Below are 57,671 nucleotides of genomic sequence, written 5' to 3' on the forward strand. Positions count from 1 at the left end.
CTGCATAGTAACAGCTCCTTTTGCTATGTAGCTCTGAAAATGGTTGTGTTCTTACTTCCCATTTTTAACCTACGACGTGAAGCACATACGGGGCTGTTTTTACGTTCATCATAGCTAGACCGGCACGATCAGCGGGGACCTGTTGACGAATGTGATAAGGCATGGCACCGCCATCCTTGGGGAAGATCGCGACGGCATCGAGCTAGGCTCGAGCGGCGGGATCGTCTCCAGAATGGATATCTGGAAGATGAAGGCGGCGGACATTCGTGCCGAGGATTGATTCTAGAGCAGATATTTCCAAATCAACCAGCAGATAAGAGCGGACGCCCAAGAAACGAAACCAAATACCATCACTATTTTATTCTCGCTCCAGCCATACTTCAAGCTGAAATGATAATGAATCGGAGCCATTTTGAATAGGCGTAATTTTGTGCGTTTGTAATACCAGACTTGCAGGATGACCGATAATTGTTCAGCCAGATAAACGGAAAACAGGATGGGAATCAATAGTTCTACCTTTTCAATAACCGCTAAGATGGAGAGCGAACCTCCGATTGCGAGCGATCCGGTGTCCCCCATAAATGCTTTAGCGGGATAGATATTGTAGAGAAATAATCCGAGCAGACAGCCGATCATGACCAGCGAAAAGGTTTGAACTTCCTGCTTGTCCGAGATTAGAAAAAAGAAAAAGTAAGTCGGGATTGCAACATTGATTAATAGCCCGTCCAGACCATCCGTAAAATTGATCGCATTGGCTGATCCAACCACAAATAGCATCATGATCGCTATGTACACATAAATGGGCAAGTGGAGCCGATAACCATTTAACAACGAGACATCGCTTGTCTGTGTAAACGAATGGAACAAAGCAATAAGCAGAATACCGGTAAATGCGAACTGAAACATAAGCTTCGCCCGCCCGGAGATGCCTGATGGATCTTGCGACACAGCCTTCTTTAGATCATCCATCAAACCAACAGAACTAAATAAGAGAAACGTAACGCATAAGAAGATCATCAATGGCGAGGGCTGGAATTGCAGCGAAGCTACCACACCGATAAGCAAAATGAGGCCGGCCATCAGCGGCGTCCCCCGCTTGGCTTGATGGTCAGGGGGCAACTCGGACCGAATAGGCTGCGTTAGCTTCAAGGTACGCAGACCCCAAATGAGAAGCGGAGTAAAAACTGCCACAAGCAAAAACGACAGACCGGAAATGCCCAACATCCCGAACATCCTGAAAGCCCCTCCCTTGTCACAACTTGAATGTCCTGTACGACTTAGCGATATCGCTAAATTCACTATACATAAGGTTGTATATTCATTAAAGTGAAGGTTTGTTTGGCTTTTTTTCATCATTTATGAGCAACGTCGAGCAAGGAATGATAGGGCTTATTGGATTAGTCATTGATTAGAGCCGAAAGAAAGAGAAGACGGGGGCTAGGGGCCTCCGTCTTCTCGATCGGGTTGGAGCAGTATGTGCCGTCCCCTATACTTCCGCTCTGGCCTGCGCGGAAAAGCTTACGCTTTTTGAATTTTGGAGGGGTTATTGATCTTATACGGGACGGGGTGTTTAGTTAGCTTTTTGGCTGCGAGCTTGGCCTCGAACAGGATCGTGTCTCCAATGGCAAGCTCCAACTTCTTGAGCGTCGCGCTATGGCTGGACCAGGCGACGCCGAGCTCCATTGCAGGGTCCAAGATCGATACCGCCTCGTAGATGACGACTTCGTCATCGGTGTCCGAGAAATTGTTCGGCACGGTCGTGAACTCCTGGACAGTGGCGGTCATGCTCACCTTGCCTTCCGGCAGCTCTAGCTTTTCTTTCTTGCCTTTGCTTTTCTTAGGCGGCGCCTCGACTGAAGGAGCGGCGAGCGCGACGTCAGGGGAAGCGACCTCATCGGCTGCGGGGACCGTGTCCGCCGCGGCGGCTTCAACAGCAGGTTCCTCAACTGCATCCGCGGCGGCATCTGCGCCGGCCTCTTCCGCTGTATCCGCTGCGGAGGCTTTGGCCCCGTAATTGGATGCCTGCATTTCTTTCAGGTAGGACGGATGAATGCAGTGGAGCTGATCGTTGTCGAATCGAATGACCGCGGTAGCTTTGTCCGCGAATCCGACGACGCTGCAGGACAAGCTCATTCCGTTTCTTTTGTAGAAGAGGGCTTTCATTTTGACCGCTTTGTCGGATAGCAGCCCCCATTCCTTGCACTTGTCGAGCTGCTCGGTTTCGTTATCGAAAGCCGTGTAGGCTCGAGGTTGAATCGTAAACGCATGTTCCATGGCTAGTCCGCCTTTCTGACCGATATGCGATTATTTTACCACATAAGCATGCATAAGTTTCCATCTCTTAAAATGCGTAATGGACACACCGAAAAAACGCCGGTAAAATCCCCTTCGATAGGGATCTCACCGGCGTTATTGATTTGGCGGTCAGCAACCGCGGCCAATGTATTATTGGTTAGCGACGCGAACTTGCGGAAGCGCTGCGGCCTCTTCACTCGCCTTCAGCTCGGCGATCAGCTTATCGCCTTCAACGTCCAGATTCGGCAGCATGCGATCCAGCCATCGCGGCAGCGACCACGCTTTGTCGCCGAAGAGGGCCATCACGGCCGGAACGAGCGCCATGCGGATGACGAAAGCGTCGATCAGGATGCCAAGTGCCAGCGCGAAGCCGATCTGCTTGATCATGATGTCATGCGTGAAGATGAAGCCCGCGAATACCGCGACCATAATGATGGCGGCGGCCACGACGACGCGGCTTGCTTGGCTATACCCATGGATGACGCTTTGGCTGCCTTGATGTCCATGGACGTATGACTCGCGCATGGAAGAAACCAGGAAGACTTGGTAGTCCATCGCGAGTCCGTATAGAATCCCCGTGACCATGATGGGCATGAAACTCATGATCGGACCGCCGGTGTCGAAGCCGAACAACTCATTGAACCAGCCCCACTGGAACACCGCCGTCGACATTCCGAACGTCGCGAGCACGCTGAGCAGGAAACCGACCGTTGCTTTGATCGGAACCAGAATCGAACGGAAGACGAGCAGCAGTATGATCAACGAGAGGATCACGATGATGCCGATGTAGATCGGGAACACTTCCGCCAGCTTGACGGACATATCGATGTTGATCGCGGTGAAGCCCGTCACTCCGAGCGTAACGCCATGCGTTTCCGCGATCGTCGAATCGGCAGCCCGCAAATCCTTGACCAGGTTTTTGGTCTCCGAATCGGTGGGACCGGTCTTCGGAACGACGCTCAAAATTGCGATGTTTCCTTCTTTGTTCATGCCTAGTGGCGAAACCACCGACACGTTCTCGACCTTCTGAATGTCCTGCACGAGAGCCATGAGCGACTGAGGCGCAATGGTCCCGGAAGCGTCTTTCGGCTCCGCGACGATCAGGAGCGGACCGTTGAAGCCTTCCCCGAAACCTTCGGAGATCGCGTTGTAGCTTTGCCGCTGGGACGTATCCAAGTTCGCGGTGGCGCCCGAAGGCATGCCCATCTCCATCTCGGCGGCCGGAATCGCAGCCGCGCCGAGGACCAGAACGATGGCGATAATGGCAGGCCAACGGAATTTGACGATGCCCTTCACCCAGCCGTCCGCGATGCCATGCTGCTTGCCGGACGACTTGGAACGGCTCTTCTCGCGCGCTTTGACGGAGCAGATGCGTTCGCCGAGCAGGCCGAGCAGTGCTGGCAGAAGCGTGAGGGCGAGGAGCACGTTAAGGAATACGGTTACCGAGGCGACGAGCGCCATCATGCTCAGGAACGAAATGCCGATCACGAGCAGTCCGCATAACGCGATGATAACCGTCAATCCGGCGAAGAATACCGCGCTACCTGCCGTGCCTACCGCTCTGCTGGCCGCTTCCCGCGCCGATAGGCCTTGATCGAATATGAGGCGGCGCTGGCGGTTCACGATAAAGAGCGCATAGTCGATGCCCACGGCCAAGCCGACCATGAGGGCCAGAACCGGAGTGACGGAGCTCATGGTAACGAAGCTGGAAATCGCGAAGGCTCCGCCGACGCCGATTCCGACGCCGAAGAGGGCGATGACGATCGGCAAGCCGGCCGCGACGATGGAGCCGAGCGTGACGATCAGGACGATAACGGCTACGACCAAGCCGTAAATCTCATTGGTTCCGATCGGGATATCCGGCGTCTTAAGGGAGTCGCTCGGCAGCGCCGTAATGCCGGTGCCGCTCGCCGCTTCCTCGACCGCTTCGACAACAGAATCCGCGACGCCGGCGGGAAGCGAGGTTTGCTGGACGGTGAACTGGAATTGGAACAAGCCCACGCTGCCGTCGGTCGCGATCAACATCCCGGGCACGGGCATGCCGTCCACGATAAGCGGGCCGTACGGCGGCATCTCCGCCGGGGCGGCGCCTGCCGTGCCGGCTGCATCCCCGCCTTGGGCGCTTCCCGCCTGCGACGGATCGCCTTGCGCCGCGGCGTTGCCAGCAGCTGCCGCCAATTCAGCGGGGTTGATGACATAATCAAGGCCGTACACCTTGTTAATCGCCTCGGTGATTGCCGTCAAACGTTCCGGCGTATCGAGCCGCTCGCCTTCCGGCGCCGTAAATACGACGCTCGCTTGACCGCCCGATGCTTCAGGCAACGCTTGCTCCAGCTTATCCAATACCTTCTGAGAAGGCGTGCCTTCAAGCTTCATCTCGGAGCTCACGTTCATTCCGTTGATTCCCAGCATCGCGATGACGATTCCGAGTATGACGATCCAGCCGGCAATGAAATACCAGGACTTATCGTAAGCTTGTTTCCCTAATTTGTACAAAAATGTAGACATGCGGTGATGGCTCTCCTTTATTTAACGCTAATTTTTTTTGGTACCTAGAAGCCCTTTCGCAAGTAACCGAACGTCGTTTCCAAATACTGATCGAATGTCATTTCCCCGTCATCCCGTTCGTCTCCCGAATCGCCCGGCAGCCGCACATGGAGACTTCCGTTTACGATGGGCTGTACGGCTCCGATCACCGCGCCGACAAGAAGATGAGTGTACCCTTCCGGATATCGGCTTTGGAAGAAATAGTCAAGCGTCTCCTGAGCTGCATTCTGCAGCCGTTTGTAGACGCTGAGGATATACGGCTCCAACGTCGGATGTTTCTTGGAGATCGACATGAGCTCGCGCATTTTCCATAACAGCTCGGCCGTTAGCTGCATCTTCATCCATTGCCGAAGCGCATCCAGCGGTGTAAAGCCGTCGGGCAATTGCATATGCTCTGCTGCTTCATCCATATCGATGGATGGCAATGCCGCCATCGCCACGGCTTCCTCTTTGCAAGAGAAATGATTCGCGAACGTTCTGCGGGAATAATTCGCGCGCTGTACGACATCCTCGATGACGAATCCGTCGAGCCCCCGTTCAAGCGCAAGCTCGAACGCGGCTTGCGCCAAGGCATGCGCCGTCGCTTCCCGTTTGAGATCGCGCAAGCTTGGTTTGTTCAACAATGTTCCTTCACCTCGTTTCTTCACGATGCTTTTTTCTGCATGGCTATACGTTATCATTTTGTTGCCCAATGGGCAACGATACTCTTTAGGAAAAATTGCATATCACGCAACTTTTGAATAATGTGTGACAAGAATTGACACTTGTGTGAAGGAAGCGCAGCGTCTCCTGCTGTAGACGACAAGGCGATCGAAGCGATATTTTCCGAAGTAGGGTTCAATTCGAAAAAAAAGCCTTGCTTCGGGATCAGTGATCCTTTAGCAAGGCCGGGAGGATAAAGGCATTCGCCGTTTCGTACAGCTCTTCGAGAGACCAATTGCCTTCCTTTCCTACGTATTGGACGCATAAGCTGTCGAGCATGCCCAGCATGCCGGATGCGGCCAGCTCGCTGTTCACCGGCTTGAGCGCGCCTTCCTTAATGCCTTCTTCCAGTACGCCGGATAGAAACGCGATATAGCCTTGCTTCAGATCGCGTATGCGCTGCAAAATATCGGGTTCGATCCCGTTCGTCGTTTCGTTGGATATGATATGGACGAGCTCGCTGAACTGCAGGAACAGCTCCAGATGTTTATGGACAATCGCCCGGATTTGGAGATCGGTGGGCTGATCTTCTTGAAGAATGACTTTAATCCGATCCATCAGCATGGTGTAGCCGTACGTGACGATCGTTTCGAACAGCTCTCCTTTGCCGGAGAAGTGATAATACAGAGTGCCTTTGGCGACCCCGGCTTCTCTGGATATATCGTCCATGCTCGTCCGGTGATAACCAAGCTCGGAGAATAGTTTAACCGCTGCGTCGATAATTTTGTTTTTGCTCACCTGCTACCGTTCCTCTCTGTGATCCTAATATGGCTAATAGTATATCATAAAAGCGTCTAACGCTTAATGGATACAAGCCGAAGAGGCCCAGCCGATATGGCCGAGCCTCTTCGCTTGCCCATCTATAAAATCACTTTCCCGGATGCTCCGCCACAATCGTACCGTCTGGCGCAACAATCCGGTATTCGTCCGTATTGAAGTCTACCTCAACCGTCGTGCCGTCCGAATATTCGGTGCGCTGGCGCCGATGGCCGCTGCCGATGAACATATGGCCCGTCATCTCAAAGAAGCCTACCCGCCCATGAAGCTCGGCCAAAGCCCGTACAATGCCGATTTCCACGTCGTTCGGCTGGATCGATAGATAAGGAATGCCCGCATTCAACAGCCCGTACAGATAACCAAGATCACTTTCGGGGATGCCCCAAGCCCCTCTCTCCAGCGACCAAGGGACAACAACCGCGTCATGGTACACGAGCGAGAACAGAGGGATTGGCACGCCGATGGCCGGCCCGCTGCCTGGACCCGGGATGAGCGCATGAGGCGCATGATGAACGAGATCGAGATACGGAACCGCCCAATCGGCTGGTTCTTCGGAGCTGACGATCATGCCTCTGCTTCTTATCTCTTCGAAGCATGCCGCGCGATAGGCGAGCGACTCCGAACGGGTCATGCGATGGAGAGGGTCGTAACATTCGTCTCCCGGGACAACGGCGAAGACATCGAGGTATGCGCCGTCCGGTACTGCGCCATGCAGCATTAACGTATCGTAATTCCGCTCGACATACCCTTTCGAGAAGCAAGTGCATAACCAGCCGTGAGGCCCGCCAGCCCAAATATCGCAATATTCCGGATTTCCTTCCTCGTCCTTCATCGCTAGACTTTCGCTATAGGAAGCGGCGTCGTGGTAATAATCGCGTTAATTGTCGTGAAGGGCAAGCAGAATCCGGTTATCCGCGCACGCTTGCTTGAGCTTCGCCAGTCCTTCCCATCCGCCACCCTTAGGGCTTGGGGGCAGGATATCGGGATGCATATTGTCGTAACCGCTGAGACCCCATCCATCCACATGCACATAGAGATTGCCTTCGTACCGGATCCGAAGCTGGATGAGCTGGCTTGCCCTCTCTTCGAAAGAAACGGCGAAGTCGTTAAGCTCCGGATGCTCCTTATCGTAATAGTCGGAGACGGGCGCTATATGGGTATGAACGCAGGTATGAACCACCGCCGCGCCTAACAACCCCGATAGTTTCGGGTTTTGGAACCGCTTCTGCTCCAAGGTGCGCAGCTTGCCGAGACGTTCTGTGTATTGCCGGTACGATTTGGCCATTCCGACATAGTCCAAACCTTTCCGGAACCGGAATTTTAATCGCCGCGCATACCGGAGCTCCTTATGGGAATGAAGCCATACCGCCGCGGCATGGGTTTGCATACGGGGGAGATGCTCCACGGTGACTCGGGCATCGTCGGGCGTTTCGATGATAGCCAGATAGCCATTGCCGCCCTTCGTTTGGCCCCACCACGGCATATAAGCGTCCCGCCCAAACATCATGCCCTTATGATATCGAAGAATTGGACGGTCCCACGAAGCGGGGATCAAATAACCTTGCATGGCCGGGATCGCCGTATAATCGGAATCGGCGTCGCTTGAGAACTCGAAAGCGCCGGGCCAAGCGATCTCGCGCAAGCAATCGGAGCAGCCGGAGACATCGGTTGTCTCGAATGAGACGTCCCCGCTCGTCGTATCGAGGAACAGGCGAAGAGTCACTTGAAGATCGATCGCGGCTCCATTGGCCGAGAAACCTCCCAAATGAATGTATAACCCTTCGAAGTATCCGGACACGGCAGGAATGAATTTTTTATCCGAAGCCTGGCCGAGCTGCAAGTTTGTTAGGCCGGTTGATTCATGTCCAATAGCCATGTATGCTGCGCCGGCTCCGGTTTCCCATACGGCGGTTCCCGTATCTACTCTGACCGCGAGGCTCATTTTATCGAGTGTAAGCGACATGCTGCCATGCTCTACGATGATAGACGTTTCGTTTTCGTGCCATCCCATCTTTGTCGTCCCCCTTATGGATTTGCTCGTTGATCAGAGCTACTCTACCTCGGACCGCTGACTTTGACCATAACGGATTGTCCTTATGTTTGCTATTTTTCTGGAAATCTCAATAATCGCCTATTAGATGAATTTATGCTTATTGTCCGGGCGAGGAAACTCTCATACGATAATCGCGTGGAACGTTAGAACAGTATGAAAACGGGAGGGGAAGTCATGAGCTCGGCGGAAGTTAAAGCGCCCCCGATTGCGCAAGCGGCGCATAGATGGGACGCAGCCAGCCATACGCTTAGTTACGAATATGGATGGTCGACATTGTTGTCTCTGTTTATTCCCGAAGATGTGAAAGCGTTTTACCGGGAATATTCGAACGGCAACATTCAGAGCAGCCCTTTCGTTCAGCAGCTTTATTTGGCGCTGGACCAGCCGGCAAAGGTGAAGGTGCGGTTTCACTTAAGCGAGGATGCGCTCAATATGCGTCCGCATCGCGCGAACAAAGGGCAGGCGATTCTAGGCCAGGTTGGGAAGCCGCTTCTGCGTGGAGTGGGTGGGCTGTACGACGTCCTTCGCGATTTGCTCATCGATTGGCACGGTCCCGATTGGACATGGACGAAACCAAGCATGGAGCTGACCGGCGACGGAACTTGGCAGGCGGAAGCGGAATTGGAAGCGGGACTGCAGCCATGGATCATCAATCTGCGGATGCAGTATTACAGAACGCATCTCCATTATGAGCATCACAAGCCTTGGGAATGGCGGCCGAATCTGAAGCCGATTACCGGCTGGAGCTCTTGGGAGGCGTTCGGACAAGGAGTGACGGCGGACGATATCGATCGAACGGCCGCTTTCCTAGAGAAACATTTTAAGGATTACGGCCTTCGCTATATGCAGATCGACGACGGCTATCAGACGGAACACATCCCGCCAACCTCGGATGGAGCCGTGCCGGACGCGTGGCTGCAAACGAACGAGCGTTTTCCCGGCCAGCATGAGGAGCTGGTTGCGAGCATTCGAAATCGCGGCTTTCAAGCGGGAATATGGACAAGCGCGATGGTAACGAACGTTGATTTTGCCGAAGCGAACCGCGATCTCTTCGAGCTGGACGAGAAGGGAGAGCCGCTGTACGGACCTTGGATTTATTATGTGCTTAAGGGAGCGGCGGACGTTCTTGCGGAGCAGGCGGCTCCGCATTACGAAGGATTAAAAGAGAAGGGCTACGATTATTTCAAGACGGATCAAATTCGGCATTATCTGTTCGACGGTCTGCATAAAGCTGTTAACGAAGGGCTGCTTACGAGCGAGGAAGCGGCGGATCGCCTTCGCCAATATCTCTTGTGTGCGAGGGAACATATTGGAGATGACGCCTACTTTCTCGCATGCTGGGGCGTGCTTACGGAAGCGGTCGGAATCGTTGATGCTTGCAGAATCGCGGGGGATTCCAATCCGAGCTGGTCGGCCGTGTGCAAGCAGATGGTCGAGTCGGCCCGGTGGTTCCACACGCAGCGCATCTTGTATTTGAACGATCCCGATTACGTATGCGTCCGCACGGAAGAAGCGTGGGGCAAGTCGCTTTTGTCGCTTGTTACGCTGACGGGAGGACTGCTGATGATCAGCGACAATCCCGATTTGTATGACAAAGAGCGGATTCATTCCATTCAGCGATGTATGCCTGCGCTCCCTACCGCAGCGGGAGAGACCGGCCATCTGGACATGACGTATCCATTAGACTTAACGCTGCCGCAGGCACATGGCGACTCCGCTATAGAGCAGGCGCTGCCGTACGCGATGCTGGGATTAACCGCCGATTCGCAGGAGCCGTATCCGCCGTCCTCCTTATGGGCGATCCACTTCGACCAGACCTTCCGGAGGTGGTGCGTAACCGGACGATTCGCCGTCATTCCGCTTGCGTCCACCGTGCTGAAGCTGGAAGCATTGGCGCTTGATCCGGATGAAACTTATCATGCGTTCGATTTTTGGAAGCAGCGTTATATGGGGACGGTCGCACGTTCGATGGAGATGGAAGCGCTCGAGCTGGGGCATTGCCAAATCATCGCTTTGATCAAAGCGGAGAAGCATCCGCAGTTAATCGCTTCCTCTCGGCATGTGAGCATGGACGCGGTCAGCGTGCTCGGCGAGGCATGGAACGGGGGAACGCTGCGGCTTGATCTGAGCGGCGTCATAGAAACAACGGAATCCTATTGGATTGCGGTTCCAGAGGGTTACAGGTACGCTGGCCATGCGGGGAACGGCCTGTCTGTAGAGGCGGCATCGGAGGAAGGGCTGCTCAGGCTGGAAATCCAGTTTGAAGAGCCTCAGAGTTACGTGGAAGCGCGCTTTGAATGTTAAGAGAAGAGGGGATTTAAGCCGATGAGCGATAAACTTGAACTTCACGATATAGAGATTGCGAGCGAGGTCATCGCTCACCTTACGCATACCGTAGAAAAAGTTAGAAAGGCACAGGGGGAAGAAATCGTCCAGTTTCTATTTCTGACGGATCCTCATCACCGCACGGCAGGCAATCAGCTTCGGACCGCAGCTTTGGTGAACCGGCTCATCCGCGATTGTGCGCTGGATTGCATCGTGTGCGGAGGGGATATAAGCGAGAACGGGGATAAGGCTTACGTCCTGCAGGCGCAGAAGGAAATGATGGACGCGCTTCGCGCACCGGAATATCCCTTGCTGCCGGTCAAAGGCAATCATGACGACAACTCCATCTACGATTACACGAACAAAACGGGCGGTACTGGCCACGTCATCTTCCCGGAGGAGATGTACCGGACGTTGTTCCGGCAGCTGGAAGGGACGGCTGTATTCGACACGGGCAATGAAAGCGGGTTGTATTACTATTACGATATTCCGGGCAAACGAACCCGAATGATTATATTGAACTGCATCGATATCCCGTATGCGGTCACGGAGCAAGGAGGACTTGCGCAAAACGGCCAATGGGAATACGCGTTTTCTAATCGGCAGCTTCACTGGATGGAGCGCGAAGCGCTCAATTTCAGCACCCACACGGATGGAGACGGGTGGAAAGCCGTCGTGTTCTCCCACGTCTCTATCCTTCAGGATGGCGTATACGGCGCCGATCACGAAGTGGCGGGCGGAGAAGCGATGTGGAGCATCATCCGCGCGAACCGGAGCCGGGTAGCAGCTTGCTTCTTCGGCCACGTTCATTATGACCAGGTCATCGTAAGAGACGGCATTCCGACTATATCGTCGCTTAACGCGGTTACGTATCAGGACTTCGAGAGCGCACCTGCGAGAGCCCTGCACACCATTACAGAAACGGCCTTCGACATTGTCAGCATTGATTATTCGAAAGGCAAGCTCCAAGCTATCCGTTTCGGAGCGGGAGAAGACAGAACGATTATGCTGGGAGGCGCACGGGGATGAAGGAGAAGCTGAAGATCGGCCTGGTCGGACTAGGCGGCCGTGGCCTCGGGCTGCTGGAAATCGTCATTTTGAAAATGAAAGATATCGAAGTTGTCGCGGTGTGCGACTTGTACGAGGACCGATGCGAACGAGCGGCGGAAGCGATCGAGAAGTCGGGTGGCAGACGCCCGATGGTTACGCGGGATTACAAGGAGCTCCTGCATGCCGACGAGGTAGAAGCCATAGTCATCTGCACATCTTGGTCGGACCACATCGATCTGGCGATCGCGGCCATGGAGAATGGAAAATATGTAGCCTGCGAAGTCGGCGGCGCCTTCTCCATGCGGGAATGCTGGAAGCTGGTAGAGGCGTACGAGCGAACGGGCATCCCTTGCATGATGCTGGAAAATTGCTGCTACGGCCGGGATGAGCTCATGCTGCTGAATATGGTGAAGATGGGGTATTTGGGCGAAATCGTACATTGCTCCGGCGGATACCAGCATGACTTGCGTTACGAAATTGCTTACGGCGAGGAGAACCGTCATTACCGGCTGAACCAATACAAACATCGGAACTGCGACAATTATCCGACGCATCAGCTTGGGCCGATTGCGAGAATTCTCGATATTAACCGGGGCAACCGGATGGTGTCGCTTGTATCCGTCGCCTCCAAGTCGGCAGGTCTGCAAGATTACATCCGCAATGAGAAAAAGGACGACAAGTTAGCCGATTTCAAATTTATGCAAGGCGACATCGTGACGACGATTATTAAATGTGCGCGCGGTGAGACGATTACGCTCACTTTGGATACGACGCTCCCCCGGTATTATTCGAGAGGGTTCGTCGTAAGGGGCACCAAAGGGATGTTTATGGAAGATAACCAATCTCTTTTCATCGACGACCTTCACCGGCCGTATGAGACCAAGTGGGAGAAGCAATGGGGAAATAAGGAGAGTTTTACGGAAAAGTTTGATCATCCGATATGGAAGTCCTATCTGGCGGAAGGCGTCAAGGAGGGGCATAGCGGCATGGATTGGCTTGTGCTCAAGGACTTTTTCGACAGCGCGCGGAAAAGGACGCAGACGCCAATAGACGTATACGACATGGCCGCATGGATGAGCATTACGACGTTGTCGGAGGATTCCGTCGCCATGGGCGGGCAGCCCGTCGCGATACCGGACTTTACGAACGGAAAGTGGATCGGCCGGTAAACGGGAGATATAGGACGGCACGAACTAGGGCGAGGCAGATGAAGGGAGCATACACATATGATGAAATACCGCAGGTTAGGAAGAAGCGGCCTTCAAGTAAGCGAGATCGCGCTGGGAAGCTGGCTGACGCATGAAAATGCCGCTCAAGCGGCTTCAGCCGCAGAGGCGATTCGCAAGGCGTACGAGCTGGGCGTCAATTATTTCGACACCGCCAATATGTATGCCGGGGGCGAGGCGGAGCGAATTATGGGCCGTGCTTTGTCCGGCTATGCAAGAGATACTTACGTGCTCGGCACAAAAGTGTACTTTGACATGGGGCAAGGCGCGAACCAAAGAGGGCTGTCACGCAAACATATTATGGAGCAGTGCGAAGCGAGCTTGCGAAGACTAGACGTCGAGTACATCGACTTGTACTATTGTCACCGCTACGATGAACATACACCTTTAGACGAGACGCTGCGGGCGATGGATGATTTGGTCACGCAAGGAAAAGTGCTGTACGTCGGCATCAGCGAGTGGAGGGAAGGTGAGATCGCGGAATCGGCGGCGCTTGCGGAACGGCTAAAGCTTGATCCGATCGTCGTGAACCAGCCGGAATACAATATGTTCACCCGCCGGATCGAACCCGGCATTGTGCCGTTATGCGAGCGGCTCGGAATCGGGCAAGCCGTCTTCTCGCCTTTGGCGCATGGCGTGCTGAGCGGCAAATACCGCAAGGGAGAGGCGATTCCTCAAGAATCGCGGGCGGCTAATCCGGAGCATAACCACTGGATCGTCAGCCAGGGCCTGCTATCCGAGAGACGACTCGATCAAGTGGAGCGGCTGAGCGGCATAGCAGGCGAGCTCGGCATTACGCTCGTCCAGCTGGCATTGGCCTGGAACTTAAGGATGCCGAACGTCTCTTGCTGCATCGTCGGAGCTACGAGACCGGAGCAAGTCGCGCAGAACGTGTCCGCCTCCGGCATCGGCCTGCCGGAAGACGCGCTCAAGGAAATCGAAAACATCCTAAGCGAATGATAGGCCTTGCCATCCGGGTCTGGCCTACTACCCCCCGTTCTCGTTAATCCGTCTCTTGTAAGCAGCAGGCGTTTCGCCGGTCACTCGTTTGAAAATGCGATGAAAGTGGGGCAGCGAATCGAAGCCGCAGCGTTCGGCTATCGTGCCGACGTTGTCGTCCGAAGCGAGCAGCAGCTCTTTCGTCAAGGCGACCCGCTTCAGATTGACGTAGTCGGTGACGTTAAGGCCGGTCAGCTGCTTGAACACCCGGGAGAAATGCGAACCGGTTACGGAAGCTTGGCGGGCTAGGGCGGACAGGCTCAGATCATTCTCCAGATGGGCGGAGATGTAATAGAGTATGTCTTGCATCCATTGAGGGCCGATCGAAGAATGATCGAGCCCGACCGTCAGAGTGGCTTTCGCTTCCCGGTTAATTTGCAGAAGCCATTGCTGAAAGAGAAGGGCTGCCGCCTGGCGGTAGCCCGTTTTCTGTTGCTCCAGTTCCGTCTGAATTTCTTCGAGAGCGGATTCTGTTTTTATTTTCAGCTCGTCCGGCAGCTCCATTCGATAATGCTTGCGTTTATTGGCCAGCTCGAAGCAGCGGAAGGCGTTGTACGTATCGTCCAGCTTGCCGAACGTGACAAGGCCCGGCCCGAAAAAAACGGCGGTAGAGGTTACCGGATCGATCGGGTCAGGCATGGCGCGGTGAATGGAATGGCTCGGGATAATGAATAAGTCCCCGTCTTTCATATCGTATAACTTCTGATCGATGAACATCGTGCCTTTGCCACGGTACACATAGACGAGCTCCATTCGCTCGTGTAGATGATCCGGCAGCTCACGCTCCGGGCTCTTCGTATCTTTGTATACGAAATCGAAGGGGAACAGCCCTTCACTCGAAAACGATTTCCGTACCGGTTTCATCGCGATGCGCCTCCTGGACACTCATTTGATTCAACAATATCAAAATAGAGTGCATTTACGCAATATTATCGTGATTTATACGGAAACTTGTTCTTATTAGATGCGAATATATCTTTTGCCGCCTCCGGCAGTCGCGATTCGTAATACACCTGCACCAGCATCGTTCAGCTCCGTCCATTCGAAGCTGCTGCCAGATGGCGAAAGCTCGATCGAACGGAGATTCTCCGCCTTCAAATTCGGAAGGTATACAAGTGTAGGCGATTCGTTGCTGCCGTCTTCCTCCCATTCCATCTCGAAGCCGGCTTTCTCGTGGTCGTAAGAGTAGCGGAGTATGGAACCGGAAGCGGCCATTGGATACCCGCGGCATACGCCTTTGAACGAGGAATAACGATCCATCTCCGGATACAGGTAGGACCAGTAGACGTCGCTTGCGAGAAGCTCCTCAAAACGCTTCTGTACATGGAGCGAAGCTTCCTCCGCCAGATCGGATTCTCCGTAAGCCCCCCATTCGCCGATCATCATCGGCATGCCGAGCCGCTCTCTTGTCGCTTCGTGCTGATTGAATATAACGTCGACGCGTTCGCCGCTTGCGGCGTGCACATAGTCCGAATCCGTCACGAGGTCGTATCCGTGCGGCGCATAAGCTTGCTGCGCATCCGGCTTGCCTTCAGCGTCTGTGGCAGGCATGATGGCGCTCGGTACGCCCATGTTGGAGAAATAGTTGGTTTCCAAAAACAGAAGGCGATGAGGATCGACCTCGCGAATCGCATCTCTTGCTTTCTGGTAGAATGCCGACAGAATGTTTTGCTCGAAGTGTGCTTGGGCAACGGCCGTCGTTTCCATTACCTTGCGATAGGCCTCAGCGGAATTCAGCATTTGAAGCGCTTCGAGCTTCTTCTCCGGATCCATCCAAATCGTCATCAGCTCTTCCACGCCGGGGGCAGGCCCTTCGGACTGCTCGGCCGCAAGATCGGCGAATGCAGCGAACATCGCATGCACAATTCCGAGCACGTCGGAACCGATAAACGGCTCGTTCATAATATCGTAGCCGATCAGATTCGGTTCATTGCGAAGCTGCTGTACGGCATGCTTCCAAGCCGCGACATAGTGGTCCTGCAAGCCGATGCCGTCTGGAGCGGGAGCGTTGCTCCAGAAGTGGTCGAATGCGCTCTGGACCGCGCCGCTGAACAGGTATGCGTCGCTCCACAGGTCGGTCTTCTCGTAAGTATGGCCTCCCGTTAGCGTAGCCCATTCCGGCGCACCATCGGCATACAATGAACTGTATAAATCCTGGTGCATATCCAAGAAGACGTAGATCCCGTGCTCGTACGCTAGCTTGATCATCTCGCGAACGCGCTCCAGATAACGGTCATCGTAACGTCCCGGCTCCGGTTCGATTCCGTCCCAGATGATGCCGAGCCGGATGACGTTGAAGCCCCATTCTTGCAGCTTGATGAAATCCTTCTCCGACCAATCTCCGATATAGTTCATTTCTTTTTCCTTGCACACCATGCTGATGCCGTGAAGAATGACGTGCCTTCCTTGTTCGTCGACGAAGCGCCCGTCAACTGCGCGAACGTGTTTCATACCCATTCCCCTTTCAAATCCGAAAATTAGAATGACTAGTCAGTACAATAAGTATAGAGGCAAAAATCTGCAGCTGTCAATATTTGATCGGTGAGATGCCGCTTTTCCAAAGCCGAAACTAAAATTTGAATAGGCCATTAAAAACGGACTAATGCCAACATCAAAATAGAGTATAAAAAAAGCGTTTTCAGATACTTTTAAATGACTTTCCCGCGTATACAATGAAGCTGAATCTACGATTAGCAAGGAGATGAACCATGGGGATGTTGGTAAATGCAAGCGAACAAGGGCGGGAGCCTATCTTAAGCGGACACCTCAGAATGGGAGGCGTCCACCCGAACGGCGAAGAGATCGGAGTGAACAGCTTATACTTGACCCGAGGCGGGAAGCCTTGGTTGCCGGTTATGGGCGAATTCCACTTCTCCAGATCGAAGAGCCGCAGCTGGGAGGATGAGCTCCTCAAGATGAAAACCGGGGGCATCGGGATCGTCGCTACTTACGTGTTCTGGATCTATCACGAGGAGACCGAAGGCGTATTCGATTGGTCGGGGGATAAGGATTTAAGAAGGTTCATTCAATTATGCGGAAAAATTGGTCTAGATGTATTCGTTCGAATCGGGCCTTGGGCGCACGGCGAATGCCGCAACGGCGGCTTCCCGGATTGGCTGTACGGCAAGTGCGCCCTCCGGACGGACGACGAGGATTATTTGCATTACGCAAGGCTGTTGTACGGGCAAATTGCCGAGCAGCTTCGTGGACTCTCCTATCAAGATGGAGGTCCTGTCGTCGGCATCCAATTCGATAACGAATTGACAGAGAACGCCCCGCATCTATTAACGCTGAAGCAGCTCGCATCGGAAGTCGGAATAACGACTCCGCTCTATTCCGTCACGGGCTGGGGCGGTCCAGGCGGCGCCCATATTCCAAAGGATGAAGTGCTACCGTTATTCGGAGGGTATCCCGACCATCCTTGGGACAAACATACGGAGAAGCTCCCGCCCGGCCCGCATTATTTCTTCCATTCCATACGCAACGATCCGGGGATCGGCAGCGACGTCATTGGAGCGGGAGAAGGAGCCGCAGGAGACCTGGCGAATATTGAACGATACCCGAACGGAACATGCGAGCTTGGGAGCGGAGTGCAGATGACGTACCATAGGCGACCGGAGATATCGGCCGACGACGTCGGCGCGATGGCTACGGTACGCATCGCGAACGGATGCAATCTGCTCGGCTATTACATGTACCACGGCGGCAGCCATCCTCGCGGAGAGCATTCCACGATGCAGGAATCCGAACCCCATGGCAACCAGCTCCCCGTGTTCAGCTACGATTTTCAAGCGCCAATCGGGGAATTCGGGTTTACGAGAGAGTCGTATGCCCTGCTGAGGCGGCTCCACCTGTTTATCCGCGACTTCGGAGAAGAGCTTGCGCCTATGCGCACCTATTTTCCGGAGGAACGCCCCGCCACCTTAAAGGATGTCGAGACGGTCCGCGTCGCGGCAAGAGCAAAGGACGAAAGCGGCTATTTATTTTTTAATAACTATCAACGAATGACGGAGATGGTAAATAAGGATGACATTCAAGTAAGTCTGAGGCTTCCTGGGGGAGAGTTGAACGTGCCGGATGAGGGCTTCACCTTGCAGAAGGACGCTTATTTCTTCTGGCCGTTCCGGATGGATATGGACGGCATCCAGCTGAAGTACGCGACGGCGCAGCCGTTATGCAAGCTCCTTCGCGGCGGCGAGACGACTTATGTGTTCTTCGAGGCGGGTGGCGTTGCGCCAAGCTTTGTATTTGAAGGCGATACGATAGCGTCGATAGAGGTACGTGGCGGACGGGTGGACCGGCGGGCGGGAACTATCGTATTGAACGATCTGGAGCCAGGTCTAGCTTGCGATATTCACCTAGTATCGAACGACGGAACGGCGGTTCGCCTCATTCTACTAACGGAGGAACAATCGCGCCGCGCATGGAAAGGCACGGCTTTCGGGGAGGAACGATTGATTCTGTGCGAATCGAATATTCTCTTCGACGGCGGGGGGCTGCGTCTGTACGGATTTGAACCGAATCAAACGGTGTTTTCGATCTATCCGGTCGTAGAGAAGCCGCTAACAAGCTGTCAGGTCCCAATAGCCGACCGGCAAGACGGCCTATTCCAGATCTTCGAGCCCCTAGTAGAGCGCATAAAGGACATTGAAGTCACATGCATCAACGCCCCGGGATATCCGTTAAGCGACGAACTGTTCCCTTTCCTCTTTGAAGAAACGGGCAAAGTCGGCGCATCTCCGGAATGGGAGATTAAGCTGGACGCTTCCATGCTGGACGAAGTCGATGATCTTGCGCTGACCATCGATTACATCGGGGATGTGGCGCAGCTGTATATCGCTGGGCGATGCGTCGCGGATCAATTTTATAACGGTCAGCCTTGGAAGGTTGGTCTAAAGCATTTCCGAGATGAACTCCGCAAAGGGCCGATCGTGCTGAAAATATCCCCGCTCAAGGAAGAGCGAAACATCTATATGGAAGACAGGCCAAGCGGTGATCAGCCTGCAAGAATTATAAGCCTCAAGGCGGAGGCGGAGTTCAGCTTGCGGATTACGGTTTTGTCGGTTTAGAGACTACGATTTCTAGGAGGACGATCAGATGCCAGCGAACGATTCCAATCATCAATTGCCGGATGCTTACCTGGCGCCGCTGCAAGAAGCTATAGCTAGAGCGAAGCAGGCGCAAGGGGAGGATACAGTCGATCTTATCTTCTATACCGATCCCCATCATCGGCCGGGGGGCAAGCAGCTCCGGGCTGCCGCAGCGGTCAAGATAGCGGCGAGCGAGCTGTTGCCGTCTTGTATCGTGGTCGGAGGAGACATCGTCGACAACGATGTCAAGGAAAGCGTCGTATTCGCCCAATCCGAATTTATGGAGGCGATTCAAGCGCCAGAATGCCCTTCGTTTCCGATTAAGGGCAATCACGACGACAACTCCATTCATGATTTTCACAAGGACTTAAAAGGAGCGAATAACGTCATTTTCCCGGTCGAAGCGTACGCGGATATCTATAAGAGCTTGAATGGCACGGTTGCTTTCGACAAAGGCAATGAAACCGGTCTGTATTACTATTACGATGTTCCGGACAAAAAAACGAGAATCGTTTTGCTCAATAGCGTCGATATCTTGTACAAAGTAAAAGCGGACGGCATGCTGCGGCAAAACGGGCAATGGGAATACGCATTCTCGGACAGACAGGTCGATTGGGTGGAGCATACGGTGTTCGATTTCTCCGGCATGGAGGAGGGCGACAGCTGGAAGGTCGTCTTTTTCTCCCATCTCCCCATTATTCAACGCGGAGTTCGCGGATACGTCGACGGCGAAGTCGGCAACGGCGAGAAGCTGTGGAAAATTATGAAGCAAAACCGGAAGCATGTCGTCGCCTGCTTGTTCGGTCATGTCCATATCGACCAAGTGCTGTACAATGACGGGATTCCGATGATTTCAACGCTTAATGCGGCTGGCTACCGGAATTATGACGAAAGCCCCGAGAGGACGCCCGATACCGCTTCAGAGACGGTATTCGATATGATCAGCATCGATTACGCAAAAGGCGAATTGCGCGCAACCCGGTTCGGGGCAGGGGAAGACCGAGTTGTTAAGCTATAAACATTTAAAACATGAAATGGCGGTGCTCACATTATGATTCCGAGCATCGCCATTTTTGAATGTAATCGATTGCCTATGACAGCCTCAATCGTTCAAGGAATCTGGATACAACAGCGATCGGAAGAATATTTCTTACCACATTAGAATTTATAAAATTCCGAGCTCATCGGAAGAACAAATTCTTATTGGCGATAAAACCTACCTTTAAACGCGGTCGCTCATCTTCGAAAGGCCTCGATAGAGGTTTTCTCACGCAGGTTGTATGTTCAGTCATGCCCATTCTCGCTATTCCTGCAGAAGTTTGACGTGCTGAGTTGGCGTCGTTCCCGATACTTTCTTGAAATGGCGGATGAACGTGCCTGCGTTCGAGTAACCTACTCTCTCGGCGATCTCTTTCATGGCCAAATTCGGATGGGACTCGATGAGCCGATGCGCCGCCTGAATCCGGATCAGGTGCATGTAGTAATTGAAGTTATGTCCGGAATGTTTCTTAAAGTAGGTGGACAAATACACATGCGTAATCCCGAACCGATCGGCGATCAGCGTAAGCGACAAATCCGGATTGGCATAATGGTTGTCGATGTATTGTTTGATTTGATCCATAAGAGGCGTATCGGCAAGGGCCGACCGCTTCGCGACGAACAGGTAGCCCGTACGGACTTGCTTGAACAAATACGGGAGATGGAACGTACGCGAGAAATCCGGCGGTGATTCCCATACCTCGTTCGCGCCGATCTTCTTGCTGTTCATGATGACGAGAAGCAGATCGTGCAAGTAGCGCATCATGTTCAGGAATTGCTCGAACGTCAGCTGATTGAACGTCTTCTCCATCGTTTTGTCAAAAAACTGATTGATGGCATCCGAGTTGCCCTTTAACGCATAGTTGACCAGTTCCTGCTCCTTGTCGATGGACAAGTGGATAACCGAAGCCCGCTCGCCCCCCCAATCCTGATAGAGCACGACCCTCGTCATGCCGTCCAAGTCCGGGACATGTTTGAAGATCGCTTCCATTGATTCACGCAGCGCTGTGCGGACATCCTCCAGACGTGTATGAAGGGAGCTTATTCCGCATAAGGCAAAGCCGGAATCATTCGATGGAGACATGTCGCTTAGAGTCCGGACAACTAGCGTTTCCATCTCGCCTAGGTCGACACAGCTGGCAATAAAGATGGTTTTGTCGTTGTAGCCATGCAAACCGATGCATGGTCCGGCGAGATTTAAGGCGGCTTCCAGTATGGGAGCATACTCCTGAGATGACTTGCCTTCGTTGTTCTCTTCAATGAAGGAGAGGACGACGTACGAGTCGAATTTGCCTTGCAGCATCTGCTTCACGCTTGGTTTCATCGCATAGTTTTTATCGGCAATTAAACGAAGCAGCGCGTTGTGCTCCATAATTTCGGATTGCTCGGTTATTTCGAGCTGCATGGACGCGGTGGCCGAGTTCAATACTTTGAACCTATCCGATATAATGGCGAATTCGTTGTTGGTAGCAAGCGGAGTCGTCCATTGATTGAATGTCCTAGCGAGATGGCGCAGCGGCCTGAACATCGACCAATTGACAAGCAAGAAGGCCATATTGGCGGCCAGAAACACGGCAAACAACCCGAACGTGTACCAATTGGTCGTTTTCAGCTTCTCTTGCATCTGACTCTCCGGGAACAATACGGTATACGTAAAGAAATTGGCGTTTTTTACGATGGGAGAATATTTTTTCCCTTCAATAGCGACTGCGTTAGGTAAACTCCGGACATGATCCATTACAGATGAATCCAGCGCTGTGGTGCTTACAATCGGATGATTCGTTTTGTCACCCAGCACGATGATGTTATCGAGAAGCTTGGTTTCATTGGAAAGAAAAGCTGCAAGCTGCTCTTTATCAATTTGAACAAAGATGTAGCCTTCGGGAAAGAGACGGTACGTATATAAGATCATCTGGTTAAAGTTGAACAAATGCTCCATTTCTTCACTTTGAAGCAGGCAGCCGCGGCAGATCTCCTCTTTGTTTTTTTTTCCCAAGCTATCGTAGAACACACGGAGACTGCGGGTTCCGTCGCTGCTGACGACGAGATCCTGCTTAGGGAAGTAGGCGGAGATTTGTGCCCGGAACGGCAACCCCAGATTCGTTTCCGTTAATTTTTTTTTGTAAGCCAGCAGCTCCGGATAATAGGAACGCGATTGCTTAGGGTTGATGGACAGAAACTTGGTATCCACGCTTACGCTGAAGTTGTATACGGCATCGCGAATCGCCTGCCATTCCTCCGCCATGTTTCTGGACAGCTGATTAAGAAATTCTTCATTCGTCTGCAGAACCTGGTTTTTTACGTTGCTTTTCAGATACGAATAGTTGAATGCGAGCAATCCGGAGAGCAAGACAATAAAAATGAGATTGACGATTAGAAGTTTGAATAGAACGCTGCTCCCGTGGAAGCGAGTTGCGACGCTGCGGAATAATCCGTTCATGTTGGCGAACCCCCCTTAAGGTACATTTTGACGGACTGTTCTCTCTCTATCATTAATTTTGTAACCGTTTGCAAAATTCTTGCCGCTCTCATTCGCCGTTCCCATCATTATAGATGAATTTCATTGGGCTGTCTCGGGATGTTTAAATTTTGAAAGGTGCATTAATTATTGGAAAACGCAGGTACTTGTCCGCTGCCGCGGCTTTCGATCCTTCATATTAATCGCTAAATTCAGCTCACTTAAATTAATCGGAACGATATGAATTGTTGACGATTGCCGAGAAACGAGAATGTCCATTATGCTGAGGTCACCGAGCGGAACATGGCTTGGCAGGTCGGTACGGCGAATAAAGAAAAGGCTTACATTTCATTAACGCGTTTGCAAAGCGTACAGGAGGGGTGAATTTGCAGAGTCAAACATTAAAGAACAAAGAGAGTTTTCTGCGAAGATGCGTGAAGCAGCGATATTTAATTATGATGGTGCTGCCGGGTCTCCTGCTCATTCTGGTATTTAAGTATATCCCGATGTATGGAGTGACGATCGCCTTCAAGAGCTATGACGCATCGCTCGGCTTCTTAAGAAGTCCGTGGATCGGCATACAGCATTTCCAAGCGTTTTTCGATAGCCCGATGAGCTGGAGAATTATTAAAAACTCGCTGCTGCTTGCTTTTTATTCCTTATTATTCGGTTTCCCGGCGCCGATTATATTCGCCTTGTTGCTCAACGAATTGCGCCAAAAGTTTTTTAAGCGAGTGGTACAGACGATCACTTATTTTCCACATTTTCTTTCCGCGGTCATCGTGATTGGATTCGTTCATGAATTTTCTTCCGTGGATGGCATCATTAATAAAGTGATGGGCTGGTTCGGAGCCGAACCAAAGGCGCTGCTGTACTTATCGGAGGCTTTCCGTCCGCTGTATATCGGTTCAGGCATATGGCAAGAGCTTGGGTACGGAGCCATTATTTATTTGGCGGCTTTGACCGGTATCGATCCTGCTCAGTATGAGGCTGCGGTTATCGACGGGGCGAACCGCTGGCAGAGGCTGAAGTACGTGACGTGGCCGGCGATTATTCCAGCGACATCGGTCATGTTGATTCTGAAGCTGGGTTCGATCTTAAGCACGGATTTTCAGAAGGTGCTGCTCATGTACAATCCGAAAATTTACGATACGGCAGATGTCATCGAAACCTACGTCTATCGGGTAGGCGTGCAAGGCGGGCAATTCGAATATGGCGCAGCGGTCGGGCTTATGCTGTCTGTGATCAGCTTCGTCTTGATCGTGCTCGCCAATTCCTTCTCGAAGAGAGTATCCGAAAACAGCTTATGGTAAGGAAGTGATCGCAGGTGAAAGTCTATAATGAAGGTTTCTGGTCGAAGGCTTTCGATATTTTCAACTACACGTTTATGGCTGCGCTCTGCATCATTATGTTATACCCGCTTCTGAATACGTTTTCAGTATCCATAAGTGATGCGGATTTGATTTCACAAGGGAAGATTACCTGGTATCCGCAAGGCTTCGACTTTCACAGTTATCAGTACATTTTTCAGGATAACAACATACTGAACGCTTATAAAAACACAATCGTTTATTTGGCGATAGGCACTTTTCTCCAATTATTGCTGACGTCCATGTTCGCTTATCCGCTATCTATTAGCGAATTTATATTCCGCAAGCCGCTGGCCATCATGGTCATTATTACAATGGTATTTAGCGGGGGATTAATCCCAACCTTTCTTTTAATGAGAGATTTGCACTTATTCAACACGATGTGGGCGATCGTGCTTCCGCTGGCGATGAGCGCATTCAATATTATCATCTTCCGGACGTTCTTTCAGGACATTCCGAAGGAATTGAGAGAATCCGCTTATCTGGACGGAGCGAACGATATTACGATTCTGTTCCGCATCTACTTGCCTTTGTCCAAGCCGCTTCTGGCTACGTTCGCTTTGTTCGGCGCCGTCATGTTCTGGAACATGTGGTTCGAACCGATGATTTATTTCAACGATGAGAAATACCAGCCTATTCAATTGATTTTACGCAGGATGACGATCGAGTTGACGGACGATACAAGAACTGGTAACGTGCAGCGCTTCCTTGACACCTTTAATTTGAATCCGAAAAACATCCGAATGGCAGCGGTCATCGTCACGATTTTACCGATTCTGTTCGTCTATCCGATGCTGCAAAAACATTTTGTGTCCGGCATGATGATCGGATCGGTGAAAGGTTAATAGCGGTTGGTCTATATTAATCATAGATAGATTGACAACAAATTGATCATGGAGGGGTTTATATTGAAGAAAAGGGCTTTTCTAACGCTAAGTCTTCTGCTTGTCGCAATGCTGGTATTTTCCGCTTGCAGCAAGGATGGAGGCAACAAAGAGAACGTAGAAAAACCGAACAATTCCGGAACGGAGCAGTCGGCTGCTCCGGAGGAAGAAACGATCAAGATTAAAGCTTATATGTCGAGCTTCGGATCCGATCCAAAAAATACCGAGCTCTATAAACTTTGGAAGGAGAAGATGGAAGCGCATATCGGTAAGAAGCTGGATATCGAATGGATCTATGTAAACAGCGACGATTATTCGGAGAAGATCAAGCTGACGCTGGCAAGCGGCGATACGCCGGATATTATGTCCGGGGTGAAGGATGCCGAGGTTATGTTCCAATTCGGTAACCAAGGCTCTCTGCTGGACATCGCGCCGTATTTGGACGAATACGCTCCAAATTATAAGAAGTTTTTGGAATCAACCAAGTTTTCGGATAAAAGCATGTACACGCCGGAAGGCAAAATGTTCTTCTTCGGCGATGGCTTCAATAATGATACCGGGTTAGCGGGCTCTGCTTATCCTGCTCTGTACCGCTTTGATGTTTTTGAGAAGAACAATATCAAAATTCCGGAAAACTGGGACGAGTTTTACGATGCAGCCAAAAAGCTGAAAGAAATATATCCAGACTCTTATCCGGTCACCGCACAGGAATGGCCTAAGTTCTGGGATGCGACATCCCTCTCGAACCATACGAACAGCGATATTTATTGGAATGGCGAGAAATACGTATACGGGCCGACAGAGGATTCCTATAAAGAAGGATTGATGTTTATCCGCAAATTGTTCGACGAGAAGCTTCTTGATCCCGAATTCCTGAGCCAGTCGCAGGACCAGCTTCAAGCGAAAGTAACGACGGGCAAATCGTTTATGATTCCGCTTGCTTGGGCCGGCTGGTGGGAGAAATATTCCGTTCCGGATCAAGGCATCGAATGGGGCGCAGCGGTTAACCCGAAAAACGCAAAATATGGCGACCAATGGGTTCTCGGACCGGCGCTTCTGGGCCAAACGATTTATCCGAACTACGGCGTCATGATTTCCAAGAAAACGAAATATCCTGAGCTGATCGTGAAGATGCTCGACTATCAATATTCACCGGAAATGATCGATTTGATGCATTGGGGCGTAGAAGGCAAAACCTATCAAGTTGTAGACGGTAAAAAAGAATTTATTAATAAAAACGGTGACTGGCAAGAGACAAAAGATTTTGCTGGAGACGGCGTAACGCGTCAAGGCTTTGTATACGCACCGCAAAACTACTCGACGGACTACATTAAATACAAAAATGTGAAGTTCTTTGCGAATGGCAATATCGAGGAAATGCGTCCACAAGAGGGAATGGGCAAATTTGCGAACCCGGATACTGCCATTGCGCCATACGAACAATCGCCTGTCATTCGTCTGAGCAAAGAAGAAGAGGCTAACAAAGCTCAAATTATGACTGCGGTGAAAACGTATCTAGATGAAAATATCTTTAAATTCCTGCTCGGAGAAAGAGATTTCAGCGAGTGGGATGCCTTCAAGAAAGAGCTGTCGGATATCGGCGATTATCAATCGATCGTAGATATGATGAACGCTCAGGTATCGAAATAAATATGGAGCCTGACAGCGTGCCTAGAATGGACGCTGTCAGGCTTCTCTATTAATCGAACGAATCCATAACGAACAAGGGAGAGAATACGATGTCTCACACGAAAGCGGCCGATGCGACATGGCGCGGCATTCCGGGCCATTATTACGATTGGACTAAGACGCTCCAGCCGGAGTCTCATTATATCCACGACTATAGCAAGACGCTGACGATGAAGCTGGCTATGGCGGTCCCGGATTTGAGGGGAGGCTCCCGCGTCTTCTGCACATTCGAGCAGGCGCTTCGATATGTGGAGGAAACGGATCGCCTTACGCGAGGCATACCGAAAATCATCTATCTGGTCGGCTGGCAATACAACGGTCACGACGACAAATATCCGGCATGGGATGAAGTGAACGTCCATCTGAAGAGACCGCAGGACGCGACCGCCAGAGACAGTTATCTGTGGCTCGTCGATGAAGCGAGGAAACATAATACAACGATCAGCGTCCATGCCAATATGACAGACGCTTACGATGACAGTCCTTATTGGGATTTGTATTTGGAGCATGACGCGATTGCCCGCAATGAAGACGGCACATGGAAGCAAATCGGCGTTTATAACGACAGGGCGGCGTATCACATTTGTCCCAAAATGGAATGGGAAAGCGGACTTGCTGTTCATCGCATCGAGAAGCTGATCTCGCTTCTGGAGCTGGATAAGGTCGGAACGGTCCATCTCGACGCCTATTTCCCGAGATTCAACGCCTATTACGATATTTCGGAAACGGAAGAATCTTCTTATATGCGCAGGACGATCCGGTATTTCCGGCAGTGCGGCATCGATGTCACAAGCGAAAATTTGACCCATCTTAGGGATGACCCTTTTATCGGACTGCAAGCATGGAGCTGGGTGTTCGACGTGGCGGATGAGAAACGAATGATCGGAATGCCGGCTCCGCTAGTAAGCGGAGGGGTCATTCGGGATTATACCGTGCCAGGCATTCCGTTCCGTCACGATTTGGCTTTTCTATTCGGGGCGAGCATGCACGGAGAAGATGTTTATTTGGATAGCGAGCTTCAGAAGCCGCGCGATCAATGGCATGATCTTTTTTTAGAGAAATTTTGCCTGAACGCGCTGCACGGGCAATATTTGAACCGTCTCGACCGCATCCGGATCGAAGGAGAAGGAGATGGCAGGGTGATGCATTTCTCCGGCGGCCACGAAGTCCGGTTAAGTGACCGTTCCGTCCGCAAGGGCGGCAGGCTGCTGCGCGAAGGTGACGATTTGCTGCTGCCAGCTCAGTGGCGCGACGGACGGGAGCTGATCGCTTATAGCAAGCTGGGTTATACGGCCAAGACATGGTCGCTGCCGGCGGAATGGAGCGGCGTGGAAGCAGTTGACTTGCGCCGGATTATGGCGGATGGCTTGAAAGAAATGTGGCTTCGACTGCCCGTGGAAGGCGGTGTGCTCGAGCTGTCGCTGGAACCGGGAGCGGCCGTGTCGATTATTCCTTCCGTGAAATAAATAGGGACGAGGACAGCGAGTTGGAAGGAATGTGCGAAATGAGAGGAGAAAGAGGTAAATGAAGCAATCATTCATCAGGGCGACAGAGTTTGGAGCCGTGCCGGATACTGGGGAAGACAGCACAGAAGCGGTGCGGAAGGCGATAGCCTACTGCCGGGAGAACGGTATCGGCAAGCTTGTATTCGAGCGCGGAAGATACGACTTCAAGCATCCGACTTTCCTGGATCAGTACGACAAGGTGATGAAACAAGGCGTGCACATGGATTTAGGGCAGTCTTCCGATCAGAAGGTTATTGCGTTCGAACTGGAGGATATGGATCATTTTGAATGGGACGGGGGGTTAGCGAGCTTCGTGTTTCACGGGTTGGCTCAGCCATTCGCGTTCGTGCGGTGCCGGGGGCTATTGCTGCACCGGTTTACGGTGGATTGGGAACGGCCGCTCTTCTCGGTTGGAACAGTACGGTCGACAGATGGCAGCAGCGCGGAGATCGAGCTTTTGGAAGGAAATGAAGTGGATGGGGCTGTTCCTGTCGCAGCCTTGATTAACTACGATCCCGCCTCTAAATACCCGTTAATTGGAAGCGTAGAATCTTTCAGCCAGATCGAACGGACGGAACAGTCCGCCCCGAATCGATTGAAGCTCTTTTATTCGAAGCCTCAGTCCATGGAGCCGGGCATGCATCTCTTGCTGAGGCATGTGCTGAATTACCGGATGGGCATCTTGCTGTACGAGTGCGAGCAGGTTCGGGTCCGCGACGTGACGCTGCATTATACGCCTGGTATGGGCATTATCGGGCATCGCTGCGAAGGGTTGGAGTTCGTTAGACTTTCGGTTAAGCCTAGCAAAGGAAGGATTCTGTCCACGAATACGGATGCCACCCATTTCATCAGCTGCAAGGGACATATCGCATTCGACGAATGTTATTTCGAGGGTATGGGAGACGATGCGGTCAATGTCCATGGCTTTTATTACAAGCCGGTTCGGAAGATCGACGAGTATACGGTGGAAGCTGAAGCGAACGTGGAAATCCATGCGCAATCGGAGAAAACCGACTATCCGGATATCGGGGACCGAATTGAATGGGTGAGTAGGGGGACGATGGAGCCGTTCGCCGAGGGTGAGGTGGTTGATGTACGTATGAAAGAAGGGGGCATCCTGCAGATCAGGTTCCGGAACCCCGTTCCGGATTTCTTGATGGCATCCGGCCTCATGGCGAACGCAACGAGATCGGCCTCTCTATCGATTGCTAATTGTACGGTTCGCAACAATCGGGCACGCGCATTCCTTGTCCAGACGCGCAATGTTCGAATTGAAAACTGTACGCTCGATCATTGCACGGGTACGGCCATTCATGTCACTTGCTCCATTCATTGGTACGAGAGTTTAACCGTTAGCGATGTTACGATCCGCAACAACGTATTCCGCGGCTGCGGCTTCGGAGCGGGTACGATTGGCGGGGCGGGTGTCATGGTGATCAGCGCGGAATGCGACACGCCGACCGCTTACGTGCAGCGGAACATTCGATTTGAAGATAATGTCGTATACGGCCGGCAAGGGCTAGGTATCTCAATTCAATCAGCGGAAGGCGTCACCATCGAAAAAAACAGGTTTATGGATTGCCATCCGATCGCTGTCATTGATCGTGCGAATGAGGTGGCATTCGAAAACAATGAATACGGCTCCGGCGGCGGAGTGATCGTCGTAGGGAGAGAAATCGCTGAAGGGGCCATAACACTGGGGGATGAACATTGTCGCATCGTATTGAAATAAAGGAAGACGGGCTGCCGGAAATATTCAGGGTAACGGATTATGGGGCGGTGCCTGACAGTGGCAAAGACGCGACGATGGCGGTTAAACGTACGATTGCCGCTGCATCCGCGGCAAAGGGCGCGGCGATTATCGAATTTCCGAAGGGCCGGTATGATCTCTACCCCGACGAAGCAGAGAAGGCGCTTTACTACGTATCCAATACAGCGAGCGAGGCAGAACATCCCGATCCGGTCAAAACAATCGGGTTGCTTATTAAAGGCGCAAGCCGACTGCGGGTAGAAGGGAACGGATCGCTTCTACTGTTCCACGGCAAAATGACCCCGTTTGTGCTTGATGGCTGCAACGACGCTGAAATTACGAATCTGGAAGTTGATTTCGCCCGGCCGACTATGTCCGAGATGCGGGTCGATGCCGCAGGCGACAGCAGCTGGGACGTCACGGTTCATCCGGAATCCCGCTATGCCCTGCAAGAGGGCCGATTGTTCTGGATCGGAGAGGACTGGAGTTATCGGTCAGGCCCGGCACAAGCATTCGATCCGGCTGTCAACCGAACGTGGAGGGTACCGAACCCCGTCACGCTCGCCGATGATGTGGAGGAGCTGGAGCCAGGCAAGCTGCGTCTGCGATTTGCAGAAGCTCCGGCAACGAAGGTTGGCTGCGTGTACCAAATGCGCGACGGAATCCGGGATCAGGTCGGCACGCTGCTGATCGGCTGTCGGAACGTCACGCTTCGCAACGTATGGTACAAGTACATGCACGGACTTGGCATCGTGGGACAATTCAGTGAGAACGTGAGGCTGGAGAAGCTGCGTCTAGCACCGGATCCGGAGAGCGGAAGGACGGCTGCCGCGTTCGCCGACTTCGTCCACCTATCCGGCTTGAAGGGTGTCGTCTCCATCTCGGACTGCCTATTCGAGGGCGCCCATGACGATGCGATCAACGTTCATGGAACACATCTCAGAATCGTGGGCGTGGAAGGCGGCAATCGGCTGCGGCTGCGGTTCATGCATCATCAAAGCTACGGGTTCAACGCGTTTCGCGAGGGGGATGAGGTCGATTTCGTCAGCGTCGCCCGCCTGACGGCTTACGCGACCCGCCGGGTCACGTCCGCCCAGCGACTTGGCCTGAGGGAGATGGAGATCGAGCTAGACGCTCCCGTGCCGGATGGAATCGAAGAAGGAGATGTCATCGAGAACGTCACTTGGACGCCGGAGGTGTACGTTCGAGGCAATGTCTTCAGGCGGATACCGACCCGAGGCGTACTCGTTACGACGCGCCGGAAGGTCGAAATCGAGCGCAACCGGTTCGAAGGATTGGGGATGAGCGCAATCCTGATCGCCGACGATGCCGGGAGCTGGTTCGAATCCGGCATGGTTCGAGACGTCCGGATATGGAACAACGACTTCGTCGGCTGCGGCGGGGGCAGCGAACCCGTTATTTACATTCATCCGGAAAATACGGATGTCGCATGGGAACATCCCGTTCACTTCAACATCGCCGTATTGGAGAACCGGTTCGAATGGGCGGGAACATCAGTCGTGGAAGCCAAGAGTACATGCAATCTTGTCATCATGCAGAACAAGATAGATTGCCGGACGGCTGCAACAGCACTTGCGGGCCGGCCGCTTGAGCTCATTCGGCTGCACGCGTGCAGCGGCGTCGCCATTGCCGGCAATTGGATCGTCGGACATAGTCCCGCGTCGGTTGCGGCCGCCTCGATGGAGACAGAGCAGCTTATGATGGAGGAAGGGTTCGTCTATGACGCAGGGGGAGGGATTGGCGTATGAGCGAAGCGATGAGCTATCGCGAAGACGGGACTGAATACGTATTTCCGTCAACATTTCCCTCACGGCGCAAGAGTAATACGTCTCCAAGAGGGAGAATCCGGGTTCGATACTTGGCTTAGGCTTTGGACCGGGGAGAAGATCGAGCAGAACGGACCCAATCATCATGTATAGAAAAGAACAATCGCCGGCGATCAGAACGATTGCCGGCGATTATTCGTAAGTATTAAGCTGTCACCTGGAATTTGATCGTTTCGATGGGGCCTTTGTTGCCTTCCGTGTCAATCGCGTATACATCGATGTTGTACGTCCGGATCGGCGCCTCCCAAGGGATAGGATAAGACCAAAGGAAAGTGCCGTCTTCTTGCTTCTTCATCACATCGAAAATGCCGTAATCCGAGATGCGGACAAACGATTTGTCGATCGTTCGACCCTCTTGCACCTTGTCAAACTGTACTTTTAGCGATGCCCGCTCCCCGCGTTTCCCGGTATTCGACCCCAAATCGGCTTTTACTACGTAAGACATTTGCATATTGCACATCCTCTCGTTTTATTAGACTGACTAGTCAGTTCAATTGTATTCGTTCTGGGTTTTGTTGTCAATATACAAATTCAAATGTCAATTCCGAAGATAGATCAACATTACCGGAAGGAAGGAGAGGTTCCGGCATTTGATCTCCGTTATGATGGGTCTATCGGCAGCAAACCACAATAACGGAGGGGAACGAACATGACGAATGCGGTAATTTCGCAAGAAGAGGTCGGGTTTTATAAGCAAAACGGCTACATGCTCCATAAGAAACAACTGTTCGGCAAGGAGAAATTGAACGAGCTGAGCGCCATCTTCGAAGAGCAGTGGGAGCTGGTCGGCAGGAAGCTGAACAGCGAGCTGGATACGCCGCATTTCCGCGACGCGCGCCTGCTCAAATTTTTGCTTAGCGACGAAGTGCTTGATTTGGTGGAACCGATTATCGGGCCGAACATCGGATTATGGTCCAGCCATTTCATTTGCAAGGAGCCACTGGTCGGAAAACAAACGCCGTGGCATGAAGATTCCGCATATTGGAACGGCCGGCTCAACCGGTTCGACAAGATCGTGACGGTCTGGCTCGCGATCGACCGCAGCTGGGAGGAGAACGGCTGCATGCGCGTCATTCCGGGGACACATGCGGGCGGATTTTCCGAATACGAGGAAGTGGATGGCAATCAGAATATTTTCGGAACGGAAATCAAACAGATCGATGGTTCTAAAGCGGTTTACTTCGAGCTTGAGCCGGGCGAGTGCTCCCTGCATGATTCCCGCATTATCCATGGCGCTGCGCCGAACAATAGCCCGTATCGCCGCTGCGGATATACGATGAGGTATTTCTCGACGGAAGCCAAGGTCATCGAGGAGAAAAATCGAGGACACAAGGTATGGCTGGCAAGGGGAAAGGATCTAGCCGGAAGCAACTTTGTAAACGTATAATAGGAGCAAAGAGGCTAAAAGGGGGAAGAGAAGATGATGAACGGATCGCCCGAGCGTCTGCTCGGCAGCAATTATCTGACCTTGTCTTCCCAGTATCGGCTATTTAAGCATGTCATCAGTGACAAGATCGACACCCATTGGCATGATTTTTTTGAAATGGGCTGCATCGTCTCCGGAATGGGCTGGCATATCGTAAACGGGCAGCCCTTCCGTCTTCAGCCGGGCATGGTATTCTTGCTGACGCCGGCGGATTTCCATGAGCTGTACCCGGATGAAGGACAGACGATCGAGCTGTTCGATTTTATTTTCGACGATTCCTTTATAAGGCCGGCCATTCACGAATCCCTCTTCGGTCATTCAGGTCTATTCCTTCATACGTTCGAAGGAGAGGGAGCCCGCCGATTGGAAGCAGAATTTAGCACGATCTGGGACGAAACGCAGCATTGGCAATTCGGGAGCGACATTGTCGTACAAGGCAGCTTCGAGCGAATTCTCGTTCATCTGGCCAGGCAGCTCGGGGCGAACCGTTCGGATGACAAGGCAGGGCTCAAAGAAACGATCCAGCCTTCCATACGGAAGGCGCTATTGTATATCCAGCATCACTTCCGCGAGCCGGTTACGCTTGCCGTCGCCGCGGATTACGCGGGACTTTCGGCCAATTATTTCAGCGAATGTTTCCGCAAGCAAGTCGGTCTCTCTTATCAAGAATATTTGAACGACAGGCGATTGCAATTTGCCTCCGCGCTTCTTCGTAGCAGCGAACTGCCCGTAACGGAGGTTTGTTTTGCCGCCGGCTTTAATACGATCCCGCACTTCGACCGGGTATTCAAACGGAAGTTCGGCTCCTCGCCGAGAGAATACCGGAAGCAGAGAGGATAGGCTGTATTGACAGTGATTTTGTTATTTTTTTGAGTAAAAAGCCGATTAGAGCTATCCTGCTGCAGGATAGCTCTTTTCGGCATGCTCTGCGTATGACGACGGTTGTTTGTCCGTTTCCAACGCGCAAGAACGTTCATATTCTATTGTAATTTGCAGTTGGAAAGGCGGGAATGTGACATGTCAGCCCATAGAAAAGAAGAAGCCGGAAACAGCCTAGCGTTCAGAACGCCGGTCGGCGGACAATCCTTGCAGGCAGGCGAAAGCATGAATCTGACGGAGGATTTCCCAAACGGCGTTAACGTCCGTCCGTATCAAGCCATCCGAATCGCGGGGGGGAGCCGAACCTCTTCGGAAGGCAATGTTACGTTGAGCATTATTATGACCATCAAGCGGGAGAGGTTTGTGACATTGGACACGATCGAAGTTTCCCCGGGTCAAGCTTTTAACAACGTGTACCAAGTTCCGGGACTGGGAATCGAAATTTTGGCGAAAGCCGACATGCACCCTGGTCCCGCTACGATTGATGTTGCGGTATTCGGCTATAACCCTGAACGGAAATGATGCAAATAACAAAAAATCGCATGCTTGCTTCGCTTAATCCTTTTGATACAACTTGGAGGTTAACGTGCGCGCCAGCTTATCCACGTTCAGCTTACCCATGCCGACGAGCGGGATTTGACTCCGAATGTCGGTTCCGTAATTGGACAAAATGACGAGGCCTTTTCCTTTATCCCGGTTGAAGGTCGCGAAGCTGCTGGATCCGTACGTGCCTCCGTTGTGCCAATGGGTCGTCGAGCCATCCTTCTCCTTATAAAACATCCAACTGTAGCCGACGCCGATGCCCCTGCTTTGGAAAATGGAGTAATGTTCTTGATGGCATACGGCCAATGCATCGCCCAGCGGTTGGTCAGCACGGCTCAAATTCGCCTCTATGTATGTAAGCATATCCGGGAGGGTCGAGCAAACTGCTCCGGCGCCTGCCGTGGCATCCTGAAAGTCCCAATGCGGTACAGGGTTGCCTTTGGCATTGAACACCGGAATCATATCCGGGGAGTGCGTGTTATTCGAGCGCAGCATCGTATTCGTCATGCCGAGTGGATTAAAAATCATCGTTTGGAATGCATCGTGCAAGCTCATTCCTAGCCGTTTGGAAAGAATCCATCCAAGCAACCCGAAACCATAATTAGAGTAGGCGTGACCGCGATTTGTCTTCGGAACCTCCGACAATACCGCTTCCGCTAGATGCTCCTCCGTATAATTTGCGTAAGGATTTTTTTTATCCGCGATCGTTGCTTTGAAGTTTAGGGGGACTCTAGGCAAATTGGCCGTATGGGTAACAAGCTGCTGAAGCGTCGTTTGTTTGGCATAAGGGCTGGAGGACCATTCGGGAATCAGATCGGACAAGCTGTCGGAGCGGCTCCAAAACCCTTTTTGTTCTCCGACGGCGAGCAGAAGGCCGGTCATCGTTTTCGTGATGGATCCGATTTCGTAGAATGGGCTTGAAGATGTATTCGCATGAATGTTGCTATCAGCCCATTCCAATCTTTCGCCGTTCGAGATAAGGCCGATGGCGAGCCGGTGAGTCGGGGGAGCGGCAAAACGTTGAATCTGTTTATGTGCGATAACCTCCGTGAGCAATCGATTCACGATTACACTTCACTTCCTTTGCATGAATGATAAACAAGCGGCGATGAATCAAATTTAGTCTGTTGTATTATGGCGATCCTGTCAATTGGTTGCGGCGGGGCAATTGGCGTGAATTGGGAATTTTTTATTTACATACATACTGTATGTATGTTAATATACACATAGATCATATCTAAGAGAGGGGTATTAAAATGAAAGTGTCTAGCTTTTATCCGGTTATTTTGACCGAGCAAGTTGCCGTTACTTCCGCCTTTTACGTGAACCACTTCGGGTTCGAGAAGGTGTTTGAAGCGGATTGGTACATCAGCTTAAGAATGTCGGGAAGCGACATCCCTTTCGAATTGGCCATTCTCGACTCTACGCATGCGACAATCCCGGAGGCGTATCGGACGGGAGTTAAGGGTTTGATTCTGAATATGGAAGTGGAAGACGTGGATGCTGAATACGAACGGCTTATTACAAGGGCAAAGCTTCCCCTGCAATTGGATATTCGGGACGAAGCGTTCGGCCAGCGGCATTTTATCGTTTCCGATCCGAACGGGGTATTGATCGATGTCATTACCGTAATCCCGCCGACCGAAGACTATAGCGCCCAATACATCGCAGAACAATGAAACGGAGAACACGATGAGAAGAAATAAAGCGGAAACCAACGAGACGATAACGAATCTGATCCTAATCGCCAGGTCGCATTTTACGGAGCGCGGTTATGCGAACACATCGCTGGAGGCGATCGTGCAGGAAGCGGGGTTAACGCGGGGAGCGGTTTATCATCATTTTCGGAGCAAAAAGGACTTGTTCCGCATCGTGTTAGAAGCGGTTCAGCGGGAGGTTGCGGAACGGGTGGAGCGGGAAGCTTCCGCAAGCGAAGATGTCTGGCAGCAGCTTTTCTTGGGTTGCCGGGCATTCGTCATGGCAGCGGTAGAAGAACGCAACAAACGGATTATGTTGATCGACGGTCCGGCTATTTTAGGCTGGGAGATCTGGCGCGCAATGGACGAAGAACATTCGATGAGCATGTTGCGTGAACAGCTCGAAACCATGCAACGGCTGGGATCCTTCGGAGCCATTTCGCTCCACGCCCTTACGCATTTTATCTCGGGCGCGCTCAACGAAACAACGTTATGGCTCGCGAATGAATCGATCCGGCCGGAGGCGACGGAGGAAGCCATGAAAGTCGTCGCTTTCGCGCTGGAAGGCATGAAACGACTAGCGTAACGCGCGAACGATACCGAAGGCGGAGAGAAGTCTCATCTTCGTTTAAACTCCGTTTAAATAAGACGGTTAAGATCCCAATATAACAAGTTCAGTTATTTGGGAGGAATCGCAATGGTTCATGGATTCAAAAAAGGAACGGAGCCAACGGGCGGCGATTGGGCCGTTGAAGCATACGGGCTCGTGAAGACGTTCGGAGACAACCGCGCGGTGGACGGCGTCGATTTGAAGGTGAAGGCGGGATCGATCTACGGCGTGCTCGGTCCGAACGGAGCGGGCAAGACGACGACGATCCGCATGCTGGCGACACTGCTTCGGGCTGACGCCGGAACGGCGCGCATCTTCGGCTACGACGTAGTGAAGGAGCCGCAGATCGTGCGCCAGCTGATCGGCGTAACGGGTCAATACGCATCGGTAGACGAATCGCTTAGCGCTACGGAAAATCTCGTCATCTTCTCTCGCCTGTTAGGGCTTGGACGAGCGGAAGCGAAGCGCAAAGCCGCGGATTTGCTGGAGGAATTCGGCTTGACGGAGGCAGCCAAGCGCCCGCTGAAAAACTTCTCCGGCGGCATGCGGCGCCGCCTCGACTTGGCGGCGAGTCTGATCGCGCAGCCGCCGCTCATCTTCCTCGACGAACCGACGACAGGGCTTGATCCGCGCACTCGTTCGCAGATGTGGGATACGATCCGGCGATTGGTGAAGACGGGATCGACAGTGCTGCTCACCACGCAATACCTGGACGAAGCCGATCAACTGGCGGATCGAGTTGCGGTAATCGATCGCGGCCATGTCGTTGCCGAAGGGACGGTCGATGAGCTTAAGGCATCGGTCGGCACCTCGTCGCTACACTTAAACATCGAGAATCCGAAGGATATCGAAGTCGCGAGGCGAACCGTAGAGCAAGTGCTGAAGGTGCCGACCAGCGTATCGCCGGAAGCGCGCAAAATAACGGCTCCGATGGCGAACGCGGACCGGGTGACCGATTTGTTGATCGCGCTTCGCGCCGCAGGCATTCCATTATCGGAATTGAGCGTGCAGAAACCAACCCTGGACGAAGTATTCCTCACCATTACCGGCCAAGGCGTGGCGGAGCAACAATCTGAGGCCCATGATGAATCGATGAAGCCGGAGGTGGCAAGAGTATGAGTAATACGACTATCAAATCCGTTTCCGGACGACAGCTGAAAAACTATACGAGCCTGGGGCAGACGATACGCAACTCGCTCACGATGGCCTATCGAGGCCTTTTGAAGATCAAACGCACGCCGGAGCAGTTGTTCGACGTAACGTTCCAGCCGATTATTTTCACCTTGATGTTCACGTACATCTTCGGCGGGGCGATCTCCGGGGACGTGCCAAGTTACCTGCCCGTAATCATTCCCGGCATACTCGTGCAAACCGTCATCACGACCTCGCTCGTCACCGGCGTCCAGCTTCGCGAAGACATGGACAAAGGCGTGTTCGACCGCTTCAAGTCGCTGCCGATCGCGCGAATCGCGCCGCTCGCGGGGGCGCTGCTGGCCGATACCGTCCGGTATACGATCGCTACCGTGCTGACCTTCGCGATGGGCTATATTATGGGATACCGTCCCGAGGGCGGATTGGAATACGTCGCGCTGGCATCGGTTCTCGTTATTTTCTGCTCGTGGTCCATCAGCTGGATCTTCGCCTTCTTCGGCGTAATCGCCCGCTCGGCTTCGAGCGTTCAGGGCATTTCCATGCTCGCGCTGTTCCCGCTGACCTTCCTGTCGAACGCGTTTGTTCCGGTCGAGACGATGCCGAAGTGGCTACAATGGTTCGTGAACGTCAATCCGGTGTCGCATCTCATTTCGGCCGTACGGGAGCTGACCAATTACGGAACCGCCGGTTCCGATCTTGTCATATCGCTCATCGGTGCCGCCGTTATCGTGGCGATTTTCGCTCCGCTTACAGTCAAAGCTTATATGCGAAGAACATAGGGCATCCTAACTTCCGCCCGAATGAAACGAAGACCGGCAACCAAATGCCGGTCTTTTTGGCGTTCCGTAAAGACCATAGACCCAATCTATAGCTCCTGTGAAATATATTAATTACTTATATGGCTCGCCGACGTATTATAGTGGAATTAGAAAAAAGAAAAAGAAACCAGAGCGATGCTGGAAGGAGAAGGAGTATGGAACCAACTACCTTTGTATTGTTCGGAGCGACAGGGGACTTGGCCAAACGCAAGATCTACCCTGCTCTCTATAATTTGTTTATCGACGGCAAGCTGCCTCAAGCTTTTTCGTTAATCGGACTAGGCCGCCGGGAGCTGTCGGACGTGGCGTTCCGCGCAAATGTCGGGCAATCGCTACGCGACTACTCCAGACGCGGGCCGGAGGACGCCGTGGCAGTAGATCAGTTTTTGCAGGCTTTCCAGTATAACGTTCTGGATATCGGCCGCAAGGAAGATTATCTGAAGCTCCTTCAAAAAATCGAACGGCGCGAAGAAGAACTAAAGCTGAAGCCGAACCGCATGTTCTACTTGTCCGTGGGGCCTGAATTTTTCGAGACGATTGCCGCGAACATCGAGGCTAGCGGGCTTGGTTCCGCGAACGGCTGGAAACGCCTCGTCATCGAGAAACCTTTCGGCCACGATTTGCAAACGGCCAGAACCCTAAACAACATGCTGGGCCAAGCGTTCTCGGAGGATGAAATTTTCCGAATCGACCATTATCTTGGCAAACCGATGGTTCAGCGGTTCAAAGCTCTACAGCAATCTAATCCGGTCATCCAAACCCTATGGAATAATCGTTCGATCGCGAACGTGCAGATTACGGCGAACGAAACGGTCGGCGTCGAAGAGAGAGCGGGTTATTACGATCATGTCGGAGCGGTCCGGGACATGTTCCAAAACCACATGCTGCAGCTGCTCATGATGACCGCGATCCGTACTCCGCATAAGAGTGACGCCGAGCAGGTGCGATTCAAGAAGAAACTCGTGATGGAAGCGCTCGAGCCGCTGCAGAAACAGGATGTCGCTGCCTCAATCGTTCGCGGGCAATATGCGGCCGGAAGCATTCAAGGCAAGCCGGTAGCCGGTTACACCTCCGAGCCAGGGATTGCTCCCGGTTCGATGAACGATACGTTCGTGGCCGCGAAGCTTTCGATCGACGATTCCTTCTGGCGGGGCGTGCCGTTCTATATCCGGACGGGCAAACGAATGAAGGAGAAGTCGACGCGCATTGTCATCGAATTCAAGGAGCCGTTAAAACAATCTTCATCCTCGGACGAAGGCGCTGCTGAACCGAATCTGCTCGTGATCGAGATGAGTCCGGGCGAAAGCATATCGCTGCAGCTCAATACGATGGGCGCCCGCAACGAAGGCGCGGTCAAGCCGATCCAAATCGACATCGATCCGGGACACGGCGATTTGCCCGAAGCTTACGAGAATCTGATTCACGACGCGCTCCAAGGCGACGCCACGTTCTTCGCGCATTGGGACGAAGTCGAAGCGTCTTGGGCATGGGTTCAGCCGATCCTGGAAGCCTACGAAGAAAATCTCGTTCCGCTGCTTCCTTACGCGGCGGGTTCATACGGCCCGGCCGAGTCGAGCGCGCTGCTCGCGAAGGACGGATTCCAATGGTGGTTCGACACGGCCGAAGCCGAAGCAGTAGAGCAAGAGAAGCTATTAACCGCAGCAGGTCAAGAATAACATAGGGGGCATTTCAAAAATGGGAAAACAACAAATCGGCGTAGTTGGCCTTGCCGTCATGGGCAAAAACCTGGCATTGAACATCGAAAGCAAAGGATTTTCGGTAGCGGTCTATAACCGCTCGCCCGAGAAAACGAAGGAGCTGCTTGCCGAAGCGGAAGGCAAAAACTTCGTCGGCGCTTATAGCATCGAAGAATTCGTTCAATCGCTGGAAACGCCGCGCAAAATTTTGATCATGGTCCAAGCGGGACCTGCAACGGACGCGACGATCGACCAGCTCGTTCCTTTCCTTGATCAAGGCGATATTCTGATCGACGGCGGCAACGCCTATTTCCCAGACACGCAAAGAAGGAACAAAGAGCTGCAAGAAAAGGGCTTCCGCTTCATCGGCGCGGGCGTCTCGGGCGGCGAAGAAGGCGCGCTCAACGGTCCGTCCATCATGCCTGGCGGACAGAAGGATGCTTACGAGCTCGTCGAGCCGATTCTGACCGCGATCTCGGCGAAAGTAAACGGCGATCCTTGCTCCACCTACATCGGAGGAGACGGCGCGGGCCACTATGTTAAGATGGTCCACAATGGCATCGAATACGGCGACATGCAGCTGATCGGCGAGGCTTACCACCTGCTGAAGGACACGCTGGGCGTAAGCACGGAAGAATTGCACGAAATTTTTACCGAGTGGAACAACGGAGAACTGGACAGCTATTTGATCGAAATTACGGCCGACATCTTCTCGAAGACCGATCCGGATACGGGCAAGCCGATGGTGGATGTTATTCTTGACTCCGCGGGACAGAAGGGAACGGGCAAATGGACGAGCCAAAGCGCGCTCGACCTCGGTGTACCGTTGTCGATCATTACGGAATCCGTGTTCGCGCGGTTCATCTCCGCGATGAAGGAAGAACGCGTCGCCGCGAGCAAGAAGCTGAGCGGCCCTGCTGTTGCCGGCTACGAAGGCGATCGGAAGGACTTCATCGAAGCCGTCCGCAAGGCGCTCTATGCCAGCAAAATCGCTTCGTACGCGCAAGGTTTCGCTCAGATGCGAGCCGCTTCCGACGCGTACGAATGGGATCTGAACTACGGCAACATCGCCATGATCTTCCGCGGCGGCTGCATTATCCGCGCACGGTTCCTGCAGAACATCAAGGACGCTTACGACCGGAATCCGGAATTGAAAAACCTGTTCCTGGACGAATACTTCGGCGGCGTCGTGGGCGACTACCAAGACGCTTGGCGCAACGTGATCGCCACGGCCGTATCGAGAGGCATTCCGGTTCCCGCTTTCGCTTCGGCGCTCGCGTATTACGACAGCTACCGCACGGAGCGTCTGCCGGCCAACCTGCTTCAAGCGCAGCGCGACTACTTCGGGGCGCATACGTTCGAACGTGTGGACCAACCGGGCAAATTCCACTTCCAGTGGATGAAATAAATAAAAAAGCAAAGGCGCAACCCGCATGGGTTGCGCTTTTTTTCGGAACAAAATGCGCTTCGCTGTTCATCCGTTGCTATGCTAACATTCCGCGCCAGTCATCTCGTTCGTGAACATTCGCTTATATTCTTGCGGGGATACCTTCTCTGCCGAGGCAGGGACGTAGTGGAATTGCAGCGCACGGCGCCGAAGAGCGGAAAGGTTGGAAGGCGTGCCGTGATATAACATGCCGTGGAAGAACAAGATACCCCCCGGCTTCAACGGGACGATGACATCGCGGTTCACCGGCACTTGCGAATCGCACAGCTGCCAGTCCCGCACGGCGTAATGCGGGGTGGCGCCTTCCTGATGGGAACCGGGAATGACGTGCATGCAACCATTGTCGGCCGCCGCCTCGTCAAGCGCGATCCAAACGCCGATAGCCGATTTCGTATACGTTAAGCTGCCGTAAGCCATATCCTGATGCCAAGGCTTCTCGCCCCCGCCATGCGGCGGCTTCAGCAGCGCCATGTCCTGGATCAGCTTGGGCTCCTCTCCGAATATTCGCCGAATCGTGCCGATAATGTCGGGATGATAAGCGATCCGGCGCAGACGTTCCTCGCAATCCACGAATTCGGAGATTTTCCGTATCGCCAGTTCGCGATCTTCCGGCGTGCGCAGCTCCTTCTCCGGCTTGGTGAATTGCAGTCGGGCTCCTTTCCGATCGACAAGCAGCAAATCCATGATCGCCTGCAGCGATTGGCGGACTTCAAGCTCATCCAGCACGCCTTCGACGGCGAGGAACCCCGATTGTTTGTATTGCGCGAAATGCTCTTCCTTCAGCTCTCCGCATCCGTTTAGACTTACATGCACTTGATTGTATCGATACATGACGGCATTGATTTGTTCCGAACTCAAATGGGGTTGCTTCATTGTCCATTCCTCCTTGTTATGACTTCATGCCTCTTGCTATTAAGGTAACAGAGGACATACGATAGAGGAATGGAAGCGTGACTTTTTAATTTGGACTTTATTGCTAATAAAGGCTGGTGACAAGGATGCGCGAAAGCGATGAAAGCGATGATCGGAGATGGTCGTTGGAGGGTCGATTTTTTTCGTTAAGTGGTACCAGCGGCAAAGCCAGATGCGAACCGAATTGGTCTTGGCAGCCGGCGCCGCTCCCGGATTACGATCTCTGGTACGCCGTCAAAGGAAAAGGCGAAATGCGGATTAACCGGGTCTTGTACGACATTCGGCCGGGCGATTGTTTTATTTTGCATCCCGGTGACGAAATCAGGGCAAGCCAGCATCCAGATGATCCGCTGACCGTTCTGTATTGCCACTTTAGGGTCTCGAACGGCCATGCGAAAATCGAAGAAACCTCGCCGTCTCCCATGCCCGAAGACCGATGCGTCCGCATCAGGGACACCTACCGGATGGAGCCGCTCCTGCACCAGCTCGTCGATATGGCGACGAACCAGAAGTCCGGAGAAGAAGCCGAGTTCGACCTGCTGCTTAAGCTGATCCTGACCCGCTGGCACAGGGAAAAGGATAAGCGGCATGAGCCTGCGCGACACTATTATGTTGACCGGTTGATCCAGCAAGTTCATAACGAGATTCGGTTCCGCTTGTCGGAAACGATCGATTATGAGGTTCTGGCTGCTTCGGCGGGTCTAACCTCCCGTTATGTCAGCTTCCTCATGAAGCGGCATACCGGACTTACGCTCAAGGAGACGATCTCGAAGCTGAGAATGGAGAGGGCGGTCCACTTGCTGACAGAGACGGCCATGACCGTCACGGAGGTAGCCGAGGCGCTGGCCTACTCGGATATTTATACGTTTAGCAAGCTGTTCAAGCGATATTACGGGTATGCTCCATCCGAAGCAAGGACGAATAGATCCGATGCCCAAAAGTAACTTATTCCGAACGGACAACCGCGCGGCGCGACGTGTCCCATCGCCATGGGGATCCGCTTCGAAGGCGGAAGCCGCCCAGCCATTCATCTATTCTGAAATGCTCGGTCCAATCCGCTTCTCCGGCAAGCGTTCGGCGGCCAAGCTCCGTTAACGTGAAGAAGCTCTCCTTGAACTCGGGCGGATGCCCGTGAAAGTCGGGGAAGCTAGATGAACCTTCCTTATGCAGGAGCGGCTCCGGCTGCTCCGTCAGCTTCGCTAGACGAAGCCAATATTCCAGATCGCCTATGCCAAGCGAATGGAGGCGGCCCCCCACATAATCGAACAGCTCGTAAGGGCTGCCGATACCGCTTGCCGCGGCTTCCAGCGTTGCTTGCTCGATGCTGCCAAGCCCGTTATGGACGGAAGGCAGCCTCGACAAGTGGGCTTCGAGCGCGGCTCGCATGAAGGGCAGCCGGAATAAATCCGCTTGGAGCATCCGGTTGTGTTCCTCGATATCCGGCGAGGCATAACTTTCCCAAACCTTGCGCCCGAGTTCAAGCTCCTCGCTTCCTAGGAGCTTCCATGTCCCTGTCAGGGACATTAATTGTTCGGCAGTCAATTGACCGAGTCCCCGGAAATCCGGGATACCCGGGAATGAGCCGAGGCATAGCAGATTCAGCTTCGTATCGCCAAGCTGCTGTCCCGAGAAGTAGTGAAGAAGCTGGCTCAGCATCGTCTGATCGAACAGATCGTATTCGAACCATAATACGATTTCGTCGTGGCTCTTGTATTGCCGAAGCGTTTGTTCCTGCGCCCCGGAAATCGCGATATAATCATTCAGCGGAACGCCGAAAGCCTGTTCCATGAATTGGGCTCGCGTTAGTCGCGAGCGGCTTTCTGCCATATCGGGAAATACCGGACCGGCCGTATAGACTTCGCGCCAGACAAGAATATCCCCTTCGATGCCGCCTTGCTTTAGTTTATCGCCGACCGAGTCGCCATTGACAATGTGAAGCATGTCGCTGCCTCCTTCGTTCTTTTTTCTAACCGTATTATAAACGATCTCGCGCCGACTTCCATCCGAACGGTTGACATTCGATGGTCCATTCTCTATACTTGCTGTAATCTGATATGCAATATGCGACGAACGAGCGCAGTAGCGGCTTAATCCCTGTCTCAGAAAGCCGGGGGGCGATGGAACCCGGCACACATTAAGTCCCGCGAAATACACTCTGGAGCATCTCGGGTAATGCCGGGCGGAATGGCGAACGATATCTCGCCGCGAGTGGCACGTACGCCGCGATTCAATCGCGATGCAAGTGCAATTTGGGTGGTAACACGGTTAACGATCGTCCCTATGTCTTTTTAGACAAGGGGCGTTTTTTTGTTTAGGCAGAATGAACCCAATGAAGGAGCGTAACCGAAATGAACATTATCGACGAACTCGAATGGCGCGACGCCATCAATCAACAGACCGACGCGGAAGGACTCCGCGAACTGACGAACGAAAAGGCGGTCTCGCTCTACTGCGGCGTGGACCCAACGGGCGACAGCATGCATATCGGCCACTTGATCCCGTTCATGGTGCTGAAGCGGTTCCAGCTGGCCGGCCATCGTCCGGTCATTCTGATCGGGGGAGCGACGGGGACGATCGGCGATCCTAGCGGCCGGACGTCGGAACGTTCCTTGCAGACGCTGGAGCAAATCCAGGAGAACGTCGACGCGCTGACCGCGCAACTTCGGAAGCTGTTCGTCACCGACGGCGACAACAATATCCGGATGGTCAACAACTACGACTGGACGCACAAAATCAACGTCATCGAATTTCTGCGCGACTACGGGAAAAATTTCAGCATCAACACGATGCTCGCGAAGGACGTCGTGTCGAGCAGGCTGGAGAGCGGCATTTCGTTTACCGAGTTTTCGTACCAAATTTTGCAGTCGCTCGACTACCTGCACTTGTACCAGCATGAAGACGTACAGCTGCAAATCGGCGGTTCCGACCAATGGGGCAACATTACGAGCGGTCTGGACCTGATCCGGAAGAAGGAAGGAAGCGAAGCCAAGGCGTTTGGTCTCACGATCCCGCTCATGCTGAAAGCCGACGGCACGAAATTCGGCAAGACGGCCGGCGGAGCAATCTGGCTTGATCCGAACAAAACGACGCCGTTCGAATTTTACCAATTCTGGGCGAATACCGACGACCGCGACGTCGTGAAATACTTGAAATACTTTACCTTCCTGTCCAAGGAACAAATCGACGGGCTGGCGGAGAAGGTGCAGTCCGAGCCGCATAAACGCGAAGCCCAGAAGAAGCTGGCCGAAGAAATGACGAGATTCGTGCACGGGGAAGAGCTGCTGCAGCAGGCGCTGCGCATTACGGCGGCTTTGTTCACCGGAGACATCCAGTCGCTTACGGCTGACGAAATCGAGCAAGGCTTCAAGGAAATGCCGACGTTCGAAGCGACCTCGGAAGCCAAAAACATCGTCGACTGGCTCGTCGACCTTGGTATCGAGCCGTCCAAGCGCCAAGCGCGCGAAGACATTACGAACGGTGCCATCTCGATGAACGGCGAACGCGTCACCGATCTGGCACTTGAAGTGTCCGCGGGCCAAGCGATCGGAGGCCGGTTCATTATTATTCGCAAAGGCAAGAAAAGCTACAGCTTGGTGAAAATGTCTTAAGGATCCTAGCCGGTTAACACGAAACTCCCCTGCTTCCGAACGGAAGAAAGGGGAGTTTTTTTCGCATGCTGATCAACCCGTTGGCAACGGTTTTTTAGTTTTCGCCGGACAGAATAACCGCTTTAATGCGCTCGATGCCTTCCCACATGTCACCTTCTTGATCGAAAATGACGGATACCGGCGCGTCCGCGTTCGCTTGAGCGGCGATGTGGAGCAGCTTCAGCAACGATTCCTCGTTGATGGAGCCGTCTTCCTTGTAATCGGGTTTGGCATGGAAGGAATGGGCGGACGGCGCTCCGAACCGAATCCCCTCTTCTTTCTCGTGTTTGGCGAGGTTGCCGAAATCCACGATCGTGCCGATGGAATCGCCGGCGCCGTCCATAACGGCTGACCAACTGTTCACGGTAGAAGTCAACTCGCAGAAGTTCTCCGTGACGATGCGGACATCCTTGCTTGCCGCGTAATCGCCTAATTCGCGCAGCGCCTCGATGCTTCTCGCGATAGCCGCTTCGTCTCCCGCAGGCTGCTCACCCGCGACGATCCGCACGGCGGAAGCTCCCGCTTGCGCAGCCGTATCCACCCAACCTTTTAGATAATGAATATCGGACAATCTGCGAACGGGATCCGGCGACGAGATGTCACCATAATCGACGAGCAGCGTATGGAACGTTACTCCTGCGTCCCCGAACGCTTGTTTCAGCGAGCTCAAATACGTCTCTTCGCGCGAAGGGAAATGGAAATGGCAAAGCTCCAAATAAACGAGCCCCTTTGATGAAGCGATGGCCGGCAATTCGAGCAAGGTGAAATTGGCGGGCTGCTCGTCCGCGGCAACGGCCTGCGTCTTAATCGATTCATCCCAGACGGTCCAGCGCAACGGGCCCAAACACCGATGAAGACTCCAGCTGCTGATCGATAAACGTTGACGAAACATTTTGATCACACTCCAATTCTGTTGAACGTTATACATCCAGCGTAGACCTTGAAGCTAATCAATACAAGCCGACGATTTACTTTGTTTATATGCGATTGTGGCAATACTCATGGGATGGCTCCCGCTCGGCATAGGATGAAGTAGGGCCCGTGCGGCCAAAATGCTCAAAGCGAGGTGCCGGCATGATTAAAAAATATAGAGGTTTCTTGATCGGATTGGCGATGGGAGGTTTGCTGATGACGGCTTTGCCAACGATGGCCGCGACGCAGAAGACGACGTATTCGCTAACGGAGGCCACGTATCCGATTGTTGTTGACGGAGCGACGTATTCGGATTCGCAATTGCCGATATTGAATTACAAAGGAAATACCTACGTACCGCTAAGGGCGGTCGGCGACATGCTTGGCGCATCCGTCATATGGGACGAAGCCCGGAGACGCGTCGTCATCCAATCCGGGCACGTGCCGTCGCCGTGCAACAACGCCTTTTGCAACATTAGGGTCAGCGGCTCGGGCGGCCAATACATCGTATCGGGCGAAGGCAGAGTATTCGAAGCGGTAATGAACTACTCGGTCGAGGACGGACACAACTATTTGCTTGAAAACCATCACATGCTGGATGAAGGCGCCCCCGCCTGGTCGCCGTTCACGCTCGATATTGTCATTCCGCCGGAAAAGCTGCCGGCGAACGGTACTTTAACGTTGGAGTTGTTCGAATACAGCGCCAAGGACGGCAGCCGAATCAACGTGCTGAGCATTCCGCTGGAAACGTTCGGGCCTTGAATGAAATGATAATGGTGAAGGGAGCCTTGACGGGCTCCTTTGTCCGTTTAAGGACGGTATTTCTGGTTATGCAACCCTTCGTTCGCAACTATCCATTCCTAGAAAACGTTACTCATATGGAGTAATATGTAAATCGAAAGAAGGAAAATGGAGGCAAACGATGAAGATCGTAATAAAGGCAGGCATTTTATTGCTCTTGATATGGGTTTTTGCCTTTATTGGCTACCAGGCTTATGGGACGTGGTGGAATCCGCCTGCCATCAAAAAGAAAACCGAAGCGTTTTTGGAGTGCATCCAGTCGCAAAAATTCGATGAAGCCGTTACGTTGTTTGGCGGGTCAATCGGCTACGACAACTGGGTATCCGATATGCGAAAGCTGCATGACGGGCAAGGTTTTCAGCTTGCAGCCTATCAAAATGTGAGAGCCGAATATGACGACGGCAGCTTCAGCACGGGACACGCCGATCTGATCTTCGAGATAGACGGGAAATCGATAACCACGCAAGCCATACTTACATTCGGACCGGGCGGCATGCCTAAACAAGTTTGCGCGATAACCCCGCCTGGCATCAAGCAGGGAGCGATCCCGGAATTGGAAGAATGGAATAAGTTAGTTTGCGGAGGTTCTTTCTAATGGGAGGAAGGGATCAACTGGCTTAGTCACCGATGCGGTTTTTGAGGACAAGGATCGTAATCTAAGCTAAACTGGAAAGAGATATTAATAGGTTCGAACGATTTTCATACAACCATTTCAAAGGAGTTAATCACCGTGGGATATGATCGTAACTGGGCTGGCAATTACACGTATAGCGCTGCGGAATGCCTTGTTCCGGAGAGCATCGAACAGGTTCAAGAGCTGGTTGCCCGAAGCAATCGGATCAAGGTACTCGGCACTCGCCACTCGTTTAACGGAATCGGGGATACGAAAGCCTCGCATCTCTCGCTCGAACGGTTAAATCGAGTCATCGCGTTGGATCGCGAGAATCATAGGGTAACGGTCGAAGGCGGAATCAGGTACGGTGAGTTATGCGGCTATCTCTACGAAAACGGGTACGCCCTTCATAATCTCGCTTCGTTGCCGCACATTACGATAGCTGGCGCGTGCGCGACGGCTACGCACGGCTCCGGAGACCGGAACGGCAATCTGGCGACGGCTGTGCATGCCATCGAGATTGTCAAGGGAGACGGGGAAACGATCATGTTCTCCCGCGATCAACAAGACGGGGAACTGGCCGGGGCAGTCGTCGGTCTCGGCGCGCTTGGCGTCGTGACGAAGCTGACGCTGAATGTCGTACCGTCCTATCGGATGGCCCAACACGTCTATGAGAATTTGCCTCTATCGAAGCTGGAAGAGCATTTCGAAGCGATAGTTTCCGGCGGTTATAGCGTCAGCTTATTCTCGGATTGGAAGAAGCCTGAGTTCAATCAGGTATGGATCAAAAGGTTGCTGACGGATCCGTCGCTCGTCCATGCAACGCCGGAATATCACGGCGCAACGCTCGCCGGCGCGAACATGCACCCGGTGCCGGGTTACGCGGCGGACAATTGCAGCGAGCAGCTGGGAATCGAAGGCTCATGGCATGAACGCCTTCCGCATTTCCGGATGGACTTTACGCCAAGTGCCGGCGAAGAGCTGCAGAGCGAATATTTTGTTGCCAGAGAGGATGCTTATCGGGCACTTCGCGGAATCGAACGGCTGCGGGCGCACATATCCCCGCTGCTCTACGTGTCGGAGGTTCGAACGATCGCCGCCGACGATCTGTGGATGAGTCCATGTTACAAGCAGGATTCAGTCGCCATCCATTTTACATGGAAGCCGGACCCGGCAGCGGTTAGCCGTGTATTGCCCATGATCGAGGAGGAGCTTGCTCCGCTAGGTGCGCGACCGCATTGGAGCAAGCTGTTCGCGATGACAGCCGAGCGGCTGCAGCCGCTCTACGAGAAACTTCCGGATTTCAGGGAGCTCATCCGGGGCTGCGATCCGCAGGGGAAATTCCGGAACGAGTATTTGGAACGTTATATTTTGGATTGATCAAATATCGAAATAGATGCTTGCGGCGGTGATCGTAAATGAGCTATCCGAATGAATTGTGGGAAAATACGCGGCTGCGGCAGAAGTCGTACCCGATCCAGCTGTTCCGGAATAAAGCCGAGAGCAAGCTGGCGGGAGAGTGCGTTCTTTATTTGCACTGGCATGAACATTTGGAATGGATCATGATCAGGCGAGGGAAAGCGATCTTCCATATCGACAGCCGTCCGGTTGAGGCAGGTCCAGGCGATATGCTGCTGCTTCCCGGCGGAAGCTTGCATGTCGGATATGCGCAAGCCGACGGCGACGTGGCCTATGATTGCATCGTATTTAACGCGTCGTTGTTCAATGAATGGGTGAATGATCCGGTTCATGCCCGGCTCGCGGTGCCCTACTTGACGGGGCTTGCTCAATTCCCTCTCATCATCCCGGCGCAAGAGGCTTGGGGAGATCGATACCGATCCGGATTGGAAGACATAATCGAGGAGCTTGCGCATAAGGAGGAAGGCCATCAGCTCGTCGTCAAAGCGAAATTATATGCCCTATTCGTGCTTTTGGTTCGCCACAGCGAGCATGCGCAGCCTGCGTCAAGGAAAGCAGAGCCGTTTTTTGCGAACATGGACCGCTTCAAGCTGCTCATTGACTGGATCGGCGAAAATTACGCGGAGAAGCTTTCCGTCCGTCAGGGGGCGGAGATCGTGCGGCTGGATCCATTCCACTTCTGCAAACAATTCAAAAAGCTGACGGGACGGACCTTCATCGAATACGTCAACGTCTGCCGGGCGAACGAGGCGGAGCGCATGCTGCTGACGACCCAGGCAACCGTCGGCGAAATCGCGCTTAAAGTCGGGTGCGAGAATGCCAATTATTTTACGAGAATGTACAAGCAGTACAAAGGCATGACGCCGACCGCGGCAAGGCGGCGCTAAACCGTTAAAGGCAGGGATAACATGTTCTCTTTTACAAGTCTCGAAGGAAAAAGAGTTAAATTAGTCCCGTTGGAGCGCGCGCATACGCATCCGCTTTTCGAAGCGGCGCAGGCGCCGGAGATTTGGGCGCATTATCCGATTACGATCGAAACCTTTGCCGATATGGAGAGTTTTGTATCGAAGGCATTGGAAGGACGCGAACGAAATGAACAATATCCGTTTGCCGTCTTTGACAAAGAACTAGGCAAGTTTGTAGGATCCACTCGATATTTAAGAATCTCGGAAGCGAACAATAACCTGAATATCGGATCAACCTGGTACGCTCCCGAGGTTTGGAGAACCGGAGTAAACACGGAAACCAAATATTTGATGTTGAAATATGCTTTTGAAATCCTTCAAGTAAACAGAGTGGAAATTGTAACGAGCACTGATAACAAAAGATCTCAGAGAGCGATAGAAAGACTAGGCGCCGTAAAAGAAGGGGTCTTAAGAAAGAAGTACCACAACTTGGACTACATCATTTACAGCATCATTCCAGATGAATGGGAAGCCGTTTCGCATCGGTTAGAAGGGTTTTTGGAAGAGTAAACGATCATGCAAGGGTTAACCGCTTGCTTAAGGAAGTGACTACTATTCCGATAAGCTTGATTTTCGTCATGATACTTACCGTACTCATTCACGCTTCGGACACGCTGTCCTATTCCATTCGATATGCAGGGGTTAGGGTAGGGAAATACGCCGTTGCTTTATCGCTCTCGGGAATCGTTGTTCTCGTCTCCAGAACGTCGAATTTAATACAAGCTCCGATAACCGGCAATATGGTGGATGAAGCAAGAGACAATATGGATTATCCAATCGAAGCTTATTTTCGAATGATACTGGGAGCTTCTTCGATAGGGACGATCATTGCGATCATCCTTTTTCCTACCGCGGTGTTTATAGCTGCCAGATTAATTGCGAGGTTCGAAGAGGCGGGCTCGATCCCGCGATTAATGACGACCGTGGGCTTCAATCAAATCAAAAGCGCCAAATCGTTAATCAAAGCCCCTACATTCCGAATGTTAAGTTCATTACGAATCTACGGGATACCGAAACGGCTTCTATTGCTAAACTGTTTCGTAACCGCCATCTTTACGACGGGGGTCATGTCATCCCTATACGCCTCGTTCTTGAATTCGGAGAATAGCATGGCGGCTTCGCAAGCTTCCGGCTTGATCAACGGCATTGCCACGATTATTCTTACCATCATCATCGATCCCAAAATCGCGCTGCTCACGGACAAGGCATTAAAAAACGAAAAAGAAAAAACCAGACTAGGCAAGGTGTTCGGGTTATTGATGATCTCAAGATTGGCAGGAACGTTGCTGGCTCAGCTCGTTTTTCTTCCGGCGTCCTATTGGATTTATTGGATAGTCGGTTTCATATGATTGGAGTAATCCTATTCATGAGAGGATGATGATAAGCATGCTAGAGAAGTTGGAGCATATGCAAATTCCCGTTAAAGACTTAAGCAAGTCGGTTGAATGGTATGTGGAGCATCTGGGATTTTCGTTACGGGGGAAATCGGAAAGAGATCAACATGCTTTTCTGACCCTGCCTGAAGGTCCGATGCTCATGTTATGGGAAACGAAGGACGAATCGAAAGCGAACTTTATACATAACGGACAACTTATGCCGGTTCTCCTCTATCGAACGCAGCATATTCATCAGCTCCATGAAAATCTTAAACGGATCGACGTTGAGATAACCTTTTTCCAGGACGAAGGTTTCGGATGGGTTTTGAAATTTATCGATTTAAACGGCAACATGTGGGGCGTCATCCAATTACATGATCTATGAAGGAGGTAACCCACCTATGAACGCGATAAAAGCGGTTCTCTTCGATTTGGATAATACGCTGCTGGATCGAACGAGCACTTTTGGACATTTTACGAGATTGCTGCTGAACAGGTATTTTAATCATTTGGAGTCGACGAATGAGCTTTTTGATCGGATCGTTGAACTGGACGAGGATGGATACAAGGACAAAAACGTTTTATTCGCCGAATTAATCGAAGAGCTGCCTTGGAAATCGAAACCACCCGTCAACGAGTTGATGGACTTTTATCGGGCGGAATACGTGAATAGCGCCGTATTGATGAGCCATGCAAGTGAAGTCATTGCCCACGCTAGAACGAAGTACCGAACGGGACTGATTACCAACGGAAGAAACGCCATTCAATATGGAAAAATCGATCGGTTAGGCATTAGAGATCTCTTTGATCTGATCATCGTGTCGGAAGAAGCCGGCGTAAAGAAACCCGATCCGAAAATTTTCGAAATGGCGCTCGACAGGCTCCGGTTAAGCTCCGAACAATGTTTGTACGTTGGGGATCATCCCGTGAACGATATGGAAGGCGCCGCTAGAATCGGGATGCAAACGATCTGGATCAAGGTCAATCATCCGTGGAAGGAAGGCTTAACGGCAAGTCCTGTATACACCATCGATCAACTATCCGAATTGTTGGAGCTGATCTAAGATTCAAAAGTCGTAAGGGGGATGTAAAATGAGCGAATTCAGCGCAAGTTATCATCTGAAGACGGATGATCGGAATCAGGTTGTGAAGCTAATCCGAGATTCGGGTAATACGGGTTTTGTGTTTGAAGAAACCAATGGATGGGTAACGTTTTTGATCGAAGGTCCAGCCTTCGATATCAGTGAATCGGTCATCTCTTGCAACCCTGGGATGCTGGTCCATTATTCGCATGCCGAAGACCACGGGTGGGAGCTGCGGATCTTTAATAAAGACGAGATTGTATTTGATTACACATGCGATTGGACGGATGATATTCAAATCCGGAAGGAGCTATTCGATCTTGATCTCATTAAGGAATTAGTGATCAATCAAGGGAATTCGACGGCTGACCTTGAAGGCCTATTTGATTTAAAGGATTTTGATTTTGATCAATCGCCGGCATTTGCGTTTGCCGAGTTGATCGGTCTTGTTCATTATGAATGGTTATCCGCCGATTATGTGAGCAAAGATGAGTTAGATGAACATGTCATTTACGTCGAATAATTCGAAGCAGGAAGGGGGGGATACGAAAATTGGATGATATTCGATTTCCGATAGGCTCGTTTCAACCGATTAGCGTTTCTTCCCACGAAGAGAGAGCGACTTGGATACACGAATGCTCACAAATCGTCAACTCATTGAGGAGCAAAATCGGCGGCCTTCGACCGGAGCAATTCAATGTTCCTTATCGCCCCGATGGATGGACCATCAAACAGATCATTCATCATATGGCCGACAACGATATGAACGCCTATCTGAGGTTCAAGAGGGCGCTCACTGAAGCCGAACCGCTGGCCAGCTCCTACCGAGAGGATCTGTTTGCCGAACTCGTAGACTACACTCATACGCCTGTCGAACTTTCGATCCTCCTTCTGGAAGCCTTGCATCAACGATTCGTCATCCTGCTCACAAGGCTGCGACCTACCGATTTTGAACGGAAACTAACCACTCCGTTATTAGGAAGCATCACATTGGACATAGCCTTGCAAAGGTTCGTATGGCATAACAAACATCATATATCGCAGATCGAATCTTTTGTAAAAAGAATGGAATGGTGAATCGCCATACAAGGAGGCGGCCTTCATGAAACGGTCGATAGGGATGATCATGATCATGCTTTCGTTGTTATGCGCCTGTTCGAACGAAGCTGAACCCGAGCGTCGCGAGCGTCGCACGATTTTCGAATCGGAAGGGGAGTACTGGAAAGCTGTAGTCGACAATACGGTATTGGAGCGGAACGGCAAACGTTATTTCCAAATCCGATACGCCTATTTAGGCGATCCTAACGACCTCGATCACGTTAAAAAAATCGTTTTTGCGCAAGGCACTTCCTTAGGGACGCAGGTCGTGACCGAGTTTGAACCCGCGAAGGGCAAGGAATCAGGCGAGTTTCTGATCGAATACGATTTGATTCAGGACGGTGAAGGTTATTCGGCTCTTGATGCCATCGAAAAGGATCGGCTTAATATCCAAATCGAATGGGAAACGAGCGAACGTGCTTTTGAGGATGAAATCAAGTAATAAGAGAGGATGCGAGATCCATATGACAAAACGACCAGGAACCGATGAGTACGCATCGTATTACGAAAATTATGTTCGTCAAGTCCCGGAAGGGGATATTCTTGAACAACTGAAGGGCAATTTTGAACCGATGATCACCTATTGGTCCTCGTTGTCCGAAGAGCAGGCGTTATACCGGTATGGCGCTGATAAGTGGAGCTTGAAGGAAGTGCTGGGTCACATTGTCGATACCGAAGCGATTATGAGCTACCGCCTGCTGCGTATCGCAAGAGGAGATACAACCCAGCTTGCGGGATTTGACCAAGATCCGTATATCCCGACGGCGATGTTCGATTCCGTTCCTCTGCCCGATCTGATCGAAAGGTACGAGAGCACTCGCCGATCCACGCTGTCGTTGCTCCGCACATTGCCGGAGGAAGCATGGTCCAGAAGGGGCAATGCGAACGGCAAAGATGTAACGGTGAACGCGCTTGCTTATATCATTGCGGGCCACGAGCTTCATCATATGAACGTAATCAAGGAACGTTATACGTTGTCCGGTTTAACGAGCGAGTAGAAAGAACCTAGAAGTATGGTGACACCAGCATAGTCCGACCGCACGCTGCGAGCTGCGAGTGGCGCAGACAAGAAAGCCATTGTTCTTGCATTTTAACGGAATCAGTTGCCGTTATTCGGCTCATTTAGTTCAATTTGAAAATCTAACGGATGCATAAGGCGTTATTTATGATTCTTAGCCTGAAAAACGTCATTTTCAATAGAATAAAAGCGCGGAGTTCCGTTAGATATCCATAGAGGCTCAAAATCGCGTAATAAGAGCACGGAGTTCCGTTAGATCAACGAATGGTTAAGGTAACTTCGGGGCGAGCGAACTAGCAGTCTACTGAAACAGTCGTACCAACGAAGGCCTTCATTCCCCGTTATCGGAGATGAGGGTCGTTTTTCGTGGGTTAATAAGTGGAAACCGATTATCGGAAGCGTACATAATGGGCATGAATGAAGTCATCGACGATAAGAGAGGGGTTGCCTTCAACCTATGAAAGCATTGATATTCGAACAATTCGGCGGCCCGGAAGTATTAAAATACGCCGAGCTGCCGCGGCCTAAGGTTTCCGAGGGAGAGGTGCTGGTCCAAACGGCGTCCATCGGGCTTAATTTCGCGGATGTGTATCGCCGTAAAGGGCATTATCATTTGGAGGGCAAACCTCCGTTTATTTTGGGTTATGAAGGATCGGGAATTGTCGCGGAGGTAGCTCAAGGCGTGAAAGGGATCCAGATCGGCGATCGCGTTGCATTCGCCGATGTGCCATTCGCCAATGCGGAGATCGTGCGTGTGCCGTTCGAGCGAATCATTCCTTTGCCTGAGCATATCTCGTTTGAACAAGCAGCATCCGTGCTGCTCCAAGGGTTAACGGCCCATTATTTGACGAACGACAGTTACTCCGTGAAGCTGAACGACGAGGTGCTCGTTCATGCCGCAGCGGGCGGCGTCGGACAGCTTCTGACGCAGCTATGCAAGCTGAAGGGCGCACGCGTCATTGGGCTTACGTCATCGGACGACAAGCGGGCAAAAGCACTGGAAGCGGGGGCAGACGAGGTGCTTTTATACCGGGAAGGCTGGTCCGACGCCGTAAAACGTTGGTCAATGGAAGGAGGAGGCGTCCATGCCGCCTATGATTCGGTTGGGGTTACGCTCATGGAGAGCTTCGCTGCCGTACGGCCGAGAGGAACCGTCGTATTCTATGGCATGGCTGGCGGAGACCCGCCGCATGTCGATCCCCGGATGCTGATGGATTCGTCCAAGACGCTTACGGGAGGAGATTTGTGGAACCACGTCACGAGCAAGGACGAGCGGATCGAACGGGCGAATGAATTGTTCGCCTTCCTCCGCGACGGCCGGCTAAAATTGGAGTCTCCGACGATTTTCCCGCTGTCCGAAGGCGCGGAGGCCCATCGGCTATTGGAAAGCCGGACAAGCACGGGTAAAATTTTGCTTCGTCCTTAGCGGCAGTCCAAGCTCGACTTTATTGACGCTTAAGGTCGGCGCTTCTTATAATCAATGTATGAATACCTTAAAACCATAATTTAGCAGCTGCAGGTTTGGAGTCAGATTCACTATACGAATTGCAAAATTGAAGTGTAGGAGGATTCCATGAAAGCAATTGTATGCACGGCTTATGGTTCGCCGGATGTGCTTCGTCTTGCGGATGTCGAGAAACCGTCACCTAAGGACAAAGAGGTATTGATCCAAATCCACGCGACGACGGTTACCTCGGGCGATTGCAGAGCACGGAGCTTCGAATGCCCAACCCTTTATTGGATCCCGATGCGGATCGTTCTCGGTTTCACGAAACCAAGGCAGCCGATCCTGGGCGTGGAATTCTCCGGCGTGGTCGAGTCGGTCGGAAAGCAGGTCACGCGATTCAAACCGGGTGACCAGGTGTACGGGTTATCGGGTATGAGGTTCGGCGCTTACGCCGAGTATGCCTGCATGCCTGAAGCCGGCGTCATGGCCGTCAAACCGGCGAACGTT

The 57,671-nt window shown here is 52.4% G+C and carries 53 protein-coding genes (1 of these 53 running past the window's edge); 38 read left to right on the forward strand and 15 right to left on the reverse strand.

Going from position 1 to position 57,671, the window contains the following annotated elements; all coding sequences use genetic code 11:
- Positions 1-142 precede the first annotated feature (142 nt).
- Positions 143-280 carry a hypothetical protein gene (locus RB620_RS13975; protein ID WP_308095235.1) on the forward strand — a complete coding sequence of 46 codons (138 nt, stop codon included), beginning with the start codon at positions 143-145 and terminating at the stop codon, positions 278-280.
- Between the two features lie 2 nt (positions 281-282).
- On the opposite strand, the gene mraY is transcribed toward RB620_RS13975, so the two are convergent.
- The 7 genes from mraY to RB620_RS14010 all read right to left on the reverse strand — a co-directional run bounded on the left by mraY (position 283) and on the right by RB620_RS14010 (position 8,332).
- The gene (mraY, locus tag RB620_RS13980) at positions 283-1,233 is read right to left on the reverse strand and encodes a phospho-N-acetylmuramoyl-pentapeptide-transferase (RefSeq protein ID WP_308095237.1); all 951 of its coding nucleotides are present in this window, start codon (positions 1,231-1,233) and stop codon (positions 283-285) included.
- Positions 1,234-1,518: 285 nt separating this feature from the next.
- Positions 1,519-2,274 (reverse strand): hypothetical protein, encoded by a 756-nt coding sequence (locus RB620_RS13985; protein ID WP_308095238.1) that lies wholly within the window; start codon positions 2,272-2,274, stop codon positions 1,519-1,521.
- Between the two features lie 171 nt (positions 2,275-2,445).
- Positions 2,446-4,803, reverse strand: coding sequence for an MMPL family transporter (locus RB620_RS13990; protein WP_308095240.1), 2,358 nt, complete (start codon positions 4,801-4,803; stop codon positions 2,446-2,448).
- Positions 4,804-4,847: 44 nt separating this feature from the next.
- Positions 4,848-5,465, reverse strand: coding sequence for a TetR/AcrR family transcriptional regulator (locus RB620_RS13995; protein ID WP_308095242.1), 618 nt, complete (start codon positions 5,463-5,465; stop codon positions 4,848-4,850).
- Between the two features lie 244 nt (positions 5,466-5,709).
- Positions 5,710-6,282, reverse strand: a complete 573-nt coding sequence (locus tag RB620_RS14000) for a TetR/AcrR family transcriptional regulator (protein WP_308095244.1) — start codon at positions 6,280-6,282, stop codon at positions 5,710-5,712.
- A gap of 130 nt (positions 6,283-6,412) precedes the next feature.
- Complete coding sequence (locus RB620_RS14005) at positions 6,413-7,153, reverse strand: glycoside hydrolase family protein (RefSeq protein ID WP_308095245.1); 741 nt, start codon at positions 7,151-7,153, stop codon at positions 6,413-6,415.
- Positions 7,154-7,198: 45 nt separating this feature from the next.
- Complete coding sequence (locus RB620_RS14010) at positions 7,199-8,332, reverse strand: DUF5696 domain-containing protein (protein ID WP_308095247.1); 1,134 nt, start codon at positions 8,330-8,332, stop codon at positions 7,199-7,201.
- 216 nt (positions 8,333-8,548) lie between these two features.
- Between RB620_RS14010 and RB620_RS14015 the strand changes: the two genes are divergently transcribed.
- The 4 genes from RB620_RS14015 to RB620_RS14030 are packed head-to-tail and all read left to right on the forward strand — an operon-like array spanning position 8,549 to position 13,935.
- On the forward strand, positions 8,549-10,678 hold the full coding sequence (locus RB620_RS14015) for an alpha-amylase family protein (protein ID WP_308095249.1): 2,130 nt from the start codon (positions 8,549-8,551) through the stop codon (positions 10,676-10,678).
- Between the two features lie 21 nt (positions 10,679-10,699).
- The gene (locus RB620_RS14020) at positions 10,700-11,728 is read left to right on the forward strand and encodes a metallophosphoesterase family protein (protein WP_308095251.1); all 1,029 of its coding nucleotides are present in this window, start codon (positions 10,700-10,702) and stop codon (positions 11,726-11,728) included.
- Positions 11,725-12,918, forward strand: a complete 1,194-nt coding sequence (locus RB620_RS14025; RefSeq protein WP_308095253.1) for a Gfo/Idh/MocA family protein — start codon at positions 11,725-11,727, stop codon at positions 12,916-12,918. Before RB620_RS14020 ends, RB620_RS14025 begins: the two co-directional genes overlap by 4 nt.
- 60 nt (positions 12,919-12,978) lie before the next feature.
- Positions 12,979-13,935: an aldo/keto reductase family protein gene (locus tag RB620_RS14030; protein WP_308095434.1), complete on the forward strand. Its 957-nt coding sequence runs from the start codon at positions 12,979-12,981 to the stop codon at positions 13,933-13,935.
- Positions 13,936-13,962: 27 nt separating this feature from the next.
- Here the strand turns inward: RB620_RS14030 and RB620_RS14035 are convergent, their stop codons facing one another.
- Together RB620_RS14035 and RB620_RS14040 are read right to left on the reverse strand one after the other, a co-directional pair.
- The gene (locus RB620_RS14035) at positions 13,963-14,838 is read right to left on the reverse strand and encodes an AraC family transcriptional regulator (RefSeq protein ID WP_308095255.1); all 876 of its coding nucleotides are present in this window, start codon (positions 14,836-14,838) and stop codon (positions 13,963-13,965) included.
- Positions 14,839-14,934: 96 nt separating this feature from the next.
- Positions 14,935-16,425 carry a cellulase family glycosylhydrolase gene (locus tag RB620_RS14040; protein WP_308095257.1) on the reverse strand — a complete coding sequence of 497 codons (1,491 nt, stop codon included), beginning with the start codon at positions 16,423-16,425 and terminating at the stop codon, positions 14,935-14,937.
- 257 nt (positions 16,426-16,682) lie between these two features.
- Between RB620_RS14040 and RB620_RS14045 the strand changes: the two genes are divergently transcribed.
- A complete protein-coding gene (locus RB620_RS14045; RefSeq protein WP_308095259.1) occupies positions 16,683-19,043 on the forward strand; it encodes a beta-galactosidase in 2,361 nt (786 codons plus the stop codon).
- A gap of 28 nt (positions 19,044-19,071) precedes the next feature.
- Positions 19,072-20,082, forward strand: coding sequence for a metallophosphoesterase family protein (locus tag RB620_RS14050; protein WP_308095260.1), 1,011 nt, complete (start codon positions 19,072-19,074; stop codon positions 20,080-20,082).
- Between the two features lie 285 nt (positions 20,083-20,367).
- Here RB620_RS14050 and RB620_RS14055 read toward each other — a convergent pair whose 3' ends face one another.
- Positions 20,368-22,542: a helix-turn-helix domain-containing protein gene (locus RB620_RS14055; protein WP_308095262.1), complete on the reverse strand. Its 2,175-nt coding sequence runs from the start codon at positions 22,540-22,542 to the stop codon at positions 20,368-20,370.
- Between the two features lie 398 nt (positions 22,543-22,940).
- Between RB620_RS14055 and RB620_RS14060 the strand changes: the two genes are divergently transcribed.
- The 6 genes from RB620_RS14060 (at position 22,941) to RB620_RS14085 (ending at position 31,527) form a co-directional block, all read left to right on the forward strand.
- Positions 22,941-23,873: an ABC transporter permease gene (locus RB620_RS14060; protein ID WP_308095264.1), complete on the forward strand. Its 933-nt coding sequence runs from the start codon at positions 22,941-22,943 to the stop codon at positions 23,871-23,873.
- A 14-nt stretch (positions 23,874-23,887) separates the two neighbouring features.
- A complete protein-coding gene (locus tag RB620_RS14065) occupies positions 23,888-24,775 on the forward strand; it encodes a carbohydrate ABC transporter permease (protein ID WP_308095267.1) in 888 nt (295 codons plus the stop codon).
- A gap of 63 nt (positions 24,776-24,838) precedes the next feature.
- Entirely contained in the window at positions 24,839-26,464 is a 1,626-nt protein-coding gene (locus tag RB620_RS14070; protein ID WP_308095269.1) for an extracellular solute-binding protein, read from the forward strand.
- Between the two features lie 89 nt (positions 26,465-26,553).
- Positions 26,554-27,969, forward strand: coding sequence for an endo-alpha-N-acetylgalactosaminidase family protein (locus RB620_RS14075; RefSeq protein WP_308095270.1), 1,416 nt, complete (start codon positions 26,554-26,556; stop codon positions 27,967-27,969).
- Between the two features lie 58 nt (positions 27,970-28,027).
- Positions 28,028-29,740, forward strand: coding sequence for a right-handed parallel beta-helix repeat-containing protein (locus RB620_RS14080; protein ID WP_308095271.1), 1,713 nt, complete (start codon positions 28,028-28,030; stop codon positions 29,738-29,740).
- Positions 29,719-31,527, forward strand: a complete 1,809-nt coding sequence (locus RB620_RS14085) for a right-handed parallel beta-helix repeat-containing protein (protein WP_308095273.1) — start codon at positions 29,719-29,721, stop codon at positions 31,525-31,527. Before RB620_RS14080 ends, RB620_RS14085 begins: the two co-directional genes overlap by 22 nt.
- A 223-nt stretch (positions 31,528-31,750) precedes the next feature.
- Here RB620_RS14085 and RB620_RS14090 read toward each other — a convergent pair whose 3' ends face one another.
- Entirely contained in the window at positions 31,751-32,050 is a 300-nt protein-coding gene (locus RB620_RS14090; protein WP_308095274.1) for a hypothetical protein, read from the reverse strand.
- A gap of 204 nt (positions 32,051-32,254) precedes the next feature.
- On the opposite strand from RB620_RS14090, the gene RB620_RS14095 reads away from it, so the two are divergent.
- From RB620_RS14095 to RB620_RS14105, 3 genes are all read left to right on the forward strand, one after another.
- A complete protein-coding gene (locus tag RB620_RS14095; RefSeq protein WP_308095275.1) occupies positions 32,255-32,992 on the forward strand; it encodes a phytanoyl-CoA dioxygenase family protein in 738 nt (245 codons plus the stop codon).
- A 33-nt stretch (positions 32,993-33,025) separates the two neighbouring features.
- Entirely contained in the window at positions 33,026-33,871 is an 846-nt protein-coding gene (locus tag RB620_RS14100) for a helix-turn-helix transcriptional regulator (RefSeq protein ID WP_308095277.1), read from the forward strand.
- A 177-nt stretch (positions 33,872-34,048) separates the two neighbouring features.
- Positions 34,049-34,432: a hypothetical protein gene (locus tag RB620_RS14105; RefSeq protein ID WP_308095278.1), complete on the forward strand. Its 384-nt coding sequence runs from the start codon at positions 34,049-34,051 to the stop codon at positions 34,430-34,432.
- Between the two features lie 33 nt (positions 34,433-34,465).
- Here RB620_RS14105 and RB620_RS14110 read toward each other — a convergent pair whose 3' ends face one another.
- Positions 34,466-35,518, reverse strand: a complete 1,053-nt coding sequence (locus tag RB620_RS14110) for a serine hydrolase domain-containing protein (RefSeq protein WP_308095279.1) — start codon at positions 35,516-35,518, stop codon at positions 34,466-34,468.
- A 191-nt stretch (positions 35,519-35,709) separates the two neighbouring features.
- Here RB620_RS14110 and RB620_RS14115 point away from each other — a divergent pair, with 191 nt between their 5' ends.
- The 6 genes from RB620_RS14115 to gndA all read left to right on the forward strand — a co-directional run bounded on the left by RB620_RS14115 (position 35,710) and on the right by gndA (position 41,835).
- On the forward strand, positions 35,710-36,132 hold the full coding sequence (locus RB620_RS14115) for a VOC family protein (protein ID WP_308095282.1): 423 nt from the start codon (positions 35,710-35,712) through the stop codon (positions 36,130-36,132).
- A 13-nt stretch (positions 36,133-36,145) separates the two neighbouring features.
- Entirely contained in the window at positions 36,146-36,736 is a 591-nt protein-coding gene (locus tag RB620_RS14120) for a TetR/AcrR family transcriptional regulator (RefSeq protein WP_308095284.1), read from the forward strand.
- Positions 36,737-36,847: 111 nt separating this feature from the next.
- Positions 36,848-37,879 carry an ATP-binding cassette domain-containing protein gene (locus RB620_RS14125; protein ID WP_308095286.1) on the forward strand — a complete coding sequence of 344 codons (1,032 nt, stop codon included), beginning with the start codon at positions 36,848-36,850 and terminating at the stop codon, positions 37,877-37,879.
- Positions 37,876-38,691, forward strand: coding sequence for an ABC transporter permease (locus RB620_RS14130; protein ID WP_308095288.1), 816 nt, complete (start codon positions 37,876-37,878; stop codon positions 38,689-38,691). Before RB620_RS14125 ends, RB620_RS14130 begins: the two co-directional genes overlap by 4 nt.
- Positions 38,692-38,885: 194 nt before the next feature.
- Entirely contained in the window at positions 38,886-40,406 is a 1,521-nt protein-coding gene (gene zwf / locus RB620_RS14135; RefSeq protein WP_308095290.1) for a glucose-6-phosphate dehydrogenase, read from the forward strand.
- A 19-nt stretch (positions 40,407-40,425) separates the two neighbouring features.
- Positions 40,426-41,835 (forward strand): NADP-dependent phosphogluconate dehydrogenase, encoded by a 1,410-nt coding sequence (gene gndA, locus RB620_RS14140; RefSeq protein ID WP_308095292.1) that lies wholly within the window; start codon positions 40,426-40,428, stop codon positions 41,833-41,835.
- An 81-nt stretch (positions 41,836-41,916) separates the two neighbouring features.
- On the opposite strand, the gene RB620_RS14145 is transcribed toward gndA, so the two are convergent.
- Positions 41,917-42,747 (reverse strand): phytanoyl-CoA dioxygenase family protein, encoded by an 831-nt coding sequence (locus RB620_RS14145; RefSeq protein WP_308095293.1) that lies wholly within the window; start codon positions 42,745-42,747, stop codon positions 41,917-41,919.
- A gap of 164 nt (positions 42,748-42,911) precedes the next feature.
- Here RB620_RS14145 and RB620_RS14150 point away from each other — a divergent pair, with 164 nt between their 5' ends.
- The gene (locus RB620_RS14150; protein WP_308095295.1) at positions 42,912-43,730 is read left to right on the forward strand and encodes a helix-turn-helix transcriptional regulator; all 819 of its coding nucleotides are present in this window, start codon (positions 42,912-42,914) and stop codon (positions 43,728-43,730) included.
- 1 nt (position 43,731) lies between these two features.
- Here RB620_RS14150 and RB620_RS14155 read toward each other — a convergent pair whose 3' ends face one another.
- Positions 43,732-44,727 (reverse strand): DUF1835 domain-containing protein, encoded by a 996-nt coding sequence (locus RB620_RS14155; RefSeq protein WP_308095297.1) that lies wholly within the window; start codon positions 44,725-44,727, stop codon positions 43,732-43,734.
- 407 nt (positions 44,728-45,134) lie between these two features.
- Here RB620_RS14155 and tyrS point away from each other — a divergent pair, with 407 nt between their 5' ends.
- Positions 45,135-46,394, forward strand: a complete 1,260-nt coding sequence (gene tyrS, locus RB620_RS14160) for a tyrosine--tRNA ligase (protein WP_308095299.1) — start codon at positions 45,135-45,137, stop codon at positions 46,392-46,394.
- 94 nt (positions 46,395-46,488) lie between these two features.
- Here the strand turns inward: tyrS and RB620_RS14165 are convergent, their stop codons facing one another.
- Complete coding sequence (locus RB620_RS14165) at positions 46,489-47,325, reverse strand: sugar phosphate isomerase/epimerase family protein (protein ID WP_308095301.1); 837 nt, start codon at positions 47,323-47,325, stop codon at positions 46,489-46,491.
- A 182-nt stretch (positions 47,326-47,507) separates the two neighbouring features.
- Here RB620_RS14165 and RB620_RS14170 point away from each other — a divergent pair, with 182 nt between their 5' ends.
- The 14 genes from RB620_RS14170 to RB620_RS14235 all read left to right on the forward strand — a co-directional run.
- Entirely contained in the window at positions 47,508-48,107 is a 600-nt protein-coding gene (locus RB620_RS14170) for a Gmad2 immunoglobulin-like domain-containing protein (RefSeq protein ID WP_308095302.1), read from the forward strand.
- 160 nt (positions 48,108-48,267) lie between these two features.
- Entirely contained in the window at positions 48,268-48,741 is a 474-nt protein-coding gene (locus RB620_RS14175) for a hypothetical protein (protein ID WP_308095304.1), read from the forward strand.
- 135 nt (positions 48,742-48,876) lie between these two features.
- The gene (locus tag RB620_RS14180) at positions 48,877-50,139 is read left to right on the forward strand and encodes an FAD-binding protein (protein WP_308095306.1); all 1,263 of its coding nucleotides are present in this window, start codon (positions 48,877-48,879) and stop codon (positions 50,137-50,139) included.
- Between the two features lie 38 nt (positions 50,140-50,177).
- Positions 50,178-51,065 carry an AraC family transcriptional regulator gene (locus RB620_RS14185; RefSeq protein WP_308095307.1) on the forward strand — a complete coding sequence of 296 codons (888 nt, stop codon included), beginning with the start codon at positions 50,178-50,180 and terminating at the stop codon, positions 51,063-51,065.
- A gap of 21 nt (positions 51,066-51,086) precedes the next feature.
- A complete protein-coding gene (locus RB620_RS14190; RefSeq protein ID WP_308095308.1) occupies positions 51,087-51,653 on the forward strand; it encodes a GNAT family N-acetyltransferase in 567 nt (188 codons plus the stop codon).
- Between the two features lie 23 nt (positions 51,654-51,676).
- Entirely contained in the window at positions 51,677-52,492 is an 816-nt protein-coding gene (locus RB620_RS14195; RefSeq protein ID WP_308095310.1) for a lipid II flippase family protein, read from the forward strand.
- 37 nt (positions 52,493-52,529) lie between these two features.
- Positions 52,530-52,904, forward strand: coding sequence for a VOC family protein (locus RB620_RS14200; protein ID WP_308095311.1), 375 nt, complete (start codon positions 52,530-52,532; stop codon positions 52,902-52,904).
- A 16-nt stretch (positions 52,905-52,920) separates the two neighbouring features.
- Entirely contained in the window at positions 52,921-53,583 is a 663-nt protein-coding gene (locus RB620_RS14205; protein ID WP_308095312.1) for an HAD family hydrolase, read from the forward strand.
- 28 nt (positions 53,584-53,611) lie between these two features.
- Positions 53,612-54,124 carry a hypothetical protein gene (locus tag RB620_RS14210; protein WP_308095314.1) on the forward strand — a complete coding sequence of 171 codons (513 nt, stop codon included), beginning with the start codon at positions 53,612-53,614 and terminating at the stop codon, positions 54,122-54,124.
- 29 nt (positions 54,125-54,153) lie between these two features.
- Entirely contained in the window at positions 54,154-54,678 is a 525-nt protein-coding gene (locus RB620_RS14215; RefSeq protein WP_308095315.1) for a YfiT family bacillithiol transferase, read from the forward strand.
- A gap of 25 nt (positions 54,679-54,703) precedes the next feature.
- The gene (locus tag RB620_RS14220) at positions 54,704-55,141 is read left to right on the forward strand and encodes a hypothetical protein (RefSeq protein WP_308095317.1); all 438 of its coding nucleotides are present in this window, start codon (positions 54,704-54,706) and stop codon (positions 55,139-55,141) included.
- A gap of 22 nt (positions 55,142-55,163) precedes the next feature.
- The gene (locus tag RB620_RS14225; RefSeq protein ID WP_308095318.1) at positions 55,164-55,697 is read left to right on the forward strand and encodes a DinB family protein; all 534 of its coding nucleotides are present in this window, start codon (positions 55,164-55,166) and stop codon (positions 55,695-55,697) included.
- A gap of 477 nt (positions 55,698-56,174) precedes the next feature.
- Positions 56,175-57,143, forward strand: a complete 969-nt coding sequence (locus tag RB620_RS14230; RefSeq protein WP_308095320.1) for a quinone oxidoreductase family protein — start codon at positions 56,175-56,177, stop codon at positions 57,141-57,143.
- A gap of 147 nt (positions 57,144-57,290) precedes the next feature.
- On the forward strand, positions 57,291-57,671 hold the 5' end (the start) of the coding sequence (locus RB620_RS14235; protein WP_308095321.1) for an NAD(P)-dependent alcohol dehydrogenase. It continues 531 nt past the right edge of the window; 381 of the gene's 912 nt are visible here — the first part of the coding sequence; the start codon lies at positions 57,291-57,293; its stop codon lies off the right edge, out of view.

It is taken from the genome of Paenibacillus sp. LHD-117, from assembly GCF_030929555.1.
Classification (GTDB): domain Bacteria; phylum Bacillota; class Bacilli; order Paenibacillales; family Paenibacillaceae; genus Pristimantibacillus.

Bases quoted from the DNA above. Each gene is read 5' to 3' on its own strand.
- mraY (WP_308095237.1), bottom strand. From the start codon at position 1,233: ATGTTCGGGATGTTGGGCATTTCCGGTCTGTCGTTTTTGCTTGTGGCA.
- RB620_RS13985 (WP_308095238.1), bottom strand. From the start codon at position 2,274: ATGGAACATGCGTTTACGATTCAACCTCGAGCCTACACGGCTTTCGAT.
- RB620_RS13990 (WP_308095240.1), bottom strand. From the start codon at position 4,803: ATGTCTACATTTTTGTACAAATTAGGGAAACAAGCTTACGATAAGTCC.
- RB620_RS14005 (WP_308095245.1), bottom strand. From the start codon at position 7,153: ATGAAGGACGAGGAAGGAAATCCGGAATATTGCGATATTTGGGCTGGC.
- RB620_RS14010 (WP_308095247.1), bottom strand. From the start codon at position 8,332: ATGGGATGGCACGAAAACGAAACGTCTATCATCGTAGAGCATGGCAGC.
- RB620_RS14015 (WP_308095249.1), top strand. From the start codon at position 8,549: ATGAGCTCGGCGGAAGTTAAAGCGCCCCCGATTGCGCAAGCGGCGCAT.
- RB620_RS14020 (WP_308095251.1), top strand. From the start codon at position 10,700: ATGAGCGATAAACTTGAACTTCACGATATAGAGATTGCGAGCGAGGTC.
- RB620_RS14025 (WP_308095253.1), top strand. From the start codon at position 11,725: ATGAAGGAGAAGCTGAAGATCGGCCTGGTCGGACTAGGCGGCCGTGGC.
- RB620_RS14030 (WP_308095434.1), top strand. From the start codon at position 12,979: ATGAAATACCGCAGGTTAGGAAGAAGCGGCCTTCAAGTAAGCGAGATC.
- RB620_RS14035 (WP_308095255.1), bottom strand. From the start codon at position 14,838: ATGAAACCGGTACGGAAATCGTTTTCGAGTGAAGGGCTGTTCCCCTTC.
- RB620_RS14040 (WP_308095257.1), bottom strand. From the start codon at position 16,425: ATGAAACACGTTCGCGCAGTTGACGGGCGCTTCGTCGACGAACAAGGA.
- RB620_RS14045 (WP_308095259.1), top strand. From the start codon at position 16,683: ATGGGGATGTTGGTAAATGCAAGCGAACAAGGGCGGGAGCCTATCTTA.
- RB620_RS14050 (WP_308095260.1), top strand. From the start codon at position 19,072: ATGCCAGCGAACGATTCCAATCATCAATTGCCGGATGCTTACCTGGCG.
- RB620_RS14055 (WP_308095262.1), bottom strand. From the start codon at position 22,542: ATGAACGGATTATTCCGCAGCGTCGCAACTCGCTTCCACGGGAGCAGC.
- RB620_RS14075 (WP_308095270.1), top strand. From the start codon at position 26,554: ATGTCTCACACGAAAGCGGCCGATGCGACATGGCGCGGCATTCCGGGC.
- RB620_RS14080 (WP_308095271.1), top strand. From the start codon at position 28,028: ATGAAGCAATCATTCATCAGGGCGACAGAGTTTGGAGCCGTGCCGGAT.
- RB620_RS14090 (WP_308095274.1), bottom strand. From the start codon at position 32,050: ATGTCTTACGTAGTAAAAGCCGATTTGGGGTCGAATACCGGGAAACGC.
- RB620_RS14095 (WP_308095275.1), top strand. From the start codon at position 32,255: ATGACGAATGCGGTAATTTCGCAAGAAGAGGTCGGGTTTTATAAGCAA.
- RB620_RS14100 (WP_308095277.1), top strand. From the start codon at position 33,026: ATGATGAACGGATCGCCCGAGCGTCTGCTCGGCAGCAATTATCTGACC.
- RB620_RS14105 (WP_308095278.1), top strand. From the start codon at position 34,049: ATGTCAGCCCATAGAAAAGAAGAAGCCGGAAACAGCCTAGCGTTCAGA.
- RB620_RS14115 (WP_308095282.1), top strand. From the start codon at position 35,710: ATGAAAGTGTCTAGCTTTTATCCGGTTATTTTGACCGAGCAAGTTGCC.
- RB620_RS14120 (WP_308095284.1), top strand. From the start codon at position 36,146: ATGAGAAGAAATAAAGCGGAAACCAACGAGACGATAACGAATCTGATC.
- RB620_RS14125 (WP_308095286.1), top strand. From the start codon at position 36,848: ATGGTTCATGGATTCAAAAAAGGAACGGAGCCAACGGGCGGCGATTGG.
- RB620_RS14130 (WP_308095288.1), top strand. From the start codon at position 37,876: ATGAGTAATACGACTATCAAATCCGTTTCCGGACGACAGCTGAAAAAC.
- zwf (WP_308095290.1), top strand. From the start codon at position 38,886: ATGGAACCAACTACCTTTGTATTGTTCGGAGCGACAGGGGACTTGGCC.
- gndA (WP_308095292.1), top strand. From the start codon at position 40,426: ATGGGAAAACAACAAATCGGCGTAGTTGGCCTTGCCGTCATGGGCAAA.
- RB620_RS14145 (WP_308095293.1), bottom strand. From the start codon at position 42,747: ATGAAGCAACCCCATTTGAGTTCGGAACAAATCAATGCCGTCATGTAT.
- RB620_RS14155 (WP_308095297.1), bottom strand. From the start codon at position 44,727: ATGCTTCACATTGTCAATGGCGACTCGGTCGGCGATAAACTAAAGCAA.
- tyrS (WP_308095299.1), top strand. From the start codon at position 45,135: ATGAACATTATCGACGAACTCGAATGGCGCGACGCCATCAATCAACAG.
- RB620_RS14165 (WP_308095301.1), bottom strand. From the start codon at position 47,325: ATGTTTCGTCAACGTTTATCGATCAGCAGCTGGAGTCTTCATCGGTGT.
- RB620_RS14170 (WP_308095302.1), top strand. From the start codon at position 47,508: ATGATTAAAAAATATAGAGGTTTCTTGATCGGATTGGCGATGGGAGGT.
- RB620_RS14175 (WP_308095304.1), top strand. From the start codon at position 48,268: ATGAAGATCGTAATAAAGGCAGGCATTTTATTGCTCTTGATATGGGTT.
- RB620_RS14185 (WP_308095307.1), top strand. From the start codon at position 50,178: ATGAGCTATCCGAATGAATTGTGGGAAAATACGCGGCTGCGGCAGAAG.
- RB620_RS14190 (WP_308095308.1), top strand. From the start codon at position 51,087: ATGTTCTCTTTTACAAGTCTCGAAGGAAAAAGAGTTAAATTAGTCCCG.
- RB620_RS14200 (WP_308095311.1), top strand. From the start codon at position 52,530: ATGCTAGAGAAGTTGGAGCATATGCAAATTCCCGTTAAAGACTTAAGC.
- RB620_RS14205 (WP_308095312.1), top strand. From the start codon at position 52,921: ATGAACGCGATAAAAGCGGTTCTCTTCGATTTGGATAATACGCTGCTG.
- RB620_RS14210 (WP_308095314.1), top strand. From the start codon at position 53,612: ATGAGCGAATTCAGCGCAAGTTATCATCTGAAGACGGATGATCGGAAT.
- RB620_RS14220 (WP_308095317.1), top strand. From the start codon at position 54,704: ATGAAACGGTCGATAGGGATGATCATGATCATGCTTTCGTTGTTATGC.
- RB620_RS14225 (WP_308095318.1), top strand. From the start codon at position 55,164: ATGACAAAACGACCAGGAACCGATGAGTACGCATCGTATTACGAAAAT.
- RB620_RS14230 (WP_308095320.1), top strand. From the start codon at position 56,175: ATGAAAGCATTGATATTCGAACAATTCGGCGGCCCGGAAGTATTAAAA.